47 protein-coding genes and 4 pseudogenes are annotated in these 57052 nt (G+C 65.2%); 15 read left to right on the top strand and 36 right to left on the bottom strand.

The genetic code is table 11. The annotated features are described in order from the left end of the window. Positions 1-77: 77 nt before the first annotated feature. The 7 genes and pseudogenes from AM590_RS16895 to AM590_RS16920 form a co-directional block, all read right to left on the bottom strand. Positions 78-524 (bottom strand): annotated as a pseudogene (locus tag AM590_RS16895) (hypothetical protein); the annotation flags it as partial. Further along, positions 525-827 (bottom strand): hypothetical protein, encoded by a 303-nt coding sequence (locus AM590_RS16900; protein WP_004061476.1) that lies wholly within the window; start codon positions 825-827, stop codon positions 525-527. A gap of 128 nt (positions 828-955) precedes the next feature. After that, a pseudogene (locus AM590_RS16905) lies at positions 956-1324 on the bottom strand (ABC transporter substrate-binding protein); the annotation flags it as partial. A gap of 352 nt (positions 1325-1676) precedes the next feature. Continuing rightward, on the bottom strand, positions 1677-2105 hold the full coding sequence (locus tag AM590_RS16910) for a CopG family ribbon-helix-helix protein (protein ID WP_042665622.1): 429 nt from the start codon (positions 2103-2105) through the stop codon (positions 1677-1679). Between the two features lie 191 nt (positions 2106-2296). After that, positions 2297-3346: a PQQ-binding-like beta-propeller repeat protein gene (locus AM590_RS20090; RefSeq protein WP_082677756.1), complete on the bottom strand. Its 1050-nt coding sequence runs from the start codon at positions 3344-3346 to the stop codon at positions 2297-2299. A 393-nt stretch (positions 3347-3739) separates the two neighbouring features. Then, the gene (locus AM590_RS16915) at positions 3740-4921 is read right to left on the bottom strand and encodes a DUF3179 domain-containing (seleno)protein (protein ID WP_157575480.1); all 1182 of its coding nucleotides are present in this window, start codon (positions 4919-4921) and stop codon (positions 3740-3742) included. A gap of 169 nt (positions 4922-5090) precedes the next feature. Then, a complete protein-coding gene (locus AM590_RS16920; protein ID WP_058828487.1) occupies positions 5091-5462 on the bottom strand; it encodes a helix-turn-helix domain-containing protein in 372 nt (123 codons plus the stop codon). 71 nt (positions 5463-5533) lie between these two features. Between AM590_RS16920 and AM590_RS21465 the strand changes: the two are divergent. The 3 genes and pseudogenes from AM590_RS21465 to AM590_RS16930 form a co-directional block, all read left to right on the top strand. Then, positions 5534-5718 (top strand): annotated as a pseudogene (locus AM590_RS21465) (hypothetical protein); the annotation flags it as partial. Further along, a pseudogene (locus AM590_RS16925) lies at positions 5709-6469 on the top strand (sensor histidine kinase); the annotation flags it as partial. The pseudogenes AM590_RS21465 and AM590_RS16925, both read left to right, overlap by 10 nt. 90 nt (positions 6470-6559) lie before the next feature. After that, positions 6560-7414 carry an MBL fold metallo-hydrolase gene (locus AM590_RS16930; protein ID WP_058828488.1) on the top strand — a complete coding sequence of 285 codons (855 nt, stop codon included), beginning with the start codon at positions 6560-6562 and terminating at the stop codon, positions 7412-7414. A 102-nt stretch (positions 7415-7516) separates the two neighbouring features. On the opposite strand, the gene AM590_RS16935 is transcribed toward AM590_RS16930, so the two are convergent. The 5 genes from AM590_RS16935 to AM590_RS16955 all read right to left on the bottom strand — a co-directional run bounded on the left by AM590_RS16935 (position 7517) and on the right by AM590_RS16955 (position 13780). Then, complete coding sequence (locus tag AM590_RS16935) at positions 7517-8563, bottom strand: PAS domain-containing sensor histidine kinase (RefSeq protein WP_058828489.1); 1047 nt, start codon at positions 8561-8563, stop codon at positions 7517-7519. 195 nt (positions 8564-8758) lie between these two features. Further along, positions 8759-9769 carry a HEAT repeat domain-containing protein gene (locus tag AM590_RS16940; RefSeq protein WP_058828490.1) on the bottom strand — a complete coding sequence of 337 codons (1011 nt, stop codon included), beginning with the start codon at positions 9767-9769 and terminating at the stop codon, positions 8759-8761. Between the two features lie 106 nt (positions 9770-9875). Beyond that, on the bottom strand, positions 9876-11150 hold the full coding sequence (locus tag AM590_RS16945; RefSeq protein WP_058828491.1) for an RNA-guided endonuclease TnpB family protein: 1275 nt from the start codon (positions 11148-11150) through the stop codon (positions 9876-9878). Between the two features lie 193 nt (positions 11151-11343). Continuing rightward, positions 11344-12600: a PQQ-binding-like beta-propeller repeat protein gene (locus AM590_RS16950; protein ID WP_058828492.1), complete on the bottom strand. Its 1257-nt coding sequence runs from the start codon at positions 12598-12600 to the stop codon at positions 11344-11346. Continuing rightward, positions 12590-13780: a PQQ-binding-like beta-propeller repeat protein gene (locus AM590_RS16955; protein WP_058828493.1), complete on the bottom strand. Its 1191-nt coding sequence runs from the start codon at positions 13778-13780 to the stop codon at positions 12590-12592. Before AM590_RS16955 ends, AM590_RS16950 begins: the two co-directional genes overlap by 11 nt. 128 nt (positions 13781-13908) lie before the next feature. Here AM590_RS16955 and AM590_RS16960 point away from each other — a divergent pair, with 128 nt between their 5' ends. Both AM590_RS16960 and AM590_RS16965 read left to right on the top strand, forming a co-directional pair. Continuing rightward, positions 13909-15198 carry a PQQ-binding-like beta-propeller repeat protein gene (locus AM590_RS16960; RefSeq protein ID WP_058828494.1) on the top strand — a complete coding sequence of 430 codons (1290 nt, stop codon included), beginning with the start codon at positions 13909-13911 and terminating at the stop codon, positions 15196-15198. Further along, positions 15195-16418 (top strand): PQQ-binding-like beta-propeller repeat protein, encoded by a 1224-nt coding sequence (locus tag AM590_RS16965; protein WP_058828495.1) that lies wholly within the window; start codon positions 15195-15197, stop codon positions 16416-16418. The genes AM590_RS16960 and AM590_RS16965 overlap by 4 nt, the downstream gene beginning before the upstream one ends. A 66-nt stretch (positions 16419-16484) precedes the next feature. Here AM590_RS16965 and AM590_RS16970 read toward each other — a convergent pair whose 3' ends face one another. Next, positions 16485-17171, bottom strand: a complete 687-nt coding sequence (locus AM590_RS16970) for a helix-turn-helix domain-containing protein (RefSeq protein WP_058828496.1) — start codon at positions 17169-17171, stop codon at positions 16485-16487. A 132-nt stretch (positions 17172-17303) separates the two neighbouring features. On the opposite strand from AM590_RS16970, the gene AM590_RS16975 reads away from it, so the two are divergent. The 4 genes from AM590_RS16975 (at position 17304) to AM590_RS16990 (ending at position 21631) form a co-directional block, all read left to right on the top strand. Beyond that, positions 17304-18122 carry an alpha/beta fold hydrolase gene (locus AM590_RS16975; RefSeq protein WP_058828497.1) on the top strand — a complete coding sequence of 273 codons (819 nt, stop codon included), beginning with the start codon at positions 17304-17306 and terminating at the stop codon, positions 18120-18122. Between the two features lie 154 nt (positions 18123-18276). Then, entirely contained in the window at positions 18277-19143 is an 867-nt protein-coding gene (locus AM590_RS16980; RefSeq protein WP_058828498.1) for a hypothetical protein, read from the top strand. Positions 19144-19229: 86 nt separating this feature from the next. Beyond that, positions 19230-20006 (top strand): ABC transporter ATP-binding protein, encoded by a 777-nt coding sequence (locus tag AM590_RS16985; RefSeq protein ID WP_058828499.1) that lies wholly within the window; start codon positions 19230-19232, stop codon positions 20004-20006. Next, positions 20003-21631 carry a hypothetical protein gene (locus AM590_RS16990; protein WP_058828500.1) on the top strand — a complete coding sequence of 543 codons (1629 nt, stop codon included), beginning with the start codon at positions 20003-20005 and terminating at the stop codon, positions 21629-21631. Before AM590_RS16985 ends, AM590_RS16990 begins: the two co-directional genes overlap by 4 nt. 63 nt (positions 21632-21694) lie before the next feature. On the opposite strand, the gene AM590_RS16995 is transcribed toward AM590_RS16990, so the two are convergent. The 4 genes from AM590_RS16995 to AM590_RS17010 all read right to left on the bottom strand — a co-directional run bounded on the left by AM590_RS16995 (position 21695) and on the right by AM590_RS17010 (position 26197). Next, positions 21695-22924 carry a PQQ-binding-like beta-propeller repeat protein gene (locus AM590_RS16995; RefSeq protein ID WP_058828501.1) on the bottom strand — a complete coding sequence of 410 codons (1230 nt, stop codon included), beginning with the start codon at positions 22922-22924 and terminating at the stop codon, positions 21695-21697. Positions 22925-23029: 105 nt separating this feature from the next. Continuing rightward, the gene (locus AM590_RS17000; protein ID WP_058828502.1) at positions 23030-23893 is read right to left on the bottom strand and encodes a DUF6293 family protein; all 864 of its coding nucleotides are present in this window, start codon (positions 23891-23893) and stop codon (positions 23030-23032) included. A gap of 561 nt (positions 23894-24454) precedes the next feature. Beyond that, complete coding sequence (locus AM590_RS17005) at positions 24455-24862, bottom strand: PPC domain-containing DNA-binding protein (RefSeq protein WP_042663361.1); 408 nt, start codon at positions 24860-24862, stop codon at positions 24455-24457. Between the two features lie 603 nt (positions 24863-25465). Further along, positions 25466-26197 (bottom strand): SDR family NAD(P)-dependent oxidoreductase, encoded by a 732-nt coding sequence (locus AM590_RS17010; RefSeq protein WP_058828503.1) that lies wholly within the window; start codon positions 26195-26197, stop codon positions 25466-25468. A gap of 171 nt (positions 26198-26368) precedes the next feature. Between AM590_RS17010 and AM590_RS17015 the strand changes: the two genes are divergently transcribed. Then, positions 26369-27322, top strand: coding sequence for a TIGR03560 family F420-dependent LLM class oxidoreductase (locus tag AM590_RS17015; RefSeq protein ID WP_058828504.1), 954 nt, complete (start codon positions 26369-26371; stop codon positions 27320-27322). 85 nt (positions 27323-27407) lie between these two features. Further along, positions 27408-28232 carry a polysaccharide deacetylase gene (locus AM590_RS17020; RefSeq protein ID WP_058828505.1) on the top strand — a complete coding sequence of 275 codons (825 nt, stop codon included), beginning with the start codon at positions 27408-27410 and terminating at the stop codon, positions 28230-28232. Positions 28233-28259: 27 nt separating this feature from the next. On the opposite strand, the gene AM590_RS21335 is transcribed toward AM590_RS17020, so the two are convergent. The 4 genes from AM590_RS21335 to AM590_RS17040 all read right to left on the bottom strand — a co-directional run bounded on the left by AM590_RS21335 (position 28260) and on the right by AM590_RS17040 (position 34563). Then, a complete protein-coding gene (locus AM590_RS21335; protein ID WP_058828506.1) occupies positions 28260-30758 on the bottom strand; it encodes an ABC transporter ATP-binding protein in 2499 nt (832 codons plus the stop codon). A gap of 180 nt (positions 30759-30938) precedes the next feature. Next, positions 30939-31919, bottom strand: coding sequence for an ABC transporter permease (locus tag AM590_RS17030; protein WP_172795831.1), 981 nt, complete (start codon positions 31917-31919; stop codon positions 30939-30941). Beyond that, on the bottom strand, positions 31912-32919 hold the full coding sequence (locus AM590_RS17035) for an ABC transporter permease (RefSeq protein ID WP_058828508.1): 1008 nt from the start codon (positions 32917-32919) through the stop codon (positions 31912-31914). The genes AM590_RS17030 and AM590_RS17035 overlap by 8 nt, the downstream gene beginning before the upstream one ends. Positions 32920-32979: 60 nt before the next feature. Further along, entirely contained in the window at positions 32980-34563 is a 1584-nt protein-coding gene (locus tag AM590_RS17040) for an ABC transporter substrate-binding protein (RefSeq protein ID WP_082677764.1), read from the bottom strand. 222 nt (positions 34564-34785) lie between these two features. Here AM590_RS17040 and AM590_RS17045 point away from each other — a divergent pair, with 222 nt between their 5' ends. Continuing rightward, complete coding sequence (locus AM590_RS17045) at positions 34786-35490, top strand: creatininase family protein (RefSeq protein ID WP_058828667.1); 705 nt, start codon at positions 34786-34788, stop codon at positions 35488-35490. Between the two features lie 78 nt (positions 35491-35568). Here AM590_RS17045 and AM590_RS17050 read toward each other — a convergent pair whose 3' ends face one another. Beyond that, complete coding sequence (locus AM590_RS17050) at positions 35569-36981, bottom strand: amidohydrolase (RefSeq protein WP_058828509.1); 1413 nt, start codon at positions 36979-36981, stop codon at positions 35569-35571. Between the two features lie 363 nt (positions 36982-37344). Here AM590_RS17050 and AM590_RS17055 point away from each other — a divergent pair, with 363 nt between their 5' ends. Continuing rightward, positions 37345-38109, top strand: a complete 765-nt coding sequence (locus AM590_RS17055; RefSeq protein WP_058828510.1) for an IclR family transcriptional regulator — start codon at positions 37345-37347, stop codon at positions 38107-38109. A 136-nt stretch (positions 38110-38245) separates the two neighbouring features. Here AM590_RS17055 and AM590_RS17060 read toward each other — a convergent pair whose 3' ends face one another. From AM590_RS17060 to rhcC, 9 genes are all read right to left on the bottom strand, one after another. After that, positions 38246-40195, bottom strand: a complete 1950-nt coding sequence (locus AM590_RS17060) for an archaea-specific SMC-related protein (RefSeq protein WP_058828511.1) — start codon at positions 40193-40195, stop codon at positions 38246-38248. A 78-nt stretch (positions 40196-40273) separates the two neighbouring features. Continuing rightward, the gene (gene rdfA, locus AM590_RS17065; protein WP_058828512.1) at positions 40274-40897 is read right to left on the bottom strand and encodes a rod-determining factor RdfA; all 624 of its coding nucleotides are present in this window, start codon (positions 40895-40897) and stop codon (positions 40274-40276) included. Between the two features lie 831 nt (positions 40898-41728). Beyond that, positions 41729-42526 (bottom strand): L-rhamnose 1-dehydrogenase, encoded by a 798-nt coding sequence (gene rhcB / locus AM590_RS17070; RefSeq protein WP_058828513.1) that lies wholly within the window; start codon positions 42524-42526, stop codon positions 41729-41731. Positions 42527-42577: 51 nt separating this feature from the next. Further along, positions 42578-43429 (bottom strand): 2,4-diketo-3-deoxy-L-rhamnonate hydrolase, encoded by an 852-nt coding sequence (rhcF, locus tag AM590_RS17075; protein WP_058828514.1) that lies wholly within the window; start codon positions 43427-43429, stop codon positions 42578-42580. Positions 43430-43513: 84 nt separating this feature from the next. After that, on the bottom strand, positions 43514-44272 hold the full coding sequence (locus tag AM590_RS17080) for an IclR family transcriptional regulator (RefSeq protein ID WP_042662384.1): 759 nt from the start codon (positions 44270-44272) through the stop codon (positions 43514-43516). A 212-nt stretch (positions 44273-44484) separates the two neighbouring features. Beyond that, entirely contained in the window at positions 44485-45513 is a 1029-nt protein-coding gene (locus AM590_RS17085) for a TIGR03560 family F420-dependent LLM class oxidoreductase (RefSeq protein ID WP_058828515.1), read from the bottom strand. 2 nt (positions 45514-45515) lie between these two features. After that, positions 45516-46721 carry an L-rhamnonate dehydratase gene (gene rhcD / locus AM590_RS17090; RefSeq protein WP_058828516.1) on the bottom strand — a complete coding sequence of 402 codons (1206 nt, stop codon included), beginning with the start codon at positions 46719-46721 and terminating at the stop codon, positions 45516-45518. Between the two features lie 184 nt (positions 46722-46905). Further along, complete coding sequence (gene rhcE, locus AM590_RS17095; RefSeq protein ID WP_058828517.1) at positions 46906-47940, bottom strand: 2-keto-3-deoxy-L-rhamnonate dehydrogenase; 1035 nt, start codon at positions 47938-47940, stop codon at positions 46906-46908. A 183-nt stretch (positions 47941-48123) separates the two neighbouring features. Further along, complete coding sequence (gene rhcC, locus AM590_RS17100; RefSeq protein WP_058828518.1) at positions 48124-48993, bottom strand: L-rhamnono-1,4-lactonase; 870 nt, start codon at positions 48991-48993, stop codon at positions 48124-48126. A 79-nt stretch (positions 48994-49072) separates the two neighbouring features. Between rhcC and AM590_RS17105 the strand changes: the two genes are divergently transcribed. Next, positions 49073-49375 (top strand): L-rhamnose mutarotase, encoded by a 303-nt coding sequence (locus AM590_RS17105; protein WP_004061665.1) that lies wholly within the window; start codon positions 49073-49075, stop codon positions 49373-49375. 541 nt (positions 49376-49916) lie between these two features. Here AM590_RS17105 and AM590_RS17110 read toward each other — a convergent pair. After that, entirely contained in the window at positions 49917-51014 is a 1098-nt protein-coding gene (locus tag AM590_RS17110; RefSeq protein WP_058828519.1) for a Gfo/Idh/MocA family protein, read from the bottom strand. Positions 51015-51114: 100 nt separating this feature from the next. Further along, positions 51115-52182, bottom strand: a complete 1068-nt coding sequence (locus tag AM590_RS17115) for a glycoside hydrolase family 105 protein (RefSeq protein ID WP_058828520.1) — start codon at positions 52180-52182, stop codon at positions 51115-51117. Positions 52183-52370: 188 nt separating this feature from the next. On the opposite strand from AM590_RS17115, the gene AM590_RS17120 reads away from it, so the two are divergent. Further along, the gene (locus AM590_RS17120; protein WP_058828521.1) at positions 52371-53144 is read left to right on the top strand and encodes an IclR family transcriptional regulator; all 774 of its coding nucleotides are present in this window, start codon (positions 52371-52373) and stop codon (positions 53142-53144) included. A gap of 19 nt (positions 53145-53163) precedes the next feature. Here AM590_RS17120 and AM590_RS17125 read toward each other — a convergent pair whose 3' ends face one another. The 3 genes from AM590_RS17125 to AM590_RS17135 all read right to left on the bottom strand — a co-directional run bounded on the left by AM590_RS17125 (position 53164) and on the right by AM590_RS17135 (position 56800). Further along, positions 53164-54615 carry an aldehyde dehydrogenase family protein gene (locus tag AM590_RS17125; RefSeq protein ID WP_058828522.1) on the bottom strand — a complete coding sequence of 484 codons (1452 nt, stop codon included), beginning with the start codon at positions 54613-54615 and terminating at the stop codon, positions 53164-53166. A 140-nt stretch (positions 54616-54755) separates the two neighbouring features. Then, positions 54756-55664: an AEC family transporter gene (locus AM590_RS17130; protein ID WP_058828523.1), complete on the bottom strand. Its 909-nt coding sequence runs from the start codon at positions 55662-55664 to the stop codon at positions 54756-54758. A 98-nt stretch (positions 55665-55762) separates the two neighbouring features. Further along, on the bottom strand, positions 55763-56800 hold the full coding sequence (locus AM590_RS17135) for an SGNH/GDSL hydrolase family protein (protein WP_058828524.1): 1038 nt from the start codon (positions 56798-56800) through the stop codon (positions 55763-55765). Positions 56801-57052 lie beyond the last annotated feature (252 nt).

Raw genomic sequence — 57052 nt, forward strand, 5'->3', positions numbered from 1 at the left:
CTCGTCGTCGCAATCACCAACTACGAACGTGGAGACAATCCGGGAAGTACCGTGATCACGGTGTGAGAACTCTTCTATGACACCCTCTCGAGGAGCAACCGTGCCTCTGCAGCTGAGAGCTGTTCAGTTCGAACGAGAACCGAGAGGAGCGTCGGCGTCGTGACGAGTCGGGTATCAGCGAGTGAGGCGTGGATCAAGCCCAGTTGGTTGAACTCGTCGCAGAGGAAGAGCCCAGCATCGAGCTTGTTTGCGAGGGTGACCGCCGCGTTCTCACCGTCATCGAGCGGAAACTCAGCATCGAGGTCGACCGACTGTGTCGTGAATGACTCCGTTTGATCGAGGACGGCGGACGCAGCGTGCCCATGGACATCATCATAGGAGGCGATCTCACGGAGTTCATCGATGACCGCCGTTGGGACGACGACCTCGTACCGAGAAAGACAAAGTGCGAGTGGATCGGGCTCGTCGCCAGTAACGACCCCGAGACTCACGAGGGCGGAGGCGTCTGCGATAAGCTGCGCCATCTATACGTCGGCAACCTCGTCGATGAAGTCCTCGTCCAGTTGTTGTTTCAACACCCGGAGGTTGGCCGCCTCCTCGGCGCCGACGAGCGCTTTGAGTTGCTCGAAGGTAATCTCGTCGTCGTAATAGGCGTCGGCAATTTCCTGGACGAGTGTGTCGTCGTGAGCGGCGTCTTGGAGGTACTCCCGAAGCGCAGTCACGAGGACGTCTGTTCGGTCTTCCCCGAGGACTGCGGCCAGTGCATCCGCCCGGTCGATGAGCCGATTGGGGGCCCGAAACTGCACGCGTTTCTTCTCGGTGCTCATGATGTGTACATTGTGAGCCAACTCACTTAGTCGTTTTCGTGTGTACAGTGTGAGCCTCACTCGGGCCGGACAAGGCAGGTATCAGTCAGTGATGTGGCCGATCAACTGGCCTGCCACATCTTCTGTGCGGTCGTCCCCATGACCTTGAAGCCGTTTCTCGAATTTGCCGCGAGGATACCGGCGTCGGTCCCTTTGTCGGCGAGAACCATCGCAGGGGTGATACCGAAAAGCGCGACGTCGACGTCCCCGCTGGCGAATGCCTTGACGACGCTGGGGCCAGAGCTGAACCGCTCTATTGAGACCTCCGCTGGAACCTCCTCGTAGTAGCCCTCTTGTTCCATCACGTAGTGTTGTATGTTCGGGTAAATCGGGACGTACGCGACGGTCACAGAGTCGAGTGACCCACCACTTTGACCGAGACAGCCAGCGATTCCCGTCGCAGCGACCGTGCTTACACCCGCTTTCTGGAGCAATCTTCGTCGCGTGAGTTCGACCATCGTTGTTGTTAACTTTAGAACAGAGTATAATAACAACTGTGATTTAGAGATGTGTCGTTAATATCAGTTCCCGATGGTCGGGTCAACGTCGAAGAAGTCGCTGGTGGCCGTAGTACGAGAGCGGTGAGTCGAAGAAGTGAGTCAGTATGAGAGACTCGTCCGGTGTGTACGGCCGTTTGACCGTTCATCTCGGACCTCACTGGCACGAGAAACTCGAAGTGCTGAGGTTGGAATCGGCTCCACTCTCAGACACGAATCGGACTGCAAACCACGATATCCGACTATAGCGCTATTTCTCCGCCTACAGCGGACGGAGATGTCAGTCTGGGATATCCGAACGTGAAAAGCGAAGTTAGCTCATATCCGCGAGCGGACCGAAGTCGTCGACCGGAAGTACCGAATAATCGATCGTAAGCGTGTCTTTCGTCGCTCTGATCTTCCCGACGAACGTCGAGATATCTTCGAGCGATCCCTCGAGAACGAACAATTCCATACAGTGGTGCCCGCCGACATGACTGTGGAAGTTCGACGCAACGATGTCCTCGTACTCGTGGCGAAGTCGCATCATCTTCTCTTCGACGCTCGTCGTCTCGTAATCGAAGACGACGGTAACGACGCCCATCAGTTCGCGGTCTTCAAGTTTCTTGTCCTCGAACTCACCGAGGAGGTTCCGACTCGCCTCTCGGAGCACTTCGCTCCGGCCAGTATATCCGTGGTCGTCCGAAAACTGGTCGATTCGCTCAAGTAGTTCTTCCGGCATCGAGACGCTAACGACGGCCATATAACAATTAAGCCGGCATCAAATATTAAACCTTATTATTCGATTGGGATGGAGTGATGAAGGGTTCCGACGAGACAACGTCGTTTGGAAAGGACACGAGTTTCGGCCACCGGTAAAGCGCAACCAGCACCGGTCTTCCGCGCTGAGTAGCCCGGTCTCAGCTACTGTCACTGGTCTACTGGACTGTCCTCCTACGTCTCCCCAAGTGCAACCACGGCTCCGTCCGATTCGGGCATAAAAACCGCCGCTGGAGTCACGATGGCGCGACTGACGCCACCTGGAGTCGTGGTCCATCGCTCGTCTCCGGTTGCTCGAGAGAGCGCGGTGAGTTGCCCTTCGCTTCGGAAGAGAACAGTATCGCCGGCTACAGTCGGCGCTCCAACCGAGTCTCCGTCTGATTCGTGTGTCCAAGACTCCTCCCCGTTCCAGTCGACCGCGTAGACCGCGTTCCCAGCGGACACGTAAACGTGCTGACCATCGACCGCGAGGGGCCGTGCCCTTGGACCGCGGACATTGAACGACCACTGACGTGTACCATCCGTGTCGAACGCAGTTACGAGTTGGTGACTCTGCACAACGACTCCCTTCGAATGCGCCACTGGTCCCCCAGTCACGGCCCGCGTGTATGCTTCCCATTCTGTGTCACCAGTTGCGGCGTCCAACGCGACCACGCCGGTAGACCCCGACTGCGAACCGAGATAGAGCGTGTCGCCGAGAACGGCGACCGGTTCGGTGAACGTTCGTCCACCAGCCGCTGCGCCTACCTGTTGTGACCACTGCACGGACCCGTCCCATGCCGATAGTGCGTGGACCCGGCCGCTCCAATCGGGGACGTAGACCGTTCCACCATCAATCGTGGGTGCCGCCGTGAGGCGGGCGTCGATGTCGACGAGCCAGTCCTCCTCGCCGTACCGCTTTCGAAATGCGACGATACGACCCTGTTCGAGTCCCCGTTTAGCCGTCACGACGATGTGGTCACCAGCTACTGCGGGTGGCCCATTCGGCTCCGAGCGAAGTGGCACCTGCCACCGTTCCTCGCCTGTCGCTGCGCTCAACGAGTGAAGCCGGTACCGATGGCGTGCCGTATCGGAAATCGCATCGACGGGGACGTATAGTCGTCCGGCGTCGACTGCCGGTGTTCCAGTAGCGCGTACCTGACTGAGGTCGGTTTGCCAGACCGTCTTCGGGTCCCTCGGACCCGATGCCACCCGTCGAGTATGACCGGGGTTTCGACCGCTCATCGGCCACGTTCCGTCGACGTCTCCGAGGTCTCCCGAGGGGCGAGACGGCGAGAGACAGCCAGCAAGCGCAACACCTGTCGAACCGAGGGCTGTGAGGAGTTGGCGGCGCGTGTGGGAGGGCACGGCAGCCAATTCTCTCAGGAAATACGTAACTTCGGGGGTATCCACGAATCGGAAGCGCGGTTACTCACCTCCGAGGCGTTTCGCACGGAGCGAACGGGAGCATTTCGAACCGTACTACCCCAACGTTCGGGCTTCCCGAGCTGACGAGACGCGTTGCGTCTCGTTCACATCTCGTCAGCCCATCGACCCTGCGGACTCGTCGGAATCCGGTGGGTTTCGGGATGTCAGAACGCAGAGCGTTCGGGGGACGTCTTCAGTCGCGAGAGGATGTCAACAGCCGTAGAGTCGTGCGGTTTCGTGGTCGCTCTGCCACGAGAACGCGAAGGTCCAGCGGGCAGGGAGCCGACTGAGAGTCCGCCCGTCCGTACTCTCCCCGGTTGCGACGTCCCACTTGGCCCCGTCTCCCACGAAGCGGTCGGGGTCGTCGGTTGCTTCGAAGCTGAACCCCGGCGCGTCATACGCAACGAGTTCGTCGTCGGTCGCAAACACGACGACATCGGTCTCCCCCACGGTCGCCCGGACGACGCCGTCAGCGGCCTCGACATGTGGCCTCGGGAAGCCGAGCGCGGCACCGTCGGTCGAAACGCCAAGGACCCGCGTTTTTGCCCGGAGCCCATCGAGCCCCTGGTTGTCCCATTCTCGGGTCCCACCATGGACGGGAGGAAAGCCGAACACACGACCGCTCTCGTAGAGCGCCATCGGTTCGCCATCGTACTGAACACTCCTCTCGGACCGTCCGAGCACCCAATCCGACAGTTCGACACCCGCCTGCATCAGACGGAAAAATGGACGAATGCTGACGTCGCTGGAGCCGTGTTGGGGGTCTCGAGCGAGGTTGGCAGCACGGACGAACTTGGAGACGCCGTCAAGGAACTCCCGTCCTGCAGGGTTCGAAATCAAACGAGTGGCGGTCTTCTCGAACCGGTAGAACAGATACGGTGTCGGCTCTTCGGGCGGGGCCAGCACGACGCCGGCTGGATACGCGTCTTGGAACGAGTTCCACGTCGTCATGCGTGCCGACTGAAGCGGCAGCGTCACCCCTTCGAGGTCACCGCTGAGCCCCTCACCGGTCGACTGCTTCCACTCCGTCCCCGTCTCGATATCGCGCATGACGAAGTTGTTGTCAGCGAGTTTCCCGGCGAACTCGAACGTGAGCTCCTGTTTCTCGATCGTCCGCTCGTATACGACACCGCTCCCACAGAGCGGACACCACGCTACGAGAACCGGCGTACCATCGACCGTGTCGTTGACCATATGGTGGAGGTCGAGAATCGGGATTGGATACGCCCGTGCACTCTCGTCTGTCTCGACGACGAGAACCTCGTCGTTCGGATCGCCCGCGTAGTCCGTGACGAACCGTGGTGTGGTAATACTGGGGATGAACTCCGAGTCGAAGCCGTGGATTATCTCCATCAATTGATTCCTCGTCTGAACAACGGCGAGGAACAGCAATAAATATAATCTAACTGATAAGTTAGGAAGGGGTATCGAACTCAGTTACAGTGTCTCTCGAAAGGGAGTTACTGCGAGGTGAGTCCTGCCGGGCGTCTTCGAAGACAACGTGAGGGGTTCGACGGAAACAGAGGTGCTACCCGCTACTGAAGTAGTGAGATAACAGGAACTACGATGTTTCGAGTTGATCGAGATAATCAAGATAGCTGTCCGTCCACTCGTCGACAGCTTCGATCACCTGCTCTAACGCGGTTCCGGCCTCGGTCAGCGAGTATTCCACCTTGACGGGTCGGTCATCGATGACAGTACGCCGAACGAGATGATGTTCCTCGAGCGCCTCAAGCGACTCCGAGAGCACTTTGTCCGAGATACCATCGATGCGTTCGTTGAGTTCGTTATACCGGAGTCCGTCCTCGACGAGCAACCGCTCGATAATCGTCCGAGTCCACTTGCGGCGGGTCAACCCTATCACGTCGGTAACCGGCATTCCCTCGCCTTCGAAGACCGGGTCGAAGACGAATTCGTTGTCCGCTTGGTCCATACGTCTCGGTATCCGGTGCTGAGAACATAATCTTGCCCGTGACACCTGCGACGGTGGACAGTTTCCACGGTGTTCGAGGCCAGGAGACGACACGCTGTCAACCACGTATTCCTGACACCGTTTCGAGGAGGTCTGCACGCTCATCGGGAGAACACGCGCGAGGAGTTGCGGAACGAGTTGGCTTCGACTCACCGGCGAGATCGAGGAGTGGCAGGCAACCTACGATGTCGGGACGCGGAAGGAGTTCAAACAGTCGCCCTGACGAACGGTCGGACGCTCAACCGAAGCTACGAACCGATCGAACTCCCCGAGGGGACCGGCCACCTCTGGATGTATCGCGACACGACCGAGCAACGCGAGCGAGAGCAACAGCACCAGCACCAAAACGAGCGGCTGAGCGAGTTTGCGAGCGTCGTCAGCCACGACCTCCGGAACCCGCTAAACGTGGCCGCAGGGAACGTGGAACTGGCCCGCCAAGACCACGAAAGCGACCGTCTTGCGACCGCCGCGCGGGCGTTAGACCGCATCGACGACCTCATCGAGGATCTGCTCACACTCGCCCGAAGGGGTGACAACGTCGGTGAACTGGAACCGGTGTCCTTGGATCCGCTCGTCTCCAACTGCTGGAGGACCATCGAAACGGCCGGCGCTGAACTCCAGACAGAGTTGACGGCGACGGTCATCGCCGACCGAAGCCGGCTCCAACAGCTCGTCGAGAACCTCATCAGGAACAGCATCGAACACGGTGGAGAGGGCGTGGCGGTGACGGTCGGTGAATTCTCGGGCGGGTTCTACGTGGAAGACGACGGTGTCGGCATCCCAGTCGAGCGCCGCGACACCATCTTCGAGGCCGGCCACACAACCTCACGTACGGGCACGGATTCGGGCTCGCTATCGTCAAGCAGGTCGCCGAGGCCCACGGGTGGAGCGTCAGCGTCACCGAATCAGATACTGGCGGGGCACGATTCGAGATTACGGGAGTCACGTTCGCTGCTGGCGACGACTGAACCCCGCGTCGGAAGTTTTTACAGGACCCGTGCGGACCGCTGTCACATGTACTATCACGGCGAATCCGACAGCGCGGCGCGGAGCGTCCGATGACGATTACGAGCGATTGGGGCGAATGGTGGGCGCGAGAGGAACTCAACGGTGTCGATGTCGAGGAGGGGGTCTCGCTGTGGTATCTCGGCGTCGCCGGCTGGGCGATACGGACGCCGGAGACTGCCATCTACATCGACCCGTACTTCAGTACCGAGCGGGACCGCGAGTACGTCGCGCGGATGTCGCCGGTGCCGATGGAGCCGCAGTGGGCGGACGCCTGCGACGCGGTCTTCTGCACCCACGACCACCGCGACCACTTCTGGCCGCCCTCGTTCGGACCGCTTCTCGACCACGGCGGCGCTGTTCACGCACCCGTCGAGTGCTTCGAAAACTTCGACGTGAGCGCAATCGGCGAGGCGAAGCGGACCGTCGTCGAACCCGGCGATAGTTACGAGGTCGGCGACCTCACGGTCCACGTCAGAGGCGGGTACGACCCAGACGCGGACGGCACGGTGACGTACGTTATCGAGCACGAGACGGGTACCATCTTCCACGGCGGCGACAACCGTCCCTGCGAGGCGTTCCACGAGATTGGTTCGGAGTTCGACATCGACCTCGGGATGCTCTCCTACGGCACTGACGCCCGCGTCGTCGAAGACGGCGAGGTCATCACGCGCAAACTCTACAACGACGCGGACGAGATGGTCGAGGCCGCGAACGCGCTCGGCATCGACCGCCTGATTCCCGAGCACTGGCGGCGCTGGCGGTCGATTCACGCCAACCCCGGCGCGCTCTCGAAGGCGGCGACGACGTTCGAGTACCCGCACGTAATCGAGGAGGTCGAAGTCGGCGACCGCTTCCGACTCGACCGACCGGGTGTCGTCCCACCGGCGCGCCTCGGCGGTGAGTGAATCTCCAACCCGTCTCCGAGTGCTTCTGCCCTCACGGCGATGTCGCGCAGCGCCCCCACCTCAAGGGCGATGTCGTACTGTACCGCAGAAACCGCAGTCGAGTCAGTCGGTGCGCGGAAGTTCAACGACGAAGACGCTCCCGGTCGGTTCGTTGTCTTCGACCCATACCTCGCCACCGTACTGCGTGACCAAGGTGTCGACGAGGTAGAGTCCAATGCCCGTGCCGGGGCTCTCGAGACCTCGCTCACCTTTTCCGAACACGATGTCTTTCTTGTCGTCGGGGATTCCCGGCCCGTTGTCGGCGATTCGAATCTCGACGTCGTCCGCTCGGACCGTACACGAGACCTCGACGCGAGGTGCGTCCGTGTCGTTGTGTTGGACCGCGTTGTTCAGGAGGTTCCGAAACACCGAACTGAGCATGCTATTCCCGGCGACCTCGACGTCGGGTATCGTCCCCTCGACTACGAACGTCGCCTCCGGGAAAGACTCCTCGCGGAGCGATAGCTCGGTTTCGAGGATCGAGCGAAGCGGGACCGACGCGATGGTGAGACTATCGTCCGATACGACCGTCTCAACGTAGTCGCGCGCGACCTCGGTGAGTCCGACGACGTGCTCACCGCTGTCGAGAATTTTCTGGAGGTACTCGCTCCCGCTGGCATCGACGTGGTCTTCGAGTGTCTCGGCCCACCCGAGTACGACTCCCATATCGTTGCGGATGTCGTGGCGGACGATTCGGTTCAGCAGTTCGAGTTCTCGCTCCCGGCGTTTCTGCTCCGTGATGTCCGTACAGATACCGACGACCTCCGAGACGTCGCCGTCGTCATCGCGGAGGAGCACCTGCCGCGTCAGCACCCAGCGAACCGACCCGTCGGGTCGGACGACGCGACCCTCGTACGCTTCGTCGTGGGCCCCTTGGGCCGAGGCCTCGATGTGCTGTCGCACCCGGTCGCGGTCCTCGGGATGGATGGCGTCGAGCAACCGCGTGATGTCATCCACGACGTCATCGGGTGGAATCCCCCAGATGTCTTCGAAGCCGGCGCTGATATAGTCAAACTCGCCAGGGGTGGACACCGTCCAAAGCGCGACCCCGTCAAGCTGGTCGAACAGGTCCTGGAAATCGCGCCGTCGGCCAAGCGAGCTGTTACGCATACAGGGGTGTTTCGGGGCAAGTCGAATAAGTACCGGTCACGGAGTCAGACGGCGGAGTAACCCGCGACAAAGCTCCAGCCTGAAGCGTGAGACCCCTTCGTGGACGAGCAAAATAGCACCCGACGACGCTCACCGCCGTCGACGACGAGACGCGGTGGCTCTCGGAGAACACGGGAAGTACCGCTCTCTCGACCTTCAGTACGGAGCGACGCAACTCGGACACATCGGCGGCGCGCCCTCGGGGAGGTCGACGCCGCAGTGGGGACACTCCCCGTCGGCGTCTGACGACGTAATCTCCGTGACCGCGTCGTCGGTCGTGTCTCGGACGCCGGCCAGCGACCCAACGCCTTCGGCCGGTGACTCCGTGGAGCCTCCCGCCGACGCAGCCCGGAGAAACCGGACCCGTTCGGCGACGAACGCAGCCGCCTCGTCGGATTCCGCGTCGAGCACCGAGTCCGGTACCCGAACCGCCTCGCCGCCCCCGCGGGCCAACAGTCCGAGTGCCTCGGCGGCGCGCCCCCGGACGAAGGCGTTCTCGTCGGCGAGTCGAGCCGAGAGCGCCGTCCGAGCCTCGGCGATTGAACCCGGCGCGCCGCAGCCGACGACCACCACCGCCGTACAGAGGTGATAGCGAACCAGTTCGTCACCGTCGTCGAGGTGTTCAGCGAGCGCCGAGACGCGGTGGCGGAGCCGGCCGGGGTCGCCGAGCGCGACGCATTCGAGCGCCTTCGCCAACTTCTGTTTCACCTCGGGTTCGTCGAACGAGAGGCCGACGCGGAGGTCCGCGAGCACTGCCGGCGAAGCGACCGCGTCGGGGTGTTCGAGCGCGACGTAGCCCAGCGCCTCGGCCGACCGGGCGCGGACGTAGTAGAACTCGTCCTCGTCGGCGAGTCGCTCGGCGAGCGACGGAATGGCGGGAGCGACCGCGTCGGGAGCGGCCGCCGCGACCGTGACGAGCGCCTTCGCAGTCAGCAATCGGACGGCGCGGTCGTCGTCGGTGAGAAACGGCGTGACGTCGGGGAGGAACGACTCGAACGCAGTCGGGCGGTCGTCGGCGAGACGTCGAAGCGCTCGGAGCGCCTGTTTCCGGTCCTCGGCCGACGCCGTTCGAAGCTCCCCGAGCGCCCCGCTCACCGCCTCGTAGGTGCTGTCTTCGACTGATTCGACGAGGCGCTCCAGCGGGGGTGCGTGGCGTGTGTCGTCCATCGGTTCGTGCTCCTCGTTGGCGCAGTATCCCTTCGGTACAGCATTGACATCCTCCCGCGCCTGAAGACGCGGGAATCCCACGGCACCGCACCGCTGAGTTGGGATATTACGGTTCGCGGTGAGCAACCTGTTCTCGTGGGGCGAAAACACCCTCACTACGGTCGAACAGGTGAACCGCTGGCTGTGCCAACCAGCCGTTATCCCTATCACCGCCATCCGTGGCGAGACTCGGGAGTACCTTTTGTCGAATATTCTCCGCACCATTCACGTCCGCGTTCGCCACCGTCTCGCACTCCTCACACACGTACAGTCCACGTTCAACGCGCTGATTCTTGTCTGTGTGACCACACACTGAACATGACTTCGACGTATCGCGTTCCGACACCAACTCCACGTCGATGCCTTCCGCTTCCGCCTTGTAGTCGAGAAGCGTTGTGAAGCGGTCGAACGCCCACCCGTGTAAGTCGAGGTTGCCGTGGTCGCCCCAATTCCGAGAGTCGCCCGTCTCGTCATCCTCTCGAATGCCGCCGAGGTCACCAACGACAAGCATCCCGACATCTCGTTCGACACACTGTTCCACGATTGCTTTCGAGAGGGAGTGTAAGAAGTGTGTCCGGCGACCAGTCCGCTTCCGGTCAAGACAAGTCGCCTCACGGGACGAGGAATCGTCGCACTTGGCCTTCTTTTTCGTGAAGTAGTATTCGTCCTCTTTGAGTGCGCCACCGGGGTACAACACCGACTCGCCACCGAACGAGACGGCGGCAAAGTTGCAAATCCCAAGGTCAACACCAGCCACCTCGTCACCCGATGGTTCCGGGTCGATAGTGGTGCGACAGACGAACTGAAGTCGCCACTCGTCGCGTTTGTAGACGGCGCGAACCTGTTGAATATCCCACTCGGTTAGGTCAACATCTGGGCGAGTCTGGTACTCGCACAGTATGAAGTCTGAGCGGTGTTCTTTGAGGTTGCGGCCTTTCGAGAGGCGAACACGGGTGAACTGTGCATCGTGTTTGAAGCCAGCCGCTTTGAACGACACGGTTGAACGTGGGTGGGAGTCTCCGTTTTTGCGGTAGCCGGGCGGTCGAGCACGGTCGTCGCCGTTCTGACGCTTGCCGAACCAGCCGTTGAACGCTTCAGCGAGTTCTTCGAGAACGCGCTGACTGGATTGAGAATGCAAGTCCGTGTAGCGTTCGTGGCTTTTGAGTTCGGCTTTGAGTTCCCCGTCATCGGGAATCTCGCCCGTTTCGTCCCACTGTTCTTGTGCGTAGTAGCGACCGACGTTCCAGAGTTTTGAGGCGGCCCATCCGAGTTGGTTGAGGTCGTCACGAACCTGTTGCTGGTTCGTGATCGTGGCCTCGAAGGTTCGGATGGTTCGACTCATTTTCTGTCTTCATAACTGGTTATGAATGCCGTTTTGTTAATAGTGGCGGTTGACGTGGAATATCCGGCTTACCATCGAACGGTGGTTGGTGTAGGGTATTGTCGGATTCATCCTGCGCCTAAAGGCGCAGGTATTCTCCTTGATTCTGTATAAGTTGGTGGGTGCGCCGCGCGCCGCCAACGCCGAGCGGGACTCAGTCCAGCGGGAACCGCGCGACTGTGCCGTCGCCGACGTACGAGGCGAACACCGACGCCGACTCGACGCGGAGCGAAAGCCGGCTGTGCGATTCGGGTTCGTACGCCCACCGCGTCTCGCCAGTCTCTCGGGCCAAAACCTCGAAGCCCCGGTCCCAAGCGGGGACGACACGAGAATCCGTGACGGCGAGCGAGTCGAGCGACGGGAGTCCGGTCACGGTGTGCCACCGCCGCGTGCCGTCGCGGCCGAAGCAGTCGACTCGGCCGAGAATCCCGCCGTCGGGGTCGTCGACGCGGCTCCCGACGAACACCGCGTCGTTCGTGGTCTCGACCGTCCGAATCATATAGCCCGCGGGGTTCGCCCATAGTTTCTCTCCCGTCTCGCGGTCAAACGCGAGCAGTTCCGCGTGCCCGTCCGCCCGGTTGCGAGTGAGGTACACCTGCGACCCGAGGACCATCGTGCGCCCGGCGTCGCCGATGGGGGTTCGCCACCGAACGTTTCCGTCCGAGGGTTCGTAAGCCACCAGCGTCCCGTCCCACACGGCGACGACGAGTCGGGAGTCCGCGGCCACGTTTGGGAGCCACCGCTCAGGTTCGGTCCGCCACCGGACGCTCCCATCCGACGGCGAGAGCGAGACGACGCGCGATTCGGTCTCGCTCACCGGCACGCGAACCACGACCGAGTCGTCGGTGAGGCCGTCGAGGAAATACGACGAGACGGCCAGTTCGAAGCGTCGGTCGCCGGTCTGCGGGTCGTAGCCCGTGAGCGTGTTCTCCGGGCCCGCGAAGTCGAGTTCGGCGACGAGCGACTCGGTGCGGACGAGCCGCGCTCGGTGGGCCGTGCCCTCGTCCCGCCACAGTTCGTCGCCCGAGGAATCGACGGCGTAGAGGTCGCCGTCGGTGCTGTGGACGTGGTACGGGCCGCCGGACGGCGGGGCGACGGGGCGCGTCTCTATCGGGCCGCCCGTCTCGAACCGGAGTGCAGTCGACCCGTCCTCGCGCCGCAGGCCGTACAGCGCCTTGTCCTGCATCCCGGTGAGGACGAGGTCATCGGTGACGGCGGGCGGACCGGCCATGAACGCCCCGTCGATGTCGCGTCGCCAGACCGGCCGTCTCCCGCCGAGATCCGGAATCGCGCTACAGCCGGCGATGGCGAGCGAGCCGACGGCCGCAAGGCCGCCGAGCACCTCGCGGCGGGAGACGTTTCGGTCCCGGGTTCCGTCCGACTCCGTCCGCCCCGAGCGCTCACTCGGCATCGAGCACCTCCGAGTCGAGGCGGGCGAGTTGCCACTCCTGTCCGAGGTAGACGCCGTCGCCCGCTGTGACGGCCCAGTTCACCGTGCCGCCGTCTTGGTAGCCCTCGAACCGGTAGTCGCCGAGGAGAGTGCCGTCGGTCGCGTGGACGTACAGCGCGGTCGGGTCGAACGGGACGGTCCCGCTGTGCCCCCGGACGAGGATATCCGACCCCACGACGGTCACCAGTCGGTCGCCGACGCGGGTCGGCCCGCAGGTCACGGGGCCGGCCAGTTCGCGCCGCCACAGCCGGGTTCCCGACTCGGCGTCGAAGGCGTACAGGAAGTAGTCCGCGCCGCCGACATACACGCGGCCGTCGGAGACGAGCGGCCGGGCGAACACGGTGTTTTGGAGCGGCGCGCGCCACCGAACCTCGCCGGTCGCCGCGTCGAGCGCCAGCAGTTCCTCGGTCGCGCTCCCGACGAAGACGGTGTCACCGGTGACCGTCACCGACGACGGCGACGGACCCACGTCGACGCGCCACGATTCGGAGCCATCGGTGGCGAACCGACGGAGCGTTCCGTCGAGGACAGGCGCGACGACGCCGGCATCGGAGCCGTCGCCGGCAGGTGCGGCGGCGGGCGCACCGGCGAGCGAGGACGGAAGCTCGGCGCGGAAGCGTCGGTCGCCCTCCTCGCGGGACAGCCCGAGCAGTCGGTCCACCACGTCGTTTTCCGTGCCCGAGATGGGGAAGACGACGGTGTCGTCGGCGACGACGGGCGGGTACTGAACGACGCCCGAGTCGGCTCTGTCGACGCCCGCCAACCCGGTGTTCCACGCTCGCTCGCCCGCCTCGTAATCGACCGCCGTGGCCCGCCCTGTCTTCGAGAACAGGTACGCGTAGTGGTCGTCGACACCGAGAGGCGACCGATAGCCCTTCCGGCCGGTCACCGCCCATCGCTCCTCGCCGGTCTCGGGGTCGAGCGCGGACACCATCGGGTCAGCGTGAAACGGGCTCCCGGTTCCGACGAGCAGGGGGCCGGACGGCGGGCGCAAGGCGCGGGTCGGAGTTCGCACGCCCGCCGTCCACGCGGTCGGCATCGGGAGCGAATCGTCGTGGCCCGTGAGGGTCGCACAGCCGGCGAGCCCGGCGGCGAGCGCCGGAATCGCCTTCAGCGCGTCGCGTCGCGAATAGGAGGGCATCAGCGAGGACGTGTGGCCCGGCTGATAATACTCCTGTTGGTTTCGACGGCGGCGCGACCGGCCGCGGCCGGCGGGTCTCCGAGCGGGGAGCCACGAAGGTTTTTATCCCGCGCCGAGACGGCGGGCGTATGCTCTCCAGACGAGAGGTGCTGGCCGCGGGCGGAGCCGCGCTCGCGGGTGGCCTCGCCGGCTGTGGTAGTTCCCCGCCGACCCCGGACGCGACGTTCGACGCGCCGACGACGGCGTGGCCGACCGCCGGCTACGACCCGCAGGCGACGGGTCACGCGCCCGCCGGCCCGACCGAGGGAACCGTCTCGTGGAGCGTCTCGCGGAGTTCCGCCGACCCACCGCTCTACGGCGCGCTCTCCCCGCCGGTCGTCGCCGACGGCACCGTCTACGTCGCCGGGCTCGCTACCCACTATTACAGGCCGGACGACTTCGTGAGCCCACTGGCCGCAATCGACGCCGCATCCGGGTCGCTCCAGTGGGTCGAAGGCTTCGCGGACGGCCTCGGCGGCAGCCCCGCAGTCGCCGGTGACGGCTCCGGAACCGTCGTCATCGGCGGTTACGACGGCACGCTCCACGCCGTCGGAAGTGACGGGTCAAGCGAGTGGACCGCGGACCTCGGCGGCCGGCTCGGCACGCCGATGGCGTACGGAGACCGGCTGTACGTCGAAAGCGGCAGCGGTCGCCTGCACGCCGTCGGAAGCGACGGGAGTCGGCTGTGGGCCGCTGACAGACCGGGGCCGACGGAGCTCCTCGTCGGTCCGGACGAACCGGTCGAAACCACGATGCCCGTCGCCGACGACCGCGGCGTCTATGCCGCCTTCACGCCGTTCGAGCGGGAGCGCGAGGCGGTCGTCGTCCTCGGCTACGACCACGGCGGCGGGCGGCGCTGGCGGACGGTGCTCGACGGGCGGTACGGCCGGTCACCCAACGGCCTCGCCGTCACCGACGACGTGCTGTACGCGACCGTCGGCGGAACCGTCTACGCGCTGGACCCCGACACCGGCGAGCAGCGGTGGCAGTTCGTAACCGGTTCGGCTGTGGCAGGCCCGCCGACGGTCGACGACGAGCGAGTCTATGTCGGCGGGAAGAACCTCTACGCGCTCTCGCGGAGCGAGGGCGTCGAACAGTGGCGTGTGGTGAACGAAGCGCCGCCGAGCTACGACCGCGACCCGACGGCACTCCCGTATCTCGCTCGTCCCCCCGTTGCCGACGGGCGGGTCTACATCCGAACCGGAGCGGTCTCCGCCGCCGACGGGACGCGGCTGTGGGGCGGCGACGCCGACGAGTGGCTTCGGAGCGGGAACTACTTCGCCGAGCCGTACTACAGGCGGCCGGTGGCGTCGCCGGTCGTCACCGGGGACGCGATGTATCTGACCCACGCGCACCACGGGGTGGTGAAGGTCGCATGACCGACACCGGCAAGCGACCGACTCGGCGACGGCTCTTGGCGAGTCTCGGAAGCGCCGCCGTCATCGGCGCGGCGGGCTGTCTCGGAACGCGGTCGGAACACAACCCGACGAGCGGGGAGTGCCCCAAGTACGACCCCGTCGAACCCGCGACGACGGACTGGCGCGGCGTGATGGGCCCGGCGACGAACACCGGAGCCGTCGCGGCCGAGGCGATCCCCAAGGGCGACCTCGGAATAGACTGGACGGTGCCCGTCGAGACCTACGTCGGCCACCACGTCCCGGTCGTCGCCGACGACACCGTCTACGTCCACGACATGGACGACGAACTCTCCGCGGTCGACGCCGAGACCGGCGAGCGAGTGTGGACCAGACCGCTCGCCGACCCCGAACCCGCGCCCGCAGTCGGCGGCGGGACGCTCGTCGTCGTGACCAACGCGGAGACCCACGCGTTCGACGCGGCGACGGGAGACCGGCGCTGGAAGCGAGAAGACCTCGACGGCGGCATCTTCGGCGCGAGTCCTATCGTCGCGGGCGACACCGTCTACGTCCAATCTGGCGTGGCGACCCACGCGCTGGCGCGTTCGACCGGCGAGACCCGCTGGCGGGCCGCGACCGGGTTCCCCTCCGACTCGACGCCCGCGGTCGACGGCGACACGGTCTACACCGCCGGTGACGACACCTACGTCCGGGCGCTGGATACGGCCGACGGGACGGAGCGCTGGCGCGCGAAGACGAGCGCCCGAATCGCGTGTAACGTCTCGATCGTCGAGGGGACCGTCCTCGTCGGGACAGCGGCCGGAAACGTGCTCGGATTCGACGCCGAGAGCGGCGAGGAGCGCTGGCGCTATCGGCTCGAACCGAGGAAGACGAGGGACGAAAGCCGCCCGAGGCGGCCCGAGACCATCGCGACCGACGGCAGTCGAGTGTACGTCGCGACCGACGACCGACTGGTCACGCTCGCGCTGGCTGACGGGACCCGCTGTTGGGACAACCGGAACTACGCCGGGGGGTACGCGAGCGGCATCGCCGTCGGTGCGGGGAAGGTGTTCGTCCCGACGCACGACGACGGAGGCGGCGCAATGACCGTCCTCGACGCCCCCACCGGGAGTACGCAACAGGAACTGATCGGAGACAAACGCCAACGCTTCGACATCGGCCCGAGCGTCGCCGGAGGCGGCGTCTACTTCGCCGGCCGGAGCGCCGTCGTTCGACTGAGTTAGACCGACCGCCGGGCGCGACTCGGCCGGTCAGGCCGTCGCTCGTTGGTTCTTCGGGTCGTTGGCTCGTCAGTTCGGAAGCGGCGGCCACGTCGTCGCCACCGTCTCCGCGATGAGCCGGGTCTGTGCCCGTCGGAGTCGCTCAGAGGCCGAGGAGGCGGTGATACCAAGTTCGTCGGCGACCTCCCGCAGGGTTGCCCCGCGGGGGATGTCGAAGTAGCCCAGTTCGTACGCCGTCCGGAGCGCCTCGTCCTGTCGGTCGGTGAGCCCCTCGCCCGGCGGTTCGGGGTCGCCGTCGCGGGCGAGTCGTCGGAGTTCGAAGCTGGCGTTCCGCCGCCAGAACGATGCGAACCGCCCGAATGCGTCGCGGTCCGCGAACCAGCCTGTCTGCCGCCAACCACTCTGTCGGACCTCGATGCGCTCGATAATGGCGTCGACGGTGGCGAGGGCCTCCAGTCCGGCGAGGTCGTCGAGGCTGTCTCCGAGTTGTTCTTCGAAGCTCAGCGCCGGAACAGCCTGATACCGGCGGGTCTCGCCCGACTCGCCGATGCGCGTCCAGTCGGCCACGTCGAAGGCGTCACCCATGGCGGTTTCGAGCGCCCGCGTCTCTCCCCCGGTGACCGTCACGATGAACATCGGCCGCTCGCCGTGGTTGTACTGGAGTTCCAACGCGAGCGTCGCCTCCGGAACCGCCGCCGCGACCCCGGTCAGCGGGAGCGCGCCGCAGTCGATGTCGAACTCGGCGATGAGACCCATACGCCCGCTCTCTCGGCGGTCGATTATGGGCGTGTCGAAGCGGCCGAAACGGTCGATGCGCGTGGGAGCTACTTAAACGACCGCACGGCTGAGAGTGCGACTTAGCCGCCGCCGGCGACAAGCGAGACCGCGATGCAACCGATTCGATTCGAACGCGGAACAGAACTGTCCGACGAGCGATTCGGGAGCGGCGCGCCGCTTCTGTGCTGTCACGGCGGGATGGCACCGCCGGCGTACTGGGACGCGGTCGTCCCGCACCTCAGCGGCTACGAGGTCGTCGTCCCGGAGCGACCCGGCTTCGGCACCTGTCTGGACGACGCCGAGACGACGCCCGCCGAGGCGGTGCTGGAGCGCGAGGCCGAGTACGTCCGGGAACTCGTCGACGAGATTCGCGAGGCGACCGGACGCGACCCGGCGCTGTTCGGTCACTCCTACGGCGCGCTCACGGCTCTCGAAGCGGCGACCGACGCGCGGGTGGCCGCCGTCGCCGCCTACGAGCCGGCGGTGCTCCCGGAGGCGTACCGAAGCGAGGCGGACCTCTCGGAGCGCATGGCCGCACTCATCGAGGCGGGAGAGCGGCGCGAGGCGGTCAAACGCTACGTCGAGCAGGTGCTCCATCCCGGCGGCATCGACGACCTCGACGCGTGGCTCGACGAGTGGCCCGTCTGGCCCGACTGCGTGGCCCTCGCCGAAGCGGTCGTCCGGATGAACCGCGCCGTCGAGCGCTACCGGCTTCCGACCCGCTTGGACGTGGACGCGCCCACCGTAGTCATGGCCGGCACCGGCGGCCCCGACTTCCTCCGTGAGAGCGCCCGGAACGTCCACGACGCCCTGCCGACCAGCCGGTTCGTCGAGTTCGACGCGCTCGGTCATGGCGGGCCCAGTGAGGACCCCGAACGGGTCGCGGATGCGGTCGACGCGTTCCTCCGTGACCGGGTCGATCACGCATAAAAATCCCGATTACACGGGTACAGATGTAATCACAGTCTCGGAGATACGACCCGTCTCGCGTTCGTTTGCGACCGAATCGCGAGTCGGAGACCCGACGCGGGAGAGACGACCTGTCAACCAAACTTTCTTTGCTCGGTACGGAGACGTGGTCGGTATGGCAGCCCTCCAATCCATCGGTACAGCCGCCGGGACCCTCAGACGGAACCCGATACTGTTCGTCGTCGCCGCGGCGTTCAGCCTGATTCAACTCCCGTCGATGTTCGCGCAGGCGGTCAGCCCACTCATCGGAAGCATCATCTCGCTGGGATTCAGCGGACTCATGATATTTATCCTCCCGTTCTTCCTCGGTGGCGTCCTCGGCATGGCAAACGAGGCCATCGACAGTCGAACCTCGCTCAGCACGTTCGTTAGCGAAGGAAAAACGCACTACGTCTCGCTGCTCGTGGTGTACTTCTCCCTGCTGGCCGTCAATCTCGTGTTGTCGTTCGTCGGGGTCTTCGCCTCGGTGTTCGTCGGCATCGCTGTCCTCGGAAGCAACGCCCAAGCGGGGACCGCCACGCTCGCGATTCTGGGCGTCGTCGTCCTCGCCGTGACCCTCACCTACCTCGCCGTGGTGTTCGTCTCGCAGTTCTTCGGCCACGCCATCGTCATCGACGACCTCGGCGCGGTCGACGGCATCAAGCGGAGCGTCGCCTGCGTCAGGAACAACCTCGTATCGGTCCTCGGCTACACGGTCATCACCGGACTCGGTGGCCTCCTCGTCGGCGCGTTCGCTGTCGTCATTTCGTTCCTTCTCACCCCGTCGCTCCAGCATCAGGGGGCCGCAGTGACCGGTTCAGAAGCCGGTGCTCCCGCCGCGTCGGCGGTTTCGAGTCTCCCGACGGTCGGCGTCGTCGGCATGGTCGCCATCGCGGTCGGACTCGTGCTCGTCAGCGGTCTCGTCGGCGGGTTCTTCGCCGCCTACTCGACCGCGTTCTACCGGTCGATTCGACCGGCGAACTCCGAGGGAGTAAACGCCTGACACCGCCGCGAACCAACGCCATTTCTGTCGGTAGTGTATCAATTCGCAACCGTTAGGCGTCTGGGGGGCGAAACGCGGGCCGTCCCATGCCCTCCACCAACGCGGACGTCGCCATCGAAGCGACTGACCTCAGGAAGTCCTACGGTTCCGAGGTCGCGCTCGACGGCGTCTCGCTGTCGATTCCGAGCGGAACGGTGTACGGATTCCTCGGGCCGAACGGCGCGGGGAAGACGACGACGATGCGCATCCTGACGGGGCTCTCACAGCCCACCTCGGGGTCGGTCCGCATCTGCGGCCTCGACGTGAGCGACCGTCGAAAACTCGCGCCGCACGTCGGCTACCTCCCGGAGACGCCGCCGCTGTACGACGAGTTCAGCGCGCGCGAGCAGCTCGACTACGTCGCCGACCTGCGCGACCTCCCGGCGGAGACCGCCGAGGCGCGCATCGACGACCTGCTCGACCAGTTTGGTCTCGTCGGCGACGCGAACAAGCGCATCGGCACGTACTCGAAGGGGATGAAACAGAAGACCGCGTTCATCCAGAGCGTGCTCCACGAGCCGGACGTGCTGTTTCTCGACGAGCCGACCTCCGGACTCGACCCCCGCGCGGCGAGACAGATTCGGACCTCCATCGGCGACGTGGCCGACGCGGGGGCGACGGTCTTCCTCTCGACGCACATCCTCCCCGTGGTCGAGGCCGTCGCCGACGAGGTCGGCGTCCTGTTCGACGGGCGCGTCGTCGCCGAGGGGACGCCCGACGAGGTGAAATCGCGCGCCCAGACGGGCGGCGAGGGCTCACTCGAAGACGCGTTCCTCGCGGTCACGAGCGGCGAGACGCAACTGTCGGGTGTCGCCGACGAATGAGCCTCCGACGAGACGTTCGCCACGGCCTGCGAATCGGGCGCGCCGAGTTCGTGCGGAGTCTCCGGGGGTACGCCTCCGAGACGCGCCGAATCATCGGCCTCCTGTTGCTCTTGCTGTTCTTCGGTGGCACCCTCCTGTTTTCGCTCCCAGCCGTCTACGTCGTCGGCCGAGGCGCGCAGTCCGTGACCGAGATTCCCTTCTTCGACCTCGTCGCCACCGCGATACCGGTGGGGCTCACGCTCCTCGCGGCGTTCCGAACGCTCGAACGTATCGGCCGCGTCGAAAACGAGTCGCTCGTACTCACGACGGTTCATCCGCGGGCCGTCGTCATCGGGCTCATCACCGCCGAAATCTGTCGAATTGGTCTCTGGTTCGGGCTCCCGCTGGCAGTCGTCGCCGCGACGTTCACGGCCGGTCTCGGCGCGCCGTCCCTGTTGCTCACGACGGCCGTCGTCGCGGCCCCGCTGGCGTGCTGTACGACCGTCTGGGGCTACGCGGTCGGCGTCGCCGTGCTCCGCGGGTTCAAGCGCTTGCCCGGCGTCCGGCGCACCCTCAAGGTCGTCGGCTTCGTCGCGATGGTGGGGCTCGTCCTCGTCTCGCAGTCGTTCGGCCGGTTGCTGGCCGAGGGGACGCTCCCGCTCGAGTGGCTGGCGGCGACGCTGACGTTCGGGCCGCTCGCAGACTACCTCGCGCTCGCATTCGTCGGGACTCCGGTCGCCAGACCGTTCTCGGCGGCCGCCATCGTCACCTTCGCGGCTATCGTCGCACTCACGCCCGTCGGCCTCGTCGTCGCCACCCGGCAGGCGAGCGCCCTCTGGTTCACCGACCGCACGAGCGGAAGCGACCGAGTCTCGTCGGTGCCGAGCGCGAAGGCTGACGGCTCGTCCGGCGGCTTCTCGACGCCGGAGCCGCTGGCGGCGACGAACGGGGGCCACGTCGCGTGGGGCCTGCTCGTCCGCGGCGTCCGCCACCCCCAGAAGTTCACGCATCTCGTGATGCTGGTGTTCTTCCTCGGCCCGCTCGGGACGACCATCGTCCAGTCCTCGGCCGACGGCCTCGGACCGCTGCTCGCCGCGAGCGGGGCGGGCCTGGGAACCTATCTCGCGGGCGCGACGTTCGGCCTCAACCCCATCGGCGACGACCACCCGCAGTTTCCGATGTTGCTGTTGACTCCGACCGCGCCCCGGACGCTGGTCCGCGGTCGCGTGCTCGCCGGCGTGATTCTCGGCGTTCCGGTCGCCGCGGCGCTCCCGCTGGCGACCGTCGCCCTCGGCACGTCGCCGCTGTCGGCGGTCGGCTTCGCGCTCGTCGGCGTCCTCATGTGCGTCGCCGCGGCGGCCTTCTCGGTCGGCATCGGCGCGGCGTACCCGATATACGAGGAACGCGAGTTCTGGGGCACGACGACCGTCGTTCCTTCGACGCTCGTGCTGATGGCGTTCATGTTCGTCGTCGGCCCCGGCACTGTCATCGGCCTCGTCGCCACGTGGTTCGGCGTGACCGGTCACCTCTCCGCGACGCCGCTTCTCGCCGCCGGACTCGGGCTGTACCTCCTGGTGACCGTCGGCGTCTCCTACGGCTCGTACCGGTACGCGGTTCGACGGTACCGGACGTACACGTTCGAGTGACGGCGAGGGCGTCGTACGGACGCGAAACTCGGGGTCCGCAACCCCTGTGACGGCCCGCTGGCCTCAGTCGGCTACGCGGAACACGCCGGGGTTCCTGCCCGTCCCGGCGAAGTAGAGTTCCGACCCGCGGACCGACAGGCCACCGGTGGGTCGAACGTCGAGCGCCTTCGACCACAGTTCCTCGCTGGACGCCGCCGAGATGGCGGAGAGGCGGTCGTCGCTCGCCACGAACCGAGTATCGCCGGCGACGACCGGTGGGCGAGCGAACGTATCCGCATCGAGCGACAGCGTCCACTTCGTTGCGCCGTCGGCGGCGTCGAACGCGGCGAGACTCCCCCGCGAGGTCTGGGCGTGGAGCGTGTCGCCCGCGACGGCGGTCCGCGGGCTACCGTTCTCCGGGAGCGGAATCGACGCCTGCCACTGCGTCGACCCGTCTTCGAGGGCGAGGGCGAACACGTTCCCGCGGTGGGCGTTGTAGTAGAGGTGAGAGTCGCCCACCGCGAGCGGGACGCCACTCTGCGGGAGGTCCTCGCGCCGCCACCGCTCCTCGCCGGTCGCGGCGTCGAGTGCGGCGACGCCGTTCTGCTCGTGGTCGACGCCGGCCGGGGTGTAGACGACGCCGTCGCGGGCAACGAGCCCCGGTGACGCTGTCGAGGCGTCGTAGCTCCATCGCTCCTCGCCGGTCGCGGGGTCGCGCCCGAAGACGGTCGACCCGCCGCCGTCGACGAGCGTTCCCGCGGCGAGGACCGGCGCGTTCGCGGGGGTCCCGTACCCGCCGTTGCTCGTCCGCCAGCACCGCTCGCCGGTCCGGGCGTCGTAGGCCGCGACGAACTCAGCGGTCGAGACGAACATGGCGTCGCCGGCGAACGTGGGCGTGGACTTGCCGTGCGCGTAATCGACGGTCCACGCGTCGTCGGAGTCGGCGGGAGCAGTCTCGGAATCGAGGTCGAGCGCGCGGTAGACGCCGTCCTCGCCGTCGCCGTCGCTGTAGCCGAGCACGCCGCGCCCGTCTGCGAGTGCGACCGACGTGGCGAGTGCGGCGTCGCCCGACGCGATTCGCTCGACGCTCGCGTCCGCCGAGGGGCCGGAGTCGGTCGTGTACCCGGTGTTGGCGAAGTCGCGCTGGTAGGTCGGCCACGCGCCCGTCACGTCGCCGACGGGCGCGTCGCGTCGGTAGTCTCGCTCGACATCAAGGGCACCCATTGCGCGGGCGACACAGCCTGAGAGCGACGCGAGGGCGGTCGCGCCGCCGGCCGCGAGGACGGCTCTGCGCGTGTGCATGTTGGAGGGCATACATGTTCGTGTCCCGCCGCGACCGTACTAACAGTTTCCCTCGAAGCGGCAGGGACGAGGGAGGGGGCCCGGCGGAGGCAGTAACCGCGGGGATGGCACCTCGTCCTACCGGTTCTCCACGAGCGCGTCGACCGGGTTGTCGAGGGCGAAATCGACGTTCTCGGACGGGTCGTCGGTCCGGGCTTCGAGGTCCGAGACGACCGACTCGGCGCGGTGTCGGAACGCGCGGAGCGTCTGTCTGCCCTCCTCTGTGAGTTCGAGGTAGCGACGGGTTCCGCGCTGGGCGACGGTGACGTAGCCCTGATGTTCGAGCGTCGCGGTGACGCGGTTGTCGAGGACGTTGTAGTCGCCGGTGACGGGTTCGTAGTCGTCGGCCTCGCCGTCGACGCGGCCGCGCATGAAGTCGAGGCCGTAGCGGGCCGCCTCGGTGATGAGCGTCTTCTTCTTCGCGTGTTTGGCGTCGGTGTCGTGGGCCTCGATGATGGCGAGCGCGGCGACTTGGTCCGGGGAGGGCGAGTCGATTTGATAGGTCGTCAGAAGCGACGCCCGCTCGAACCCCTCCGTGACCGGCGCGTCGAGGCCGTGCGGCCGGACCTCGGGGTCGACGACATACGGTTCGGCGTCGGTGCGTTCGTCCATGCAGGCCATCGTCGCGCCGACGGCCGCGCGCTTTGTGCCGGCGGTGACGTTGACGCGGACGAAGTCGTCCGGGTGCCAGTCGGCGATGGTCGTAATCGCGCCCATCACCTCGTACATGTCGAAGAGGTCGAGGTACTCGACATCGGGCGGGGTGCCGACCACGTCGGCGATTCGGTCGACGACCGCATCGTGGTAGGTCGGGCGCTCGACCGCGGGGTCCTCGTGTTCGAGGAGGTAGACCTTGTCCGGTCGGTCGTCCTCGATAGGGCCGACGATGCGGTCGTGTTCGCGCCACAGGGGGACGATGTGAACGCGGAGGTGTCGTTTCATCTGTCACTCTCGGCCACGACCGCCCGTGTCGAAAGTCATTCGGTTGGGAGATTCTCCCGTGAGTGATCGGTAGAACGCCCATATACGTCGAATCAGGAGAAATACACGGTACTCATGCTACTCACGTAACTTACGGTAGTTACCGAGGAACTGCCAACATGGGTTACCGACTACGAATAGTTGCCGCCGGCCGCGGTCCAACGGACCGGCGGTTGCGACCCGCCGACGGCGGCGCGACCAACGGTCCCCGGTCGCGTCCCCGCGGCGGAACCCGCGTCGGCGGACGACCCCCGGAACCCTCGTTCGGTGCGCTCGGGGCGTCGGCCAGTCCGCCGATACGCGCCCTCCAGCCCCCCTCGCTTCGGCCCTCCACCACCGGCCGACGCCCTGACAGCACCGGCTTTTCTTTCTCCGAATCGTCACTCGTCGCCCGACGAGCGCGACGCTCTCGACACACAACGGGCGCACGAAAAAGCGACCGAGCGTCCGCACCGCGAATCGCTCGGTCCGGTTCAGTTCGGTTTAGTCCGACTCAGTTCGGTCCGGGCCGGACCAGGCCAGTCAGATGTCGAACACATCGAGACCGGTCTGTTCGTCGAGGTGGTGGGTCAGCGGCGTCTCGCCGAGGTGAATGACGACCTCGAACGTCCCGGAGACACGCGCGCCGGAACAGTGGCCGCCGAGCGTCTCGAAGTCGCGCGTGCCGACCTGGATGTGCGTGTGAATCTTGTCGGGGCCGATGTTGCCGAGGAAGCTCGTCACCTCGAACTGGCCCGTGAACTCCTCTTCGAGGTACTCCTGGTCGCCCACGTCGTAGTGGCCGAGCGTGACGGAGTCGACCGCGCCGATGCCCGTGAGAAAGCCGTGTTCGATGTCGAACTCGTCGCGCACCGTCGCGAGCGAGTCGAGAACCTGTTCGCCGGGGTCCAGCCTGACGACGACCGTGTCGTCTTCTTTGACGTAGTCCATAGTTGTGCCCGAGCGTCCGGTACAGCGCCGGCGGCGTAATATGTTTTGAAAGGCTCAACGTTGCGGGAGGAACGGTGCTACTAAAAATGTATTTTTTCAGTATATATTTCAAAATGATCAATAGTTCTATACTTTGAGTCGAGTCCTCTCTTCGACACCCGGCCGAACGCGTTCACATCGAATCGGCGACCGCGGACCTCGTCCCCGTACTTGGCAGTTTCCCCGGAGTATCAGCCTATTATAACCCGCCCAGTCCTCGGATAAACGGAACCAGTCAGCGGCACCGTCGTCGGAATCGAAGACTACCGCGGAAACCAGACTCAGTCCGACCGCGCTCGACACGGACGCGCATCTCTGACGCACAGAACGTGGGAGAGAGTCCGGCACAGAGACCCTGTAGTGCGTTCTTTCGCCGGAAAGTGTTATCGCGACTCACGGTCGAGACGTGTCGAACCGACAGAGAGACCAACCGACGACGAATCGCTCAAGGGCATTCGAACGATCGATAGTAATTGGCAGAGTTTGATATACCACTATTTTTGATATATCTGGCCACCAACTCGGCGCACTCGGAACTGTCCGTGACCACGGTTGCCCGGCGCGTCACCGGAGCATCGATCCGCCGTCGACCGTCAGCACCGTCCCCGTCATGTAGCCCGCGCCGTCGCAGAGGAACGCGACCACCTCGGCGACTTCCTCGGGCGTTCCGATGCGTTCGAGCGGGAGTTCGGCGGCGTACTCGGCGAGCGCCTCCTCGGTCCAGAGGTTCGACTCGGTGAGAAGCGGCGTCTCGACGAGCCCCGGCGCGACGCAGTTGACGCGCACCTCGGGGCCGAGCTGTTTCGCCAGCCCCTTCGTCAGCCCGAAGACGCCCGCCTTCGACGATGAGTAGTGGACGCCGCCGGTGGCGCTCCCGCGGAGACCGGCGACGCTCGACACGTTGACGATGGCACCGGCACCCTCGCCGCGCTCGACCATGCCCGGGGCGACGGCGCGGGCGACGACGTACTGTCCCTTGAGGTTCACGCCGAGGACGCGGTCCCACTCGTCGGGGTCGAGGTCCGCGAGGGAGACGGCCCGCGAGATACCCGCGTTGTTCACGAGCGCCGCCACGTCGGCGACCGATTCGACCGCCGTCACGGCGTCCGCGACCGCGTCGGGGTCGCGAACGTCGACCGCGAACTCGTGGACGCGCTCGTCGTCCCAGTCGGTCTCGCCGGTCTCGATGTCGAAGCAGGCGACGTAGTCGTAGTCCGCTCGGAGCCGCTCGACGACCGCTCGCCCGATACCGCTGGACGCGCCGGTCACGATTGCCGCGCGCTGGTGGTCCGTCATGTGGGTCGAGACGGCGCGGACCGTAGTACGTGTTGGGGTGGCGGCGAGCGGTACTGTCGCGGTCGAGAGTGATGCGAGTGGTACGATTGAGAGTGATGCGAGTGATGCAAGCGATGCGTCCAAGGCGAGTGAAGTGGTAACTGTTTTCGTGGTCGCGCGTGAGCCGTTCGTATGCAGTTCGCAGTCAACGTTCCGACCAGCGCCGGCGACTCCGTTCACTCCCAGTTGGCGTTCTGCGACGAGATTTCGTGGGACGCGCAGGTTGGGTTCGCCGTGGCGATGGAGAACCTCGGCTTCGACGGCGTCGCCGTCCCCGACCACGTCATGACCGGCAGTGGCCCCACGACGGAGTGTTTCATCACGCTGGCCGCCATCGCCCGCGAGACGGAGGACGTGTACCTCTACCCGAAGACGGTGAACAACCACTTCCGGAACCCCGCGCTCCTCGCCAAGCAGGCCGCGACGCTCGACGCCGTGAGCGACGGGCGACTCAAACTCGGCATGGGGGCCGGCTGGAAGGAGAGCGAGGCGCGGGCCTACGGCTACGACTGGCCCGACGCGCCGACTCGGCTCCGGATGCTGGAGGAGTCGATTCGGATGCTCAAGCGCCTGTGGACCGAGGAGACGGTCAGCTTCGACGGCGACTACTACACCCTGGACGAGGCGATGTGCCGGCCCCACCCAGTCCAAGACCCGCATCCTCCCATCATGGTCGGCGGCGGCGGCGAGTCGTTCACGCTCCGAATCACCGCCCAGTACGCCGACTCGTGGAACTTCTGGGGGCCGCCGGAAGTGATGCAACACAAACTGGACGTGCTGGAACGCCACTGCGAGGGCTACGGCCGGCCGTTCGAGGAGATCGAGCGCTCGTGGTTCGCCCGGTGTCTGATACGCGAGAACGAGGCTGAACTCGACGCGCTCCTTGACGAGCACTTCCCGCGGTTCAAGCCCGAGAACGTCGCCGACAGCGAGTACCCGCTCGTCGGCACGCCCGAACAGGTCCGCAAGCGACTGGAGACGTTCGCCGAGATGGGCTTCGGCGAGGTCGTCGTGGAGTTCGTCGACTTCCCCGAGGCGACGAGCGCCGAACTGTTCGCCGAGCGCGTCGCGCCGACATTCCGGTAACTCGCGGGGCGGGAGAGACGAGAGGCCGCCAGCGTTCGGGTGCGACATGGAAACAGCTATCACATCTATTTTCGTACGTCAAAGCGTGACTCACCACAGCGTCTGCCTCACCTTCGACTTCGACGGCGTCTCCTCGTGGATACACTCCTTCGAGTCGCCGGACAGCCCGACGAAACTGTCGAGAGGACTCTTCGGGGTCGACGTGGGCGCGCCCCGCGTCCTCGACCTCTTGGACGAGTTCGGCGTCGAGACCACGTGGTTCACGCCGGGCCACACCATCGATAGCTTCCCCGAGGCCGCCGAGGAGGTGTGGAGCCGCGGCCACGACATCCAACACCACGGCTGGTCGCACACCCGCCCGCGACAGTACGAGTCGCGAGAGGCCGAGTACGACGACGTGAAACGCGGCGTCGAGAGCATCGTGGACCTCACGGGGCGCCGGCCGACCGGCTACCGCTCGCCGTCGTGGGACTTCTCGACCCACACGCTCGGCATCCTCGACGAACTCGGCTTCGAGTGGGACTCCAGCCAGATGGCGACCGACTTCGAGCCGTACCGCGTCCGCGAGGGGTGGGCCGCGCCCGCCGACGCCCCCTTCGAGCGCGGCACCGAGACCGACATCGTCGAGGTGCCCGTCTCGTGGCAACGCGACGACTTCCCGGCGTTCGCGTTCAACCGCAAGCGGGGCTACGCGAACGAGAAAGCGGTGTTCCGCCAGTGGCGCGAGCAGTTCGACTGGATGGTCGACAACGTCGACGGCGGCGTCTTCGTCCTCACGATGCACCCGCAGGTCATCGGGCAGTCACACCGGCTCGCCCGGCTCGAATCGTTCGTCGAACACGTCGCCGACGCGCCGGGCGTCGTCTTCGAAACCGTGGACGAAGTCGCCGACCGATTCGGGTCGGCGTGAGGGCGAGGGAAAGACGGAGACGCTTTTTCAGGAGTAGTGGTGACAGCTGACGATACGGTCGAGTTCGTCGGGCGACTCCAGCGCTGGCACCTCGGAGGTACAGACGCTCGGCTCGACGAACGTCTCCGTCAGGAGCGACGCGGCGTCGCGCCACGCGCCGTCGGCCGCGAGCGAGAGCGCGTGCTCGACGGTCGTGCCGGCGTCGCCGGCGGGAAGCCCGTCCGGGAAGTAGGTCGCACGAGCGTCGTCGGCGACGATATCCGGGGACTCGCGCTGGACGGCTCTGACGAACCGGCGCACGCGGTCCCACTCCTCGTCGCCGAGGTCGAGTTCCGCCGGGGCGACGAGGCTCGGACAGCGGGTGTGGAACCGACAGCCGCTCGGCGGGTGAATCGGCGACGGCACGTCGCCGGACAGCGGGACGGTCTCGCGGGACACCCGCGGGTCGGGCACCGGAATCGACGAGAGTAGCGCGCGGGTGTAGGGATGCTTCGGCGACTCGAACAGGTCGTCCTTGTCGGCGAGTTCGACCAGTTCGCCGAGGTACATCACGGCCACGCGGTCGCAGACGTGGCGGATGACGCTCAGGTCGTGGCTGATGAAGAGGTACGTCAGGCCGAACTCCTCCTGAAGCGCTTTCATCGTGTTGAGCACCTGCGCCTGCACCGACGCGTCGAGCGCCGAGGTCGGCTCGTCGCAGACGATGAAGTCGGGGTCGACCGAGAGCGCCCGCGCGAGGTTGACCCGCTGGCGCTGACCGCCGGAGAACTGGTGGGGGTAGCGGTTGTAGTGGTCGGCGTCGAGACCGACCGTCTCCAGCAGTTCGCGTGCCCGCCCCTCGCGGTTGCCCTCGTAGAGCCCGTGGGCCTGCATCGGCTCCTCGACGATTTCGCCGACGGTCATCCGCGGGTCGAGCGACGCCTGCGGATCCTGAAAGACGAACTGCATGCGCTTGCGGCGCTTCCGAAGCTCCTCTTTCGACAGTTCGGCGAGGTTCTCCCCGTCGAAGACGATGTCTCCGGAGGTCGGGTCGACCAACCGGAGGAGCGTTCGCGCGAGCGTCGACTTCCCGCACCCGGACTCGCCGACGAGGCCGAGGGTCTCGCCGGGCAGGATGTCGAACGAGACGCCGTCGACCGCGCGGACGTACTCGCGCTCGACCGAGAAGGGGAGCAGTCCCGCGTCGCGGTCGAACCGGAGGCGGTCGAGGAAGCCGTCGCTCGCGTCGAAATACTTCCGCAGGTCGCGCACGCTGAGCAGCGGGTCGGCGTCGGGGTCGAAGGTTGAACCGGTCCCAGTCTCGGTGACCTCTCCGGTCTCGGAGGCGGCCGACTCGGAGACGGACTCGGCGTCGTCGAGCGGTTCGCTCTCCCAGTAGCCCGCCTCGGCGAACGCGTCGTTGCGCAGGCACGCCGCCCGGTGTGGTGCGGCGGCGACTTCGGTGAGGGTGGTGCCGTCAGCGGTGGTGGAGGCGGTGGTTGGACCGTCGTCAGCGGAGGCTGTGGCGCTCGCGCTCGCGTCACCGGAGCCCTTGTCCCCGCCGTCGACGCGCCGAGCGTCGGGGTGGGACTGGAGGCACGCCTCTCGGGCGTGCGGGCACCGCGTGTGGAAGCGGCAGCCCTGCGGCGGGTTGATGGCTTCCGGCATGATGCCCTCGATGGGCGACAGGCCGTCCACGTCGCGGTCAGGTCGCGGAATCGACCCGAGGAGCGCCTCGGTGTAGGGGTGTTTCGTGTCGTGAAAGAGGTCGTCGACGGTCGCCTGCTCGACGATTTCGCCGAGGTACATCACGGCGACGCGGTCGCATATCTCGGCGACGACGCCCATGTCGTGGGTGACCCAGACGAACGACGTGTCGTAGCGCGCCGCGAGGTCCTTCACGAGGTCGAGAATCTGCGCCTCGACGGTCACGTCGAGTGCGGTGGTCGGCTCGTCAGCGATGACGAGACTCGGTTCGCACGCGAACGCCATCGCGATGAGGACGCGCTGGCGCATCCCGCCGGAGAACTCGTGGGGGTAGTCGTCCATCCGGCGTTCGGCCTCGGGGATACCGACCTCGCGGAGGCGCTCGACGGCGATGGCTTTGGCCTTGGCCGTCGACACGTCGCGGTTGAGCCCGATAATCTCGCTCAACTGCTCGCCGACGGTGAACACCGGGTTGAGGCTCTCCGTGGGGTCCTGAAATATCATCGCGATTTCGCGGCCCCGGATGCGCTCGCGGATCTCGCGGCTCGACAGCATCTCGGGGTCCTGCCGGGGTTCGTCGTCGGGGTCGTCGCCGCGCTCGACGCCGACGAGCAGGTCGTCTTCGAAGCGGACCTCGCCGTTGACGATGACGCCCGGCGAGTCGATGAGGCGCATGATGCTCCGCGCCGCGACGCTCTTTCCGGCGCCGCTCTCGCCGACTAACCCGAGCACTTCGCCGCGCTGTACCTCGAACGAGATACCGTCGACGGCCCGGACGGTCCCCGCGTCGGTGCGGAAGTGGGTGTGCAGGTCGCGGACGGTGAGTAGCGTATCAGACATTGGTCGTGGAGTGGTGGGGGGCGTCGGTGCGTGAGATGGGTGCCTCTGCAGAACCGCAAGAGCAAGTTCCGACGCCGCCCCGGGGAGGGAGCGATAGTTCAGCGGGCGAACGGCTGGCGGAGGCCGGGCGACTCCCGGCCCCGCGGCGAACGGTCGGTGAGATGTGTCGTCCGTTCATCGTCAGTCGTTCGACCGCGGGTCGATTGCGTCGCGCAGGCCGTCGCCCAGCAGGTTGAAGCCGATGACCGTCGCGAGAATCGCGAGGCCCGGCCAGATGCTGAACCACGGGTTGACGATCATGTACTGCCGCGAGTGGGCGAGCATCTGCCCCCACGACGGCGTCGGGGGCTGGACCCCGAACCCGAGGAACGACAGCGACGCGACGATGAGGATGTTCACGCCGACCTGCAGCGTCGATTGGACGAGCACCGGCGCGAAACTGTTGGGGATGATGTGGCGGAAGATGATGTGGCGGTCGCGCACGCCGGCGGCCTTCGCGGCCTCGACGTACTCCATCTCCCGGACGCTCAGCACCTGCGAGCGAATCAGGCGCGTGAACACCGGAATCGTCGTGATGGAGACGCCGACGATGGCGATGCCGAGTTCCTTGCCGAACGCGGACATGATGGCGATGACGAGGATGAGGAACGGAATCGCGTACAGCGATTCGACGAATCGCTGGAGCACGTCGTCCACCCAGCCGCCGTAGTAGCCGGAGACCGCACCGACGACCGTCCCGATGGTCATCCCGATGCCCGTCGCGATGAGACCCACCTGGACGGCGATGCGGGTGCCGTAGACCAACCTGACGAGCACGTCGCGGCCGCGGTGGTCCGTCCCGAGCGGGTGTGCCCACGTCCCCGTTCCGAAGCTGTTTTCGATGCCGACTGGCGGGAGCAAGATTGTGCTTCCCGCCGGGTCGTTCTCCGGATGATACCAGAACGTCGCCGCGAACTGGTAGTCGAACAGGTCGGCGTCGATGGTCGTCAACAGCGCGACGACCGTCACGAGCCCGATAACGTAGAGGCCGACGCGCGACGCCGAGTTGCGCTTGAGTTGTTGGACGACCTGTGACGTGCGCGAGACGGCGGAGCGCTCGTCGGCGTCCGCGACGCCGCCCGTTCGGGCCGAGTCGCCGACGGCGGCCGTCGAATCACTCACCGGCACCACCCCCGTAGGAGATGCGCGGGTCGATGACCGCGTACAGCACGTCCACGACGAGCACGCCGAGGACGAACACGATGGCGAAGAATATCGTCGTGCCCATGATAAGCTGGTAGTCCTGCGCCCGGACCGCGGTGATGATGAGGTTCCCCATCCCGTTGATGTTGAAGACCGTCTCGGTCAGCACCGCGCCGCCGAGGGCGGTCGTCATCTGGATGCCGATGACGGTGAGCACCGGCAGTTGCGCGTTCTTGAACGCCTGCCGCCGGAGGATGGTTCGCTCGGAGACGCCGTAGGCGCGGGCGAGTTGGACGTAGTCCTTGTTGAGCACTTCGAGCATCGACGACCGCTCGATGCGCGTGATGGCCGCCATCTGGAGCGTCCCCAGCGTGATAGAGGGGAGTATCAGATGCGACGCGGCAGTCACGAGCACGTCCAGTCTCGACGTCGCCCCGTCGACCGACGCGGGGTCGGCCCACGGCATGATGAGCCCGCTCGGCGGCAGGAGGTCGCCGTAGTACGCGAACACGATGATGAGCAGCAGGCCGACCCAGAAGCTCGGCGTGCTGACGCCGATGAGCGACGTGACGCGGGCGAGGTGGTCGTAGCCGTTGTTACGGTTCTTGGCGGCGAAGATGCCCAGCGGAATCGCGGAGCCGATTGCGAGGGTGAAACTCGACGCGAGGAGCAGCAGCGTCACCGGAAGCCGCTCGAAAATCTTCTCCGTCACCGCGACTCCACCGTAGTGGATGCTCGTCCCGAAGTCGCCCGTCGCGACCGCCGCGAGATACCTGACGTACCGGACGTACAGCGGTTGGTCGAGGCCGTACTTCGCGCGGGCGGCCTCGATGGCCGCTGCGTCGGCGGCCGGCCCGACGAGAATGCGAACCGGGTCGCCGGGAATCGAGTTGATGAGGACGAACGTGACCGTAACGACGAACAGCAAGACCGGAACGATTTGGAGTAATCGCCGTCCGATGTAACCGGTTGTCGTCATGGATGGAGTGGATGGGGAGTGAGCATATAACGTTTGGTAACTGTTACCGACAGGACAACGTCATCTGTCGACGGAGACGTTGTTGTAGCCGGTGAGGAGCCGCGGGTTCTGCGGCGAGACCGGGTGGACTTGGAAGTCGCTGACGACGGACTTCACGCCGTAGGAGTTCTTGTAGTTGAACGCGGGGAGGTGGACTTTGTCCTCCAAGAGCGTCGAGATGGCGGACTGGTAGAGCTGTTGGCGCTCGTCGCGGTCGGTCGACTCGCGCGCGCCCTTAATCTGCTCCATCACCTCGTCGTTCTTGTAGTAGACGCCCTGGTTCACGCCCTCGGACTCCTCGTGGAACAGGTTGAACATGAAGTCGTCCGGGTCGGGGTAGCGGACCCACCCGAGGACGTAGATGTTGTAGTCCGAGGCGTTGCCGGTGTACGCGCGGCTGAGCATCGCGCCCCAGTCGAGCCGTTCGACGTGGGCCTCGTAGCCGGCCTCCTTGATGCCGTTGGCGATAGAGAGGCCGATGTTCTCGCGGTTGTCGTCCGGCGGGACGATAATCTTCGCGTCCCAGTCGGCGGGGACGCCAGCCTCTTCGAACAGCGCCGTCGCCTGCTCGATGTCCTTGTCGTTCGGAATCTCCATCCACTCTTCGAGCGGCATGTCCCACTCTTCGACCATCGGCCCCGGAAGCGGGCCGTACTGGCGGAGTCCAGCCGGGTCGATGTAGCGGTCGACCGCGTCGTCCATCGAGAAGCTGTAGTCGATGGCCTCGCGGACGCGCTTGTCGGCGGTCGGCCCCTCGTTGCAGTTGAACGCGACGTAGAAGTATCCGACACTCTCGATCTCGGAGATGCTCGTGTCTTCGGTGCTCTCGACGGTGTCCCAGAGCCGCGGCGGAATCGTCTCGATGACGTCCACGTCGCCCGTCCGGAGGTTGGTGACGCGCGTCGTCGACTCCGTGATGGGCGTGAACTCGACGCCCGCGACGTTGGGCAGTTCGTCGCCCCAGTAGTCGTCCCAGCGTTCGAGGGTGACGTAGTTGCTCTCCTCCCACTCGACGAACTTGAACGGACCCGACCCGATGGGCTGTTGGGTGCTGAACACCTCTTTGTCCTCCTCGCGGACGGCCTCCGGCACGATCTGGTGGGTGAGGACGTGCTGGAACATCGCGTAGGGGTTCGAGAGGTCGAACTGGACGGTCGTCTCGTCGATTGCCTCGACAGAGTCGATAACGCTGAAGATGCCCAAGAGGGGCGTCTCCTCCTCGATTGGCGCGCGGAACGAGTAGGCCACGTCCTCGGCGGTGACCGGGTCGCCGTTGTGGAACATCGCGTTATCGACGATTTCGACGATGTAGCGGGTGTTGTCCCGCTCGATGGTCGGCATGCTCGTCGCGAGGTTCGGGACCACGTCGGTCCCCTCGCCATAGGTGTACAGCTGACTGAACACCCGGTTCGCGACGAGCGCGTCGGGGTTCGAAAGCTGCGTTATCGGGTCGAATCGGACGGGGTTCAGCGACTGTCCGATGTTTATCGTCGCGTCGGAACTCCCGGAGGACGTCTCCGTTCCGCCGCTCGTGGTCGTTCCGCCGCCCCCGTCGCCTTCGGTCGTCGTTTCGGAACCGGAGTCGGACGTACAGCCGGCGAGCAAGACGGGGATCGACGCACCCGTCGCTTTCAGTATGTTTCTACGTGAGACACTCTCTCTCATCATTGACGCCGAATCATTTCGGCATCACCAACATAAGCGTTTGCATACTGTGCGTTTGTTTCCCCCTTATCCACTCAGGCTGCCGCTTCGTGAAATATTATATACGACAACTGTGCGTATCTCCGTATGGACTCAACGGAGTCACAGTCACTCCTAGCGGAGATGACGTGGCAGGAAGCCGAAACCGCGTTCGACGAGGCGGACTTCGTCGTGCTCCCCTGCGGAGCAACCGAACAGCACTCGACGCACCTCCCGACCTCGGTCGACTCCATCCGAGCGGAGAACCTGACCGCGGAACTCGCCGCGGCGGCCCCGGAACACGACCTGAACCTCCTCGTTCTGCCGGTCCTCCCGTACGGCTACTCGGAGCACCACATCAACTACGCGGGGACCGTCTCGCTCGGAGCCGACACGTACCAAGAGATAATCATCGACGTGGGCCGGTCGGTCCAGCGCCACGGCGCGACCCGGTTTCTCGTCGCCAACTTCCACGGAGGCAACATCGAGCCGCACAAACTCGCACTCGACCGGCTCCAGCGCGACCACGGACTCGACTCGTACTACGCCCACTGGACAGACTTCGCCCGCGACCAGTTAGAAGAGCGATTCGGCACCGAGTGGGGTCACGCCGGCGAGTACGAGACGAGCGTCATCGAACACTACCGCCCCGAACTCGTCCACGGCGACCGCAAGACGCCGCAGACGAAGAAGAACCGCTACGAGGTCCGCCAGTACGCCCACTTCGACGACCTGACCGTGGAGGGCGGCCTCGGCGACCCGACGCAGTCCGACCCCGAGTTCCTCGAAGCAGTCATCGAGGCGACGACCGAGCGAATCCTGACGCACCTTCAGTCGGAACTGGAGTAACGCGGCGCTCGACGACCGAGAAACGGACGATAGCGAGCGAACCCCCGAACGAAACGAGATTTTACCGACGACTACCGCCTACAGCGTGAGGTGGAACGGCGGTTCCGTCCCCTCCGGCAGCGCTGACTCGTACTCGCCGGGCACCGACGCCTCGAACTCCTCGCGGGCCGCCGCCACCAGCGCGTCGTCCGAAAAGAGGTCGAGCGTTGTCGCCGCGAGGACCTTCGCGGCGTACACGGCCGCCTTCGAGCCGAAGCTCCCGTTGGCGGCGACCGCCTGCCACGTGTGCGAGGGCGTCCCCACCGGCCACGCCGCCGCCCAGAACTGCGCGGTCGGCGTAATCCAGCTCACGTCGCCGACGTCCGTTGAACCGTTGAGGACGGTCCCCACGTCGTAGGAAGGCTGGGCGTCCGGATACAGCACCGACGAGCGCGCCGCCTCGCGGCGCTCCTCGGAGAGCTGCGCCGTCCGCGCCTCGATGGTCTCCGCCGAGAGCGTCTCCTGAAGCTCCGCGGCGAACTCGCGGTCCTCGTCGGTGTACGGGATGGGACCGGCGAGTCGCATGTTCTCCAGCAGTGTATCGGACAGCGCGTGGTTCGCCACGTAGTCGTAACAGCCGGTGTGGAACCGACGGGAGACCGTCGTCTGGGTCATGAGCGCCGCGCCCTCGGCCACGTCGTCGAGCCAGTCGGTGATCCGGTCGACCTCGTCGCGGGTCGGCGCGCGGACGTAGAACCACGCCGTCGCCTCCGCGGGGACGACGTTCGGCGCGCCGCCGCCGTCGGGGATGGTGTAGTGGATACGGGCGTCGTCGGAGACGTGCTCGCGCATGAACTCCGACCCGGTGTTCAGCAGTTCGACCGCGTCGAGCGCGCTCCGACCCGACTGGGGGCTATCGGCGGCGTGGGCCGACTCGCCGTGGAACGTGTACTCGACGGAGTTCATCGCGAGCGTCTGCGCCATGAACGGCGCGCTGAGGTGGCTCGGATGCCACGTGAGCGCCGCGTCGAGGTCGTCGAACACCCCGTCGCGGGCCATAAACACCTTACCGACGAGTATCTCTTCGGCGGGACAGCCGAAGAACGTGACCGTCCCCTCGGCCCGCCCGTCGTCGATGGCGCGCTTCGCAGCGAGGGCAGCCCCGACGCCGGCGACGCCGAACAGATTATGTCCACAGCCGTGGCCCGGTGCGCCAGCCTCGACGGGTTCCCTGCTCGACGACACCGTCTGCGACAGTCCGGGCAGGGCGTCGTACTCACCGAGGATACCGACGTGCGGCTCGCCCTCGCCGTAGGTCGCGCTGAACGCCGTCGGCATCCCGCCGATACCCTCGGTGACGTCGAATCCGGCGTCGCGGAGAACCGACGAGAGCAACTCGGCTGATTCGGTCTCGTGAAGCCCGAGTTCGGGCGTCTCCCAGAGCGACTCGGTGAGCGAGACGAGTTCCGCCTCCAGCGACTCGACCGTCTCGAACGTCTCGTTGTGATTCATTGCGTCTCGTGCGTTTTGACTGGAGAAACGATAATAACACTTCCGGAACGGTGGACGTTCAAGCTCCGAAGCCGGGTTGAAGATTGAGATTCACGAGCGACGAATATAGAAAACGAAAGATGTCAAAACCGATAGAACGACCAAATCCCGGCGGTTCGAGGGTTCTCGAACCGCTCTCAGCCGGATTCGCCCGTCAGGGCTGCCGACTCCGAGGCGGAGAGCCACCTCCCGAATTAGACGGATACTGTGCGTATTGTTCACAAACACCTCGTTTCGGCGTCGGTGGGGTCTTGATTCGTCATCTAACAACTAGTATTCGGGAGAGGCGAAAGCACTATGTGCGATGGTGACGACCCGCAGGTAATGACCGAAAACGCGAACGACCGCTCGCTCAAAACGACGGTCACAACCCTCAGAATCGTCGAATTACTCAGGGAACGCGACGGTGCCGGCGTGACCGAAATCGCCCGCGAACTCGACATCGCACCGAGCACCGCACACACCCACGTGACGACTCTCGAATCCCAGGAATACGTGGTTAAAGAGGGTGATACCTATCACCTCGGGCTTCGCTTTCTCGGTCTCGGGAACTTCGTCCGGACGCGAAAACGCCGTTTTGGGAAAGCCGAACACTACACCAACGTGCTCGCCGAAGAGTCCGAGCGGCGCTCCATCTTCACCGTCGAAGAGCACGGCCGAGGAGTGTACGTCCACACCTCACCCGGAAAACACGGCGTCTGGACGCAGTCGACAGTGGGAAAGCGTGTCTACCTCCACTCGACGGCGAGCGGAAAGGCTATCCTCGCCCACATGCCGACAGAACGAGTCCACGAGATCGTCGAGCGAGTCGGCCTCCCGAAGGAGACGGAGCAGACGATTCACGACGAGGGGGCACTGTTCGACGAACTCGCCGAAATCAGAGAGCGCGGCTACGCACTGAACGTCGAAGAGCAGATTAGCGGCGTCCGCGCGGTCGGGGCCCCCGTGTTGGGACCTGACGGCGGCGTGTTCGGCGCGCTGAGCGTCGCCGGCCCCTCCAACCGGATGAAAGGCGAGCAGTTCGACCGTCTCACCGAAGTCCTCCTCGGCATCGCCGAGGAACTCGAACTGAGCATCGCGCTCTCCTGAGCGCGCCGCACCGCCGCCGTCGATCCTCATTCCGTGACACTCCCAATAGTGTAACTCGAAACGAGATGTGCCGTCCGCGACGCGACTCAGCGGGGGGTGCGAAAAAACGAGAAAAACAAACGGCGTCGGTGCGGCGTTACGCCGGCGAGTAGCGCGGGTAGGAACTGTCGACGGCCTGCGCGTCCTCTTCGAGGAGGGCGACGGCGAGGAAGTCGGCGTAGTCCGCGAAGTAGTCCACGAGCCGCGAGATGCGGTTCGAGTCGATGGCCTCAAGTGAGTCGAGGACCATGAACGGGACCGTCTCGTAGACGTCGTGGATGAGGTAGCCCGCGAGCGCGAACACGAGGCCGGTCACCTCGCGCTCGGACTCCGAGAGGTGGGCGACGGAGTCCTCGTAACTCACACCGTCTTCGTTCGTCCGGATGACGTGGAGGTCGAACACCGACTTCGTGACCTTCTTTCGGCCCTCCCGAACCCGCTTTTCGGTGCGTTCGATCCAGATGCGGTCGAGGTTGTCGTATTCGAGCACGTCGAGCACGTCGTCCATGTGGGTGTTGAACTCCTCGACGGCCTCGGATTCGAGGCGCTTGATGCGCGTCCGAAGCTCCGCGAGTTCGTCTTCGATGTCCTCGCGGGCCGCTTCGAGTTCGTCGCGCTCGTCGAGTTTGCGCTCGATGTCCGCGATTTCGTCTTCGACGCCCTCGAGGTCGCTGCGGAGGCGGCCGAGGTCGTATTCGAGCTGGTTCGCCTCGCGGTGGAGGTCGAGCAGGTCGCCGTGTTCCTCGCTTTCGAGTTCGTCGACGGTCTGTTCGAGCGAGTCGATTTCGTCTTCGAGGTCCGAGCGGTCGGACTTGAGGTCCTCGATGCGCTCTTGGCGCGTCTCGCGCTCGCTTTCGATTTCGGACAGGCGGCGCTCGATGCGGTCGCGCTCGCGCTGGCGGCGCTCGTGGGTGGACTTCTCGTCTTCGAGTTCGGAGAGCTGTTCGCGGTGCGCGCGGTTGTCCTCGAGTTTCTCCTCGCGGAGCGTCCGGAGGCGTTCGAGCGTCCCTTCGATTTCGGACTTGTCGACCTCGGAGCCGCACGTCCAGCAGACGACCTGGTCGTCGCCGAGCAGTTGGTCGGTGACGCTGCCGCCGGAGTCGTCGGCGTCGCGGAGCGCATCCACGACGTCAGAGGAGGTGCCAGAGAGCATCTCCTCGTTGAACTGAATCACGGACTGAAGCTCGTTGACGGTCGACTGAATCTGCTGGCGGCGCGTCCGGAGGCGGCTGATTTCGGACTCGATTTCGTCGATTTTGCCGCCGGCGACCTCGGGGAGATCCTCGGCGTCGTCCTCCAGTTCGTCCTCCTCGGATTCGAGGGCGTCGAGGCTCTGTTTTTCCGTCTCGATGCGGCGGTCCACGTCGTTGATGTCGCGGCGCTTGCTCCGGAGGTCACCGAGTTTGGATTCGAGCTCGCTCTCGACTTCCTGTCGCTCGCTGACGCTGGCGTCGTACTCCTCGACTTCCTGTTCTTTCTCGGCGAGTTCGTCTTCCTTCTCCTCGATTTGGTCTTCGAGTTTCGTCCGCCGGCGTTCGAGCTGCGGCAGGCGGTCCGAGAGGTTGCTGAGCGTCGAGAGCTCGTCGGCGATGTCGCGTTTCTCCTGCTGGAGCGACTCGATCTGCTCGTTGATGGACTCGACGTCCACCGGACGCATGATGAGGTCGCGGAGGTCGTCGCCGCGGGCGACCGCCTGTCGGGCGTCGTTCGTCTCGAGCAGGAACGCGAAGAGGTCCGCGAGGTCCGGGTCGTCGAGGACCGGATTCCCGCCGGAGATGACCGTGTCGCCCTGCCGCTCGAACGTCCGGGTGTACGTCTCGTCACCGATGGTGAGTTCGACCGACCCCTCGTCGGCGTCGCCCTTGAGCGCCACGTCGTCGCTCCCGTGGGCGGCCATGATGGACCGCAAAAGCGACGTTCGGTTCGTAGCGTTCCGTCCCGCCAGGACCGTCACGCCCGGCTCGAACGACGTTGACAGGTTGTCGATGCCACCGATGTTCTCGACCGAAAGGTGGACTTTGGATTTTGACACTTGTTCTGAACTCATACCTTGACCAAATAGGTACACCAATATAAAATCATCCGTTGAATCAAGGAGAATGTGACGGAACTAATTATGTAACGCCTAGTTCGACGCGTCCTCGTCGCAGTCGCACCCTCCCCGCCGGAGCAGTTCGACGACCTCGTACTGCGTCCCGCAGTCGCGGCAGTACACCTGCGTGTCCACGAGGACGTCGAAGTCGCCGAGCCGGAGCTTGCTCGTGTTACGGAGCGAGCTCAGGCTCTGTTCGATGACCGCGACCAGTCGGCCGCGGAGCCGCTGGATGGACTCGACGACGTTGTCGACTCTGTTCCCGGACGAGGACTCTTTCGAGACGCCGCGAATCTCCGTCAAATAGGTGTAGACCGCCTGGTGAGAGACGAAATCGGAGAGCAGTTGGTCGACATCGACGCCGCGGGATTGGAGCGTGTTTTTCGCCTGAACGCGCATCCCCTCCGTGGTCTCGTCCCCGGTGAGGAGCGTGTACAGGTTCTCCACCTCACCTTCGAGAACGTCCTCGCCCGCCTCGCGGAGCGCGGCGTCGAGCACCTTCTCGTTCATCAGGTCCGCGAGGTCACGGAGGCTGTCGCTGTCCTCAGGAGCCGTCCAGCGGTCGGCGAGCTGCTCGCCGAATCCGTCCAAGTCGTACGTTTCGATGACCCGTTCTACCTTGCTTAGGCGACGGTTCGTGCTTTGATCGGTACCCATTACCCGTGATTCACACGGTAACGTAAAATATCTTCAGGTTTGGAGAGCGATTCGTCACACTCGGCGAGGCGCGTTCGTCGGAACCGAACCGTTACTATCCGGCAATGTCGGATGATATGGAGTTCGGTAACTCACGCGGAGACCGAGTAGTAACGCGGAGCTGGAGTCGAGAACGCAGACGCTACGTAACAACGGGAGACGGCCGAAAAATGGAGCATCAATGGGACGTTGTGCTCGAGAGGTAGCCATCCCACGCGTTCATGAGTACCAGTTGGGCAGGCGTACTCGGTGGGGGCTACCGCGCGTACAGTATGACTGACGTACTGATGGCTATCGTGCTGGTCGCACGAGATGCTGATCACACATGGGTCAGATTGCTCCGACCATGTGCTACTACGAATCACACCCATATAATAATTATGTACTTGGCAACCGTTGTGAGTAGCGTGTGAATCACGCCCGAAGCCGCCGGTTCGACGCCGATGCTCGAAGGAGACCAGGAGCCGCCGGGCATTGGCGACATTCCGCGACGCGGGTCGAGACGGCCCATCACGGGCGTCTCAGGAACCCCGGCTCCCGCCGTCGCGTCAGTTCGCGTCGGGTCTCCGGACCAACTGACTGCCGAGATACGACGCAAAATACGTCCGACGATGCCGGACGAGAATCGTTCGTCGTGAGCACCGATGCGAAACCGACGTATTGAATCCTAGAGTATCGATTTCAGCCGTATCAGTGTCTTCGGACAGCAGTCGACGAAGTGGACGTATCGAAGCAAATAAACGGGACGCCGGCGGTGGTGGTGAAACGCCTCGAAGCCCGTCGAAAGAGGCGCTAGTGCTTGAGGTAGCCGCCGTCGACAGCGATGGACTCGCCGGTTATCCAGTCGCCCTCCTCGGAGAGCAGGAGGACCGCGACGTGACCGACTTCCTCGGGTTGACCGATTCGGTCGAGGATGTGCACGTCGAGCGTCTCCGCGAGGATTTCGTCCGGCGACTTGCCCGACTGCTCGGCGTGTTCGTCGAGCCACGCCTCGACCATCGGCGTCTCGACGGTGCCGGGCTTGAGCGCGTTGACGGTGATGCCGTGGTCGCTCAGTTCCTTCGCCAGCACGGTCGTGAAGGCGAGAACGGCCGCCTTGGACGCGCCGTACGCACCCTGTCCGGCGAACGGTCGCTCCGCGCCGACCGACGAGATGTTGACGATGCTCCCCTCGATTTCGCGGTCGACCATCCGGGCGGCGACGGCCTTGGAGACGAGGAACGTCCCCTTGGCGTTCACTTCGAAGTGGAGATCCCAGTCGTCTTCGGTCGTTTCGAGAAGCGGGATAGCCTGCTGAACGCCCGCGTTGTTCACGAGGCCGTGGATGTCGCCGAGCGACTCGACCGCGGCGTCAACGGCGGTTTCGACGCCCTCGGCGTCGGTCACGTCGACCTCGTACACCTCGGCCTCGCCGCCCTCCTCGCGAACGAGTTCGGCCGTCTCCGCGGCCACCTCGGGCTTCGTGTCGAAAATCGATACGTCAGCTCCGGCGCGGGCGCAGCGGACCGCAATGCCGCGGCCGATGCCGCGCGCACCGCCGGTGACGACGATATGCCTGTCTCTCAGTCGGGTGTCTGTGTGCGTGCTCATAGTCGGTAGTACCGGGATATCGTATAAATAATTGCGCTGTACGCCGGCCGGTTACTCGTCGCGCTCGGCGACGACGGGGTTGGTGAGCGTGCCGATGCCCTCGATTTCCACGTCGACGCTGTCGCCCGGCACGAGCAGTTCCGGCGGGTCGCGGAAGATGCCGACACCGCCGGGCGTGCCGGTGGAGATAACGTCACCGGGTCGGAGTGTCGTGATGTTACTGATGTACTCGACGACCTCGTCGACGCCGAAGATGAACTCGGAGGTGTTGGACTCCTGTTTCGTCTCGCCGTTGACGCGGCAGGCGACGTCGAGGTTGTGCGGGTCGAGGTCGCCCTGGGGGACGAACGTCGGCCCCATCGGGGCGAACGTGTCGTAGCTCTTGCCGCGGAAGAACTGGCCGTCGTCGAACTGGGCGTCGCGGCCGCTCACGTCGTTGATGGCCGTGTAGCCCGCGACGTAGTCGAAGGCGTCCTCGGCGTCGACGTTCTTGGCCGTCTGGCCGATGACGACGCCGAGTTCGACCTCGTAGTCGACCTCGTCGATGGCCGACGGGTGGACGATGGGGTCGCCGGGGTTCGTGACGGACGTGCCGGCCTTCCCGAACAGGAGCGGACGTTCGGGCACCTCTTCATCCTGTTCTTCGGCGTGGTCGTGGTAGTTGAGTCCGACGCAGACGATTTTTCCGGGGCGCGGCACGGGCGCGAGGAGCTTCACGTCCTCGACGGGGACCGACTGGTCCTCGGCGGCGTCTGCGGCGTCCTCGACGACGGTGAGGAAGCCGGGGCTGTTCAGGTTCTGGACGGTGACGTCTTCGCGGAGGCCGGAGAGCGGGACGACGTCGTCGTCGCGGCGGACGCCCCATTCGGGGGCACCGCCCGCGGTGTATCGAACGAGTTGCATCGTTACACTCTGCCACACCGTGATACGTAACTGTTGCGCTCTACGCAGCATTGCGACGGTCGAGGTGGGTCCGCGGTCCGCCGACTACGAGTACGTCAGGTTCACTTCGATGACGTTCGCGCTCTTGAGAATCTGGTTCGGCAGTTCCTCGGTAAAGCGCTCCTCGCGCATCCGGCTTTTCGGCCCCGAGACGCTCACGGCGGCGATGGCGTAGTCGTCCTCGTTGAGTATCGGCGCGGCCACACAGCGCATGCCCTTGACGCGCTCTTCGTCGTCGTACGAGTAGCCGCGCTCGCGGACCTGCTCCAACACGTCGAACAGTTCCTCGCGGTCCGTGATAGAGCGGTCCGTCACCGCCTCTAACCCGTGGCGGTCGAGGATTCGCTCGACTTCCTCCCGCGGCCGGTTCGCCATGATTGACTTCCCGAGGGCCGTCGTCTGCAGCGGGACACGCATCCCCGAGTGGGTGTCCAGCCGGACGGCGTCGGGGCCCCGCGACCGGTACAGGAAGACGCCGACGCCGTGTTCCTCTATCATCAGGTTCGCGTGCTCGCCGGTCACCTGCGCGAGCTCGTTTATCTCGGGACGCGCGATTTTGAACACCTTCTGGCGAGACCGCGCGTGAGCGCCTAACTGGAGGAACCGCGTGCTGACGTAGTAGGTGTCGCCCTCCTTGACGAGGTACTCCTGTTGCTCCAGCGTCCGCAGATGGTCGTGAATCGTGCTGGTCGGCTTGTCCAGTTGCTTGGCTACCTCCGAGACGCCCGCCCCGTCGAGCTCCCGCAGGAGATCGACGAGTTCGAGCGAGATTTTGACCGCGTTGACCGGAACGTCCTTCGCCATAGTTGGTTATGAATCCTCATCCCTCAAATGTCTTTCCGCTATGGCCGGAAATGAGGAGGTGTTACGAGCGATGAACTCCGTGTGGGAAATTTAAATAATCTAGATAATTCAGATATTGTGGCTATTCAGGTAGACGAATGACGCGAAGATAGCAAGAAAGAAAGCGAGTACCCGAGGCGACCGAGCGCGGCGCGCTCGACCCGTGGGACGTCTCAGTTAAACTGCGGGATGACTTCGTCCGCGAACAGTTCCATGCCGTCGGTGTCGGGGAAGTCGATGAACCAGCCCTGGAACTTCGTCACGCCCGCGTCGATGCGGCGCTCGATAGCTTCCGCGCACTCCTCGGGCGTCCCCATGATGAAGTACTCGCGGGCGTCTTCCTCCGTCACGATGGGCGCTTGGTCCTGGTACTCCGCTTCGAACTGGATGGGCGTCATCAGGTCGAGCAGGCGGTCGAACTTCTCCTCGTCGCGCGTGCAGATGACGTGGCCGTCCCACGAGTACTCGATTTCGTCGGGGTCGCGGCCGACGGTCTCGCAGTGGTCTTCGATGACGCCGATTTTGTGTTCGAGCGTCTCCACGTCGCCGTTGAACACGTCGGTGTTCCACACGTCGGCGTGTTTGGCGACGAGTTTGAGCGTGACCTCCTCGCCCTGTCCGCCGACGAGGATGGGCGGATGGGGGTCCTGTACGGGACCGGGGACGCAGTAGGCGTCCTCGATTTGGTAGTGCTTGCCGTCGAAGCTCGCGCCGTCGCTGCCGGCAGCCCACATGCGCTTCATGAGGCGGATGGACTCGTCGAGGCGCATCAGGCGCTCGAAACCGTCGCGGTACTCCCAGCCGTAGGCGTCGTACTCCGGCTCGTGCCAGCCCGCGCCGAGGCCGAGTTCCAGCCGCCCGTCGGAAATCACGTCGAGCGTGGCCGCCATCTTGGCGACGAGCGCCGGGTTGCGGTAGTCGTTACAGAGGACGAGCGAGCCGAGGTTGATGTCCTCGGTGAAACCAGCGATGGCCGACAGCAGCGTCCAGCACTCGTACTCGGCGTGGTCGCGGCCCAACAGCAGGTGGTCGGGTGCCCACACCGCGTCGAAGCCGAGTTCCTCCGCCTTTTGGACGCCCATCTTGGTCGTCTCCCAGTCGAGCGACTCGTACTGCGGCGTGTCGCGGTGCGTCGGCTCGGTCCCCTCGTCGGGCGCGCCGGCGAAGACGGGGACGTTGTACTCGAAACTGATGTCAGACATCGTTACTCGATGGCGAAGTGTTCGAGCGCCTCGCGGTTCAGTTGGGTGCTGACACCGGGTTCGTCGGGGAGCGGGATCGACCCGTTCTCCGGCGACGGCGGGTTCTGGAAGATGGCGTCGGCGTAGGTCGACTCGCGTTTCTCCTGGCGCTCCTCGAACCACTCGGGGGTCGGGAAGTACTCCGCCATCGGCATGTTCGTGTGGCCGGCGATGGCGTGGAGCGTCGGGTTCGTTCCGGCGTGCGGGATGACGGGAACGTCGTGGACTTCGGCCATGTCGGCGACCTTCTGGAGTTCCGTGATACCGCCGACGCGACCCACGTCGGGCTGGAGGATGTCGACCGCACCTTCTTCGAGGAGGTCCTCGTGGCCCCAGCGGGTGAACTCGTGTTCGCCGCCCGAAATCGGCATCGGCGCGGCCTCGCGGACCTCGGCGTAGCCGGAGATGTCGTCGGCGATGACCGGCTCCTCGACCCACGCCATGTCGTACTTGCCGAGGCGCTGGGTCATCTCCTTGGCGTACTTGACCGACCAGCCCATGTAGGCGTCGCCCGCGATTTCGATGTCGTCGCCGACGGCGTCGCGGACCGTCGCGACGATTTCCTCGTTCTTCTTCATGCCCGCGCGGCCGTCCTCGGGGCCGTGGAGGAAGCGGAGTTTCATCGCGTCGAAGCCCTCCTCGACGTACTGGATGGCCTCGCGCTCGAGTTTCTCCATGTCGACGGGGTGGAGGTTCGACGCGTAGGCGGGAATCTCGTCTTTAGTGGGGCCGCCGAGCAGTTCGTACACCGGCTTGCCGGCGTCCTTCCCGGCGATGTCCCACAGCGCCTGGTCGACCGCGCTGATGGCCATGACCGCGACGCCCTTCCGGCCGAACGGGAGCGTAGCGCGGTACATCTGTTCCCAGAGGAGTTCGCGCTGCATCGGGTTCTCGCCGACCACGATTTTCGAGAGCGTCTCCTCGACGACGGTGGCGATGGCACCCGTGCCCCAGTTACCGACGCCGACGCCGGTGATGCCGGCGTCCGTCTCGACCTCGACGACCACGTCACCCACGGGGCCCATCCACTTGCGGCGGGCCTGCGGGTTCTCCCCGTCGACGTTGCGGTACTCGTCGTACTTCGACATGATGGTGACGAGCGGGAATTCGATGAACTCGCCCCACGACTCGTTGCTGATTTTCGTCGCTGAGATGTCTGTAATCTCCATGATTTGTTTGGTACGACCTCACATCCAATCGGCACGGGTAAAATAGTTTCTGTCGTTGAGCGACCGGTGGCCCGGAGAGGTCGCTGTTTCGTCGGTCGGCCCCGCCGTCAGTCGGTCAAAGAAGCCTCGAATCGGTCGGTGATGAGACGGCGACGCCTCGGTGGGGAGCTTCTTTCGCGTCGTTTCAGCCGTCGAACTGGAAGACCGGCTTGCAGGTCTCGGAGTCGAGGAAGGCCTCGAACGCCTCGGCCGGCTCATCGACGCTGTAGGAGGTGTCGAGAATCTTGTCGACCGCGATCTCGCCGCGCTCCATCAGGCGGAGCGCCTGCTCGAAGTTGGTCCACGTCGAGCCGTAGGAGGTGTTGATGTCGATTTCACCGCGGACAGTCGAGGTGAGGCTGAGTTCGCTCGGCGAGTTCGGGATGCCGACGACGACGATTTGGCCGCCCTTGCGGACCACGTCGTTCCCGGAGACAACGCCGCTGTGGTGGCCCGTCGCGTCGAAGACCACGTCGAAGCCGATGCCGTCGGTCTGGCTCTCGACCCGCTCGTCGAGGCCGCCTTCCTCCTGGAGGTTCACCGTGTCGATGCCGAGGTCTTCGAGTAGCGGGAGGCGATACGCCGCGTCCTGTCCGAGGCCGGAGACGACGACGTTCGCGCCGAGGGAGTCGGCGACGGCGGCGACGAGCATGCCGATGGGGCCCGGCCCTTCGACGAGGACGTTGTCGCCGGGCGTCGTCACCGACTGGTCGAGGACCGCGCGCGTGGCGATGCTCGTTGGCTCGGTGATGGCGGCGTGCCGGAGGGGAACGCCCTCGGGCACCGCGTGGACGTGTTCGGGCGTGACGGTGACGTACTCCGTGTACGCGCCGTCGCGGTGCATGCCCGTAATAGAGAAGTTCTGGCAGACGTTGGGCTGGCCGTTCTGACACTGGAAGCAGTGGCCGCAGTCGTGAATCGGCTCCTCGACGACCTTGTCGCCGACCTCGAACGTCTCGACGTTCTCGCCGACTTCCGTGACCGTCCCGGAGTACTCGTGGCCCATGATGCGCGGGATGGGAATCCACTCGTAGCCGCCGTCGTACTTGTAGGCGTGGGCGTCGCTACCACAGAGACCCGCGGTGTGGACCTTGATGAGCAGTTCGTCTGCACTGGGAGTGGGAACCTCCCGCTCTTGTGTCTCTACCGAGCGCGGCCCGGTCTGAATAATGGCTTTCATAGTTGCAAATGACCGTGTGGGATCGTCTCGTTTACACCATGTGAACACACCGATTAATATGTTTGGGTGCGGGCGGAGAATTTCGGCCGTAGCGCGGCTGCAGCCGCGGCTACACCGGGCAAGCTGTTGGCTATATCCGGCGACATGCCTTGTGTCCGCCATCACGAACAGTAAGACGACGGCTCACCCGAGGTCGACGTGCCGCCGGAACGACTTCCCGGTCAGCCACGACCGGTCGGCCGTCGACAGCGAGTCGACCTGTTTGAGCCAGTTGCACGCCTCCGCGTAGCTGGCAACGTCGCTGACGTTCGGGTAGTCGGAGCCCCAGACGACCCGCTCGCGACCGAAGGTGTCGAGGAGCCACCGGACGTGGTCGTGCATGTCGGCGTAGGGGAACGCCGAGTCGGACATGTGGACGATTTCCGAGACCTTCACCGCGACCGAGTCGTGTTCCGCGAGGTCGGCGAACCGGCTGAACGTGCCCTCGTCGGTGGGCGTCTCCGGGCCCGCGTGGGCGAAGTGGTCGAACAGGTAGGTGAGTTCGGGATACGACTCGACGAGTTCGAGCGCCTGGTCGAGCTGGCCGTGGTCGCAGAGAATCTGAACCGTGGCGTCGTGTTCGACCGCGACCTCCCAAAAGGCGGTCTCCTCGACGCTCTCTCGGAGCCACGTCACGCTCGGGTCGAACGTCTCCCACATCCGGTCGTACGGGCAGGCCGCGCCGAGTCGGAAGCCGAAGACGCCGTCGGTCTCCATGCAGCGGTCGAGGCGGTCGACGGCGTCGTCGGCGAACGGGTCGAGCATCACGATGCCGTGGAGTCGGTCGTACTCCGCGGCGACCCGTCGGGTGTACCAGTTGTCCGTCCAGTCGCAGATAGGGTAGCCCACGACGACGGCCTCGTCAACGCCGTTTCGGTCCATGTCGGCGAGCAGGCGTTCGGCGGTGTAGACGGTGTGTACGTCGAAACTGTCCACGAGGTCCAAGATGGGGCCGTTGGTCCACGGGTGTTCCGGACTCGCCGCACCCCACGCGTGGGTATGAGTATCTATCATTACAATCGACGACGGGCGTTCCCGTACTAAATCTTACCCGCCGAAAAGCTAAGACGGGTGCCATCGAATCGGAGGCCGTATGGCGCGAATCGCGTTCCACCTAGAGATTAAAGACGGCAAGCGAGAGGAGTACCGAACGAAACACGAGAACGTCCCCGAGGCGCTCGAATCCGCCTATCTGGACTCTGACGCCGGCCTTCAGACGTACAGCGTCTTCGAGAAGGACGGCCACGTCTTCGGCTTCATGGAAGTCGACGACCCGGAAGCCATCCAGGAAGTAATGGACAACAGCGAGGCGCAAGCCGACTGGGCGGAGGTCATGAGCGGCATCACCGTCGAGACCGACGACAGTTGGATGGACGAAGTCTACCGGATGGTCTGACGTTCGAGGGCGAAGAATATCCGGCCATGGCGGAGGATCCGCCATCCACAACGAATTTCTCACCGAGAATACTGCTGGACGAATTACCCCAATCTCGCAGTTACCGCGAGGTAGCGGCGCACAAATAGCCGCATCTCGGCGAAATCGTTCACTCCGGTCCATCCGGATACTCATCCGCCACTGGCGGAAACCCGGTACGGCCCGAGTCGACCGTCGAGGGTCACCCGCTAACAGAGTAGTACGACGACTCGATGTACGCGATTGCCGTCTAAGCGGGTTGTACGGCCCCAACCATTACATCCATAAACTTGTAATTTAAAATTGTTTCTACGCGGAGTGCCACGGATATATCTCGGAGCGCAGCTTCGACCGGCCGGACTGAACGACCACCGCGGGAGAGGGCAATGAAAAACACGGTACTGTTCCATTTAGGCCTCTACGCGCCGTATCCAGTCGATTCAGTTCTGGAACCGGTGTCAGAAGACCGTCCGGCCATGCCGGATGCCTTTCCGGCGTGAGCGACTGGTCGACCGACTGCGGTTCACCACGACGTGATTGGAACCTCACGGAGCGGTCCCGGAAGCGGGATATCAACCGTCGAATCGGTGTAGTGCGAGAGGTAGAACCCGACGATGATTTCGAGCGAACGGGTCGCCGCGACGCCGGGCGAGTAGTTCTCCGTCGTCCCGTCGAGGAGGTCCTGCACGTGGGCCGCCGCGTTGGCGAACGACCCCTTGTAGTCCGATTCCCACGTCCACGCGCCCTCGATGCCGGGGAGCGGTCGCTCGACGTGTTCGCCGTCTTCGAGCGACCAGTAGCGCCACTCGCCGTCGTCGTTGTTCATGTAGAGCTTGCCCTCGGTGCCGATGAAGCTCAGCGTCATCGACGAGATGTCGCGCGGAATCGTGCAGTCCACGGTGACGAACGTGCCGTCGTCCATGACGACGTGCCCGCCGCCGCCGGCGTCGACGACCGACTCCGTGGCGTCCAGCGCGTCGAGCGCCTCGTTCTCGCCGGTGATGTGCCCGCTCACCCGCGACGCCCGCGCGTCGAGGAGGTAGACGAGCGTGTCGAGGACGTGCGTGGAGTTCCGCATGAGTTCCATCCGGTACTGCGCGCTCACGGACTTCACGTCGCCGAGGATGCCCTCCTCGCGGACGAGGTCGCGGAGTTGTCGAAGCTTGTCCGTGAACCGAAAGGAGTGGTTGATGACGAGTTCCGTCTCGGTCTCGTCGCAGACGGCAACCATCTCCTCGGCGTCGCTGACGGACGACGCGATGGGTTTCTCGCACCTGATGACAGACGGGTCGGCGGCGGAGCGCGCGGCGTCGACGACGTGGTCGCGGTGGAGGAACGACGGCGTGCAGACCGACACGACGTCGAGGTCCTCGGCTTCGAGCATCGCCTCGTGGCCGACGTACCGGCGGTCCGCGGGGATGTCCCACGCCTCGCCGAAGGTGTCCAGTTTCGACTCGTCCACGTCGGCGACGGCGATGAGTTCGATGTCGTCGGTCGCGGCGTAGCCACCCGCGTGACTCGCGTCGATTTTCTCTCTGCCGATGGCCTCCTCGTCGTGCATGCCGAGGATGCCCATCCCTGCGATGCCGCCCGTGCCGATGATGCCTGCGTGGTAGGTCATGGTGTCTTCTGTCGCTCGCGTTCGTTCGTCAATGTTCGCCGGAGCGCATAACTGTGGTGCCGGGGCCGAAAGCGTCGAAAGGACGCTGGGGTCGAAGGTCTCAGTCGAGCGCGGCCGCGGCCATGAGGAACCAACCCTGCCCGTAGGGCGTGTCCGTCAGGGGTGCTTCGGGACCGCCCGGCGGCCCGGCGACGCGGTTGACTGCGCCGTCCTCGCCGACGACGCGGGAGACGGCCGCGAGCCCGTCTTCGGCGGGTTGGCGGTAGGTCTCCTCGTCGAGGATACCGAGGTCGATGCCGCGGGCGAACGCGTAGGCGAACATGAGCGTCCCCGACGACTCAAGCGGCGTGTGCGGGTCGTCGACGAGATTGTGCCAGAAACCGCTGCCGTCCTGCAGCGGGAGAAGCGCCTCGCAGTGCGACCGGAACAGGTCGATGAGGTCGTCGCGCTTCGGGTGGTCCTCGGGGAGCCGTTCGAGCACGTCAGCCGACGCGGCGGCGGCCCAGCCGTTGCCGCGCGCCCAGAACGCGCCCTGCGGGTAGTGGTTCGGCTGTTCGACCCAGATGTGACGGAACAGGCCCGTGTGGCCGTCGCGGAGGTGCGCGGCGTGAATCAGAATCTGGTCGACCGCCTCGTCGAAGGCGTCGTCGTCGCCCGCGGCCGCGCCGTAGCGGGCGAGGAACGGGCACATCATGTAGACGGAGTCGATCCACAGCGACTTGATGCCCGCGAGTTCGGGGTCGTGGTGGGGGATGCCGCCGTCTTCGGTCCGCTCGAAGGACAGAAGCGACTCGTAGGCGCGTTCGGCCGCGTCGAGGTAGCGGTTCTCGCCTGTACTGTCGTAAAAGTCGAGGACGCCGTGGCCGATGGCGGTGCTGTTGTTCGTGTTCATGCACTTCTTGACGGTCAGCTCCCAGCTCGCCTCGTACTCGCGGCCGTGGCTGAAAACCTCAATCGGGTAGCTCGGGCCGTAGCTCAACTGCCCGGCGTCGTTCTGGGTCGCCACCGCGGTGTCGACGAAGTGCTTCGCGCGCTCGATCGACTCGTCTCCACCCTCGGCGAGCAGGCCGTTGATGGCGACGCCGGCAATCCACGACTGTCCGTCGATGTCCAACGACCGGAGATACGACGCGGCGCGCTGGACTGGTGTAGGCTCGTCTGTTGGCATGAGTACAGTACCCACACGAATACGTGCGAGGATGAAAAATGTATCCCATGGCGTCGCGCCACCACCTGACGGCGGCCGTGCGCGCCGGTCGGTCAGCCGGTCCGAAACCGAGGAGCGCTCGTTCGTCGCAACAGACTCGTTCCCCAGGCGGGAACAGATATATACGGCTCGGGTCCGACTGTCACACCATGAGCCCCCAACCGAACAAACGCCCCGGCCGAACAATCCGCTCGGTCCAGATAGCGTTCAATATCATCGACCTCCTGCAGGAGGAGGCGGGCATCGGGGTGACGCGAATCGCCGACGAGCTCGGCCACTCGAAGAGCACGGTCCACAGCCACCTCCGAACGCTCGAAGAGCGGCGCGTCATCGTCCGCGAGGGCGACGGCTACCGTCTCGGTCTGCGCTTCCTCGACGTCGCCTCACACGTCCGCGACCAGATAGGCAACTTCGACATCGTCCAAAAGGAGGTCGACTCGCTGGCCGAGGAGACGGGCGAAATCGTCCAGTTCGGCGTCGAGGAGTACGGGATGGTCTCGTACCTCCACAAGGCGCAGGGCGAACACGCCGTCGAGACGCTGTCGAGGGTGGGAACCCAACAGCCGATGTACTCCACGTCGCTCGGCAAGACGATTCTCGCGTACCTCCCTCCCGAGCGCATCGAGGAAATCGCGGCGGCGATGGAGTACGAACCCAAGACGTCGAACACCATCACCGGACCCGAAGAGCTGTTCGAGGAACTCGAGACCATCCGCGAGCAAGGGTACGGCATCGACGACGAGGAGAACATCAACGGCCTGCGCTGCGTCTCCGCACCGGTCAAGAACGACGAGACAATCCTCGGCGCGATCAGCATCACCGGCCCGTCGAGCCGGTTTACCGAGGACCGCCTGCACGGCGAACTCGCGGACTACGTCCGGAGCGCCGCGAACGTCATCGAACTGAACACGAAGTTCTCCTGAGCGCGTGGGGGCCCGCGGCTCAGTAGTTCTCGTAGATGGTCTTCACCGACGAGAAGAAGTCGAGGCCGGCGTCGCCCTGCTCGCGGTACGTGTTGGTGGACGAGTCCTTGTAGCCGCCGAAGGGGACGTGGAGTTCGAGACCGGTCGTCTTCTCGTTGATTTTCGCGACGCCCGCTTCGACCTCGTTGACGAAGCGCTTGCCTTCGCTGAGGTCCTGCGTGACGATGCTGGCCGACAGGCCATAGTCAACATCGTTGGCGAGGTCGAGCGCGTCCTCGAAGGAGTCAGCCTTGACGACCGCCAGCACGGGTCCGAAAATCTCCTCTTGGGCGATGCGAGCGTCGTTTTCGACGCCGGAGAACACGGTCGGCTCGACGAAGTAGCCGTCGTCGTAGTCGTCGCCGGAGAGCCGGCTGCCGCCGGCTTCGAGCGTCGCACCCTCCGAAGCGCCGATGTCGATGTATTCGAGCGTCGAGGACAGTTCGTTCTCGGAGACGTGCGGGCCCATGTCGGGGTCGTCGAGCCCGTCGCCGACGACGAGCGACTCGGCGTAGTCAGAGATGGCCGCGACGAACTCGTCGTACACGTCCTCGTGGACGATGGCGCGCGAGGTGGCCGTACACGACTGGCCGGTCGTGCCGAACGCGCCGACGCCGACGGTCTCGGCGGCGTCTTCGATGTCCGCGCTGGGCATCACGACGGTCGGGTTCTTCCCGCCCATCTCACACTGGACGCGCTTGAGGTCGACCGCGGCCGTCTCGGCGACCATCGTCCCCACGGCGGTGCTGCCGGTGAAGGAGACGCCGTCGATGCGCTCGCTCTCGATGAGCGGGCCGCCGACCTCGCTGCCGGAGCCGGTGATGGTGTTCGCCACGCCGGCCGGGAGGCCCGCGTCGTCGAGGCATTCGAGGACAATGGAGACGACGCCCGGAGCTTCGGACGCCGGCTTGAGGACGACCGTGTTGCCGGCGGCGAGCGCCGGGGCGAGCTTCCAGACAGGGATGGCGATGGGGTAGTTCCACGGCGTGATGAGCGCGACCGTGCCGAGGGGTTCGTGCTTCGTGTAGAGGTCCTTCCCGGGGGCGCTGGCGGACTTGACGGTGCCGCCGAAGTCCCGGGCCTTCGCGCCGTAGTAGTGGAAGATGTCGATGGCGCGCTGTACCTCGCCGCCCGCCTCGGAGCGCGTCTTGCCCTCCTCGCGGACGAGCACCTCGGTCGCCTCTTCTTTCCGCGCTTCGAGGTTGTTGCCGGCCTCGCGGAGAATCGCGCCGCGGGACGGGCCGGGTGTCGACGCCCACTCGTCCTGCGCGGCGACAGCCGCGTCAAGCGCCGCCTCGACGTCCGCTTCGGAGGACGCTGGGTGGATGCTGACGACTTCGCCGGCCGCCGCGGGGTTCGTCACTTCGAACGTCTCTCCCGACTGGGGGTCGGTCCATTCGCCGTCGATGAAGTTACCGTAAGTTCTCGACATACGAGTTAGCCATGCACACCCATCACTAAGTAAGCTTCTCATGCCGAGCGGCGACGCCCACCGCGCGCTCGTGACCGTCGCAAGGCGTGAGCGAAGCGAATTTGGAGCGTTCAGAAGGATACCGACGAGGCGCGACCGCCTCAGAGCAGGAACTGAAGGACGACGAAGAGCGTCGCGACCGAGACGGCTGTCGTGGCGAACACGTTCATCGACGCGAGGTCGGCGTCGCCACCGAGTTCGTTCGCGTAGACGAACGACGAGACGGCGGTCGGCGTCGCGAGCATCGTCACGCCGGCCTGGACCGTCGTCCAACTCGATGCGAACGTCGAGAACACGGCGAAAGCGAGGAGCGGCATCAGAACGACCTTGCTGCCGACGACGGCCCCGACGGTGCGGAAGTCGAACGACTCAGTGGAGATAGTGAGCGACGCGCCGATGGAGAGCAGTGCCACGGGGAGGGCGAGCGAGGCGAGCGCGTCGAGGCCCGTCAGGAGGACACCGGGGACGCCGAGGCCGAGCCCGGAAAAGGAGAGGCCCAGCACGAGTGCGGGGATGACCGGCGTCTTGAGCACGCCGACAAACTCCTCTCTGAACGATACGTCAGCGCCGTTGACGAGGACAAGGACGGTGATGGTCAGCGGGACGTGCGTGAGCGCGCCGACGCCGAGGATGACGGCCGCTTTCGCCGACGCCAGCGACCCGAACGTCGAACTGACGAGCGGGAGGCCGAGGAAGCCGAGATTAGAGTAGTACGACTGGACGATGGCGACGCTGCGAACCGAGTCCGGCGACACCCGGCGGTGGACGACCCACCCGACGGCGAGCATCGTAAAGAGGACGAGCCAGAAGCCCAGAAGGAGCGTCGGCTCGATGACCTCGCGAATCGGTTGGTCGTACGTCGAGGTGAACACGAGCGCGGGGAGCGCGAAGGCGAACGCGAAGAACGTGAGTTTGTCGCGACGGCTACTGTCGAGGAGACCGAGACGCTTCGCTAGCGCCCCGAGGCAGAGCACCCCGAGCATGTAGCCCAGATTTGCGGCGACGGTCATACCCTTCCATCGAACAGGGGGGTCCTTCCGTGTTACGCTCGCGGAGATTCCGTTCGGGTAATTCGACCACGAGAGCACCTGAGTCGCGCATATCCCGGTTAATCGTCCATGAGAGATTCGAGCTCGCGCGCGAGGCGCTCGCCGATGCGAATCATCGCGTCGTCGCCGGGGTGAACGAGGTCGGTCGTCATCCCGCTGGCGGTCGGCAAGAGGTCGGGCCCCTCGACGAGATGGACGTTGTCGTAGCCGCACTCGGCGACCACGTCGCGGAGGTGCTCGCGGAACGTCTCGGAGAGCGTCGCTTCCTCGTGATCGCGCTTGTACTCGCGCACGTGCGGGAACAGCGTGATGCAGGCGACGGGTTTCGTCGGGTTCGCCGCGGCGACGGTCTCGACCATGTCCGCGGCCCGTTCGCGGAACTCGTCGGGCGAGAACCGACCGACCATATTCACTGAAAGCGAGAGCGTCGCCACGTCCCAGTCGTCGCGGGCGGCGATGTGCTCGGCCATCGCGGGGTCACAATAGGCGGTCCCGCAGGAGCCGAGGTTTATCGGGTCCGCGCCGAGCCGCCGGGCCGTCTGGTTGACGTACGTGAGCATCTCCGCCGACGGGTCCTCGCCCTCCGTAATCGACGTGCCGTACGCGAGGTATCGGAGACTGGGAACTTCGTCGGCAGTCGGCGGCCGCCGCGCGCCCTCGACGTCGTGGTAGTAGATGTGGCCGCCGCGGTGGTCGCCGGGGAAGATGAGTCGGCACACCTCGGGCGCGTAGCGCATCTCGCCGGTGGCGTCGGGGTCGAGGTCGGAAAGCGACTCCGGGGGAGACAGTTCGACCGTCTTCGGTTCCGGCCCGAGCGTGAACTCCTCACCTGTCGCCTGAAAATCCCCCCAGAACGGACGAACGAGGCTGTCGCGCTCCTCGGAAGAGAGCGTGATGCGGACCGTCTCCGCCTCCGGGACGAACCGAATCTCGGTCCCCGCCGGGTGGGACATCCGCGTCTGCGCGCCGGTGTTCAGGCCGCTCCTGACCGCCTCCGGAACGCGGAGCAATCGAAGACCCTCACGGGGTCGAACCCGTTGGAGCGCCCTGACGTTGTGGAACTGAATGTCGTCGTGCTGGATATCGTCGTGCTGCATACCGTGTGAGTCTCGCACACGCCACACCTACTTATCGCTACCTCCGGCGACCGACGCGCGGCGATGGGCGCGACGAAACTGGACGGGGACTGACGCCGAATTGGCATCGTCGGTTCCCGAGGCGGGAAAATTACAGGCATATGTTTGTAATGTATCGGCGGCTATAGCGCCGAATTCGCGCATTCACCGTGTGGGACGCACAGCCGACCAATACCTCAAACCACCTAAACACCATCATAAGCCCACTTAGAG

Origin of the sequence: Haloferax sp. Q22, from assembly GCF_001482285.1 — an archaeon.
GTDB lineage: Archaea > Halobacteriota > Halobacteria > Halobacteriales > Haloferacaceae > Haloferax.

What these genes read in the sequence shown, in the direction of transcription:
- rdfA (WP_058828512.1), bottom strand. Translation starts at nt 40,897, where the DNA reads ATGGGTACCGATCAAAGCACGAACCGTCGCCTAAGCAAGGTAGAACGG.
- AM590_RS16995 (WP_058828501.1), bottom strand. Translation starts at nt 22,924, where the DNA reads ATGCCCTCCAACATGCACACGCGCAGAGCCGTCCTCGCGGCCGGCGGC.
- AM590_RS16955 (WP_058828493.1), bottom strand. Translation starts at nt 13,780, where the DNA reads ATGCCCTCCTATTCGCGACGCGACGCGCTGAAGGCGATTCCGGCGCTC.
- AM590_RS20090 (WP_082677756.1), bottom strand. Translation starts at nt 3,346, where the DNA reads ATGAGCGGTCGAAACCCCGGTCATACTCGACGGGTGGCATCGGGTCCG.
- AM590_RS16910 (WP_042665622.1), bottom strand. Translation starts at nt 2,105, where the DNA reads ATGGCCGTCGTTAGCGTCTCGATGCCGGAAGAACTACTTGAGCGAATC.
- AM590_RS16970 (WP_058828496.1), bottom strand. Translation starts at nt 17,171, where the DNA reads ATGGGTCTCATCGCCGAGTTCGACATCGACTGCGGCGCGCTCCCGCTG.
- AM590_RS17000 (WP_058828502.1), bottom strand. Translation starts at nt 23,893, where the DNA reads ATGAAACGACACCTCCGCGTTCACATCGTCCCCCTGTGGCGCGAACAC.
- AM590_RS17130 (WP_058828523.1), bottom strand. Translation starts at nt 55,664, where the DNA reads ATGACCGTCGCCGCAAATCTGGGCTACATGCTCGGGGTGCTCTGCCTC.
- AM590_RS17045 (WP_058828667.1), top strand. Translation starts at nt 34,786, where the DNA reads ATGACGTGGCAGGAAGCCGAAACCGCGTTCGACGAGGCGGACTTCGTC.
- AM590_RS16960 (WP_058828494.1), top strand. Translation starts at nt 13,909, where the DNA reads ATGCTCTCCAGACGAGAGGTGCTGGCCGCGGGCGGAGCCGCGCTCGCG.
- AM590_RS16940 (WP_058828490.1), bottom strand. Translation starts at nt 9,769, where the DNA reads ATGGACGACACACGCCACGCACCCCCGCTGGAGCGCCTCGTCGAATCA.
- rhcF (WP_058828514.1), bottom strand. Translation starts at nt 43,429, where the DNA reads ATGCAACTCGTTCGATACACCGCGGGCGGTGCCCCCGAATGGGGCGTC.
- AM590_RS17110 (WP_058828519.1), bottom strand. Translation starts at nt 51,014, where the DNA reads ATGACCTACCACGCAGGCATCATCGGCACGGGCGGCATCGCAGGGATG.
- AM590_RS16900 (WP_004061476.1), bottom strand. Translation starts at nt 827, where the DNA reads ATGAGCACCGAGAAGAAACGCGTGCAGTTTCGGGCCCCCAATCGGCTC.
- AM590_RS21335 (WP_058828506.1), bottom strand. Translation starts at nt 30,758, where the DNA reads ATGTCTGATACGCTACTCACCGTCCGCGACCTGCACACCCACTTCCGC.
- AM590_RS17060 (WP_058828511.1), bottom strand. Translation starts at nt 40,195, where the DNA reads ATGAGTTCAGAACAAGTGTCAAAATCCAAAGTCCACCTTTCGGTCGAG.
- AM590_RS17125 (WP_058828522.1), bottom strand. Translation starts at nt 54,615, where the DNA reads ATGTCGAGAACTTACGGTAACTTCATCGACGGCGAATGGACCGACCCC.
- AM590_RS16950 (WP_058828492.1), bottom strand. Translation starts at nt 12,600, where the DNA reads ATGCCGAGTGAGCGCTCGGGGCGGACGGAGTCGGACGGAACCCGGGAC.
- AM590_RS16990 (WP_058828500.1), top strand. Translation starts at nt 20,003, where the DNA reads ATGAGCCTCCGACGAGACGTTCGCCACGGCCTGCGAATCGGGCGCGCC.
- rhcE (WP_058828517.1), bottom strand. Translation starts at nt 47,940, where the DNA reads ATGAAAGCCATTATTCAGACCGGGCCGCGCTCGGTAGAGACACAAGAG.
- AM590_RS16965 (WP_058828495.1), top strand. Translation starts at nt 15,195, where the DNA reads ATGACCGACACCGGCAAGCGACCGACTCGGCGACGGCTCTTGGCGAGT.
- AM590_RS16945 (WP_058828491.1), bottom strand. Translation starts at nt 11,150, where the DNA reads ATGAGTCGAACCATCCGAACCTTCGAGGCCACGATCACGAACCAGCAA.
- AM590_RS16930 (WP_058828488.1), top strand. Translation starts at nt 6,560, where the DNA reads ATGACGATTACGAGCGATTGGGGCGAATGGTGGGCGCGAGAGGAACTC.
- rhcC (WP_058828518.1), bottom strand. Translation starts at nt 48,993, where the DNA reads ATGATAGATACTCATACCCACGCGTGGGGTGCGGCGAGTCCGGAACAC.
- AM590_RS17050 (WP_058828509.1), bottom strand. Translation starts at nt 36,981, where the DNA reads ATGAATCACAACGAGACGTTCGAGACGGTCGAGTCGCTGGAGGCGGAA.
- AM590_RS17010 (WP_058828503.1), bottom strand. Translation starts at nt 26,197, where the DNA reads ATGACGGACCACCAGCGCGCGGCAATCGTGACCGGCGCGTCCAGCGGT.
- AM590_RS17005 (WP_042663361.1), bottom strand. Translation starts at nt 24,862, where the DNA reads ATGGACTACGTCAAAGAAGACGACACGGTCGTCGTCAGGCTGGACCCC.
- AM590_RS17135 (WP_058828524.1), bottom strand. Translation starts at nt 56,800, where the DNA reads ATGCAGCACGACGATATCCAGCACGACGACATTCAGTTCCACAACGTC.
- AM590_RS16975 (WP_058828497.1), top strand. Translation starts at nt 17,304, where the DNA reads ATGCAACCGATTCGATTCGAACGCGGAACAGAACTGTCCGACGAGCGA.
- AM590_RS17055 (WP_058828510.1), top strand. Translation starts at nt 37,345, where the DNA reads ATGACCGAAAACGCGAACGACCGCTCGCTCAAAACGACGGTCACAACC.
- AM590_RS17105 (WP_004061665.1), top strand. Translation starts at nt 49,073, where the DNA reads ATGGCGCGAATCGCGTTCCACCTAGAGATTAAAGACGGCAAGCGAGAG.
- AM590_RS17115 (WP_058828520.1), bottom strand. Translation starts at nt 52,182, where the DNA reads ATGCCAACAGACGAGCCTACACCAGTCCAGCGCGCCGCGTCGTATCTC.
- AM590_RS17015 (WP_058828504.1), top strand. Translation starts at nt 26,369, where the DNA reads ATGCAGTTCGCAGTCAACGTTCCGACCAGCGCCGGCGACTCCGTTCAC.
- AM590_RS17085 (WP_058828515.1), bottom strand. Translation starts at nt 45,513, where the DNA reads ATGTCTGACATCAGTTTCGAGTACAACGTCCCCGTCTTCGCCGGCGCG.
- AM590_RS16980 (WP_058828498.1), top strand. Translation starts at nt 18,277, where the DNA reads ATGGCAGCCCTCCAATCCATCGGTACAGCCGCCGGGACCCTCAGACGG.
- AM590_RS16935 (WP_058828489.1), bottom strand. Translation starts at nt 8,563, where the DNA reads ATGCGTAACAGCTCGCTTGGCCGACGGCGCGATTTCCAGGACCTGTTC.
- AM590_RS17080 (WP_042662384.1), bottom strand. Translation starts at nt 44,272, where the DNA reads ATGGCGAAGGACGTTCCGGTCAACGCGGTCAAAATCTCGCTCGAACTC.
- rhcB (WP_058828513.1), bottom strand. Translation starts at nt 42,526, where the DNA reads ATGAGCACGCACACAGACACCCGACTGAGAGACAGGCATATCGTCGTC.
- AM590_RS16920 (WP_058828487.1), bottom strand. Translation starts at nt 5,462, where the DNA reads ATGGACCAAGCGGACAACGAATTCGTCTTCGACCCGGTCTTCGAAGGC.
- AM590_RS17035 (WP_058828508.1), bottom strand. Translation starts at nt 32,919, where the DNA reads ATGACGACAACCGGTTACATCGGACGGCGATTACTCCAAATCGTTCCG.
- rhcD (WP_058828516.1), bottom strand. Translation starts at nt 46,721, where the DNA reads ATGGAGATTACAGACATCTCAGCGACGAAAATCAGCAACGAGTCGTGG.
- AM590_RS16985 (WP_058828499.1), top strand. Translation starts at nt 19,230, where the DNA reads ATGCCCTCCACCAACGCGGACGTCGCCATCGAAGCGACTGACCTCAGG.
- AM590_RS17120 (WP_058828521.1), top strand. Translation starts at nt 52,371, where the DNA reads ATGAGCCCCCAACCGAACAAACGCCCCGGCCGAACAATCCGCTCGGTC.